The 55,242-nt window shown below is 71.1% G+C and carries 59 protein-coding genes and 1 tRNA gene (2 of these 60 running past the window's edge); 36 read left to right on the top strand and 24 right to left on the bottom strand.

Features of this window, described 5'->3' with window-relative positions; genetic code table 11:
* Positions 1-845 carry the 3' portion of an MFS transporter gene (locus QNO26_RS13785; protein WP_257533797.1) on the top strand. Its footprint begins 565 nt before the window's first position, so the window shows 845 of its 1,410 coding nt (coding positions 566-1,410); its start codon lies off the left edge, out of view; its stop codon occupies positions 843-845.
* A gap of 13 nt (positions 846-858) precedes the next feature.
* Here the strand turns inward: QNO26_RS13785 and QNO26_RS13790 are convergent, their stop codons facing one another.
* The 3 genes from QNO26_RS13790 to QNO26_RS13800 all read right to left on the bottom strand — a co-directional run bounded on the left by QNO26_RS13790 (position 859) and on the right by QNO26_RS13800 (position 4,608).
* Positions 859-2,568: a BCCT family transporter gene (locus tag QNO26_RS13790; RefSeq protein ID WP_374679383.1), complete on the bottom strand. Its 1,710-nt coding sequence runs from the start codon at positions 2,566-2,568 to the stop codon at positions 859-861.
* A gap of 83 nt (positions 2,569-2,651) precedes the next feature.
* Entirely contained in the window at positions 2,652-3,257 is a 606-nt protein-coding gene (gene dcd, locus QNO26_RS13795; protein WP_257533798.1) for a dCTP deaminase, read from the bottom strand.
* A 49-nt stretch (positions 3,258-3,306) separates the two neighbouring features.
* Positions 3,307-4,608, bottom strand: a complete 1,302-nt coding sequence (locus QNO26_RS13800; protein WP_257638531.1) for a M23 family metallopeptidase — start codon at positions 4,606-4,608, stop codon at positions 3,307-3,309.
* A 112-nt stretch (positions 4,609-4,720) separates the two neighbouring features.
* Between QNO26_RS13800 and QNO26_RS13805 the strand changes: the two genes are divergently transcribed.
* The 5 genes from QNO26_RS13805 (at position 4,721) to QNO26_RS13825 (ending at position 12,121) form a co-directional block, all read left to right on the top strand.
* A complete protein-coding gene (locus tag QNO26_RS13805) occupies positions 4,721-5,521 on the top strand; it encodes a hypothetical protein (protein ID WP_285181671.1) in 801 nt (266 codons plus the stop codon).
* Between the two features lie 29 nt (positions 5,522-5,550).
* A complete protein-coding gene (locus QNO26_RS13810) occupies positions 5,551-7,590 on the top strand; it encodes a hypothetical protein (RefSeq protein WP_257533802.1) in 2,040 nt (679 codons plus the stop codon).
* A gap of 305 nt (positions 7,591-7,895) precedes the next feature.
* Positions 7,896-7,969, top strand: a tRNA-Gly gene (locus tag QNO26_RS13815).
* A 270-nt stretch (positions 7,970-8,239) separates the two neighbouring features.
* The gene (locus QNO26_RS13820; RefSeq protein WP_285181672.1) at positions 8,240-10,804 is read left to right on the top strand and encodes an Ig-like domain-containing protein; all 2,565 of its coding nucleotides are present in this window, start codon (positions 8,240-8,242) and stop codon (positions 10,802-10,804) included.
* Positions 10,805-11,341: 537 nt separating this feature from the next.
* Positions 11,342-12,121 (top strand): DNA/RNA non-specific endonuclease, encoded by a 780-nt coding sequence (locus tag QNO26_RS13825; protein WP_257533803.1) that lies wholly within the window; start codon positions 11,342-11,344, stop codon positions 12,119-12,121.
* Between the two features lie 33 nt (positions 12,122-12,154).
* Here QNO26_RS13825 and QNO26_RS13830 read toward each other — a convergent pair whose 3' ends face one another.
* Entirely contained in the window at positions 12,155-12,607 is a 453-nt protein-coding gene (locus tag QNO26_RS13830) for a hypothetical protein (RefSeq protein ID WP_257533804.1), read from the bottom strand.
* A gap of 122 nt (positions 12,608-12,729) precedes the next feature.
* Here QNO26_RS13830 and QNO26_RS13835 point away from each other — a divergent pair, with 122 nt between their 5' ends.
* On the top strand, positions 12,730-13,404 hold the full coding sequence (locus tag QNO26_RS13835) for a ThuA domain-containing protein (protein ID WP_257638533.1): 675 nt from the start codon (positions 12,730-12,732) through the stop codon (positions 13,402-13,404).
* Between the two features lie 60 nt (positions 13,405-13,464).
* On the opposite strand, the gene QNO26_RS13840 is transcribed toward QNO26_RS13835, so the two are convergent.
* From QNO26_RS13840 to QNO26_RS13850, 3 genes are all read right to left on the bottom strand, one after another.
* A complete protein-coding gene (locus tag QNO26_RS13840) occupies positions 13,465-14,343 on the bottom strand; it encodes an SDR family oxidoreductase (RefSeq protein ID WP_257638534.1) in 879 nt (292 codons plus the stop codon).
* Positions 14,344-14,457: 114 nt separating this feature from the next.
* Entirely contained in the window at positions 14,458-15,744 is a 1,287-nt protein-coding gene (locus QNO26_RS13845; protein ID WP_257533807.1) for a serine hydrolase domain-containing protein, read from the bottom strand.
* Positions 15,745-15,848: 104 nt separating this feature from the next.
* A complete protein-coding gene (locus tag QNO26_RS13850; protein ID WP_257533808.1) occupies positions 15,849-17,204 on the bottom strand; it encodes an ATP-dependent DNA helicase in 1,356 nt (451 codons plus the stop codon).
* A gap of 116 nt (positions 17,205-17,320) precedes the next feature.
* On the opposite strand from QNO26_RS13850, the gene QNO26_RS13855 reads away from it, so the two are divergent.
* Positions 17,321-18,442 (top strand): hypothetical protein, encoded by a 1,122-nt coding sequence (locus QNO26_RS13855; protein ID WP_374679384.1) that lies wholly within the window; start codon positions 17,321-17,323, stop codon positions 18,440-18,442.
* Between the two features lie 62 nt (positions 18,443-18,504).
* On the opposite strand, the gene QNO26_RS13860 is transcribed toward QNO26_RS13855, so the two are convergent.
* From QNO26_RS13860 to QNO26_RS13920, 13 genes are all read right to left on the bottom strand, one after another.
* Positions 18,505-20,490, bottom strand: a complete 1,986-nt coding sequence (locus QNO26_RS13860) for a bifunctional copper resistance protein CopD/cytochrome c oxidase assembly protein (protein WP_257638535.1) — start codon at positions 20,488-20,490, stop codon at positions 18,505-18,507.
* 103 nt (positions 20,491-20,593) lie between these two features.
* Positions 20,594-20,881: an HU family DNA-binding protein gene (locus tag QNO26_RS13865; protein WP_257533810.1), complete on the bottom strand. Its 288-nt coding sequence runs from the start codon at positions 20,879-20,881 to the stop codon at positions 20,594-20,596.
* Positions 20,882-21,129: 248 nt separating this feature from the next.
* On the bottom strand, positions 21,130-21,435 hold the full coding sequence (gene rpsN, locus QNO26_RS13870; protein WP_257533812.1) for a 30S ribosomal protein S14: 306 nt from the start codon (positions 21,433-21,435) through the stop codon (positions 21,130-21,132).
* Between the two features lie 3 nt (positions 21,436-21,438).
* Positions 21,439-21,609 (bottom strand): 50S ribosomal protein L33, encoded by a 171-nt coding sequence (gene rpmG / locus QNO26_RS13875; RefSeq protein ID WP_005051772.1) that lies wholly within the window; start codon positions 21,607-21,609, stop codon positions 21,439-21,441.
* A complete protein-coding gene (gene rpmB / locus QNO26_RS13880) occupies positions 21,609-21,845 on the bottom strand; it encodes a 50S ribosomal protein L28 (protein WP_257494552.1) in 237 nt (78 codons plus the stop codon). Before rpmB ends, rpmG begins: the two co-directional genes overlap by 1 nt.
* A 234-nt stretch (positions 21,846-22,079) precedes the next feature.
* Positions 22,080-22,763: a DNA-3-methyladenine glycosylase gene (locus QNO26_RS13885; protein ID WP_257638536.1), complete on the bottom strand. Its 684-nt coding sequence runs from the start codon at positions 22,761-22,763 to the stop codon at positions 22,080-22,082.
* Positions 22,760-24,217, bottom strand: coding sequence for a hypothetical protein (locus QNO26_RS13890; RefSeq protein ID WP_257638537.1), 1,458 nt, complete (start codon positions 24,215-24,217; stop codon positions 22,760-22,762). The genes QNO26_RS13885 and QNO26_RS13890 overlap by 4 nt, the downstream gene beginning before the upstream one ends.
* Complete coding sequence (locus tag QNO26_RS13895; protein ID WP_257638538.1) at positions 24,207-25,082, bottom strand: TIGR03943 family putative permease subunit; 876 nt, start codon at positions 25,080-25,082, stop codon at positions 24,207-24,209. The genes QNO26_RS13890 and QNO26_RS13895 overlap by 11 nt, the downstream gene beginning before the upstream one ends.
* Positions 25,075-26,118, bottom strand: coding sequence for a permease (locus QNO26_RS13900; protein ID WP_257533817.1), 1,044 nt, complete (start codon positions 26,116-26,118; stop codon positions 25,075-25,077). The genes QNO26_RS13895 and QNO26_RS13900 overlap by 8 nt, the downstream gene beginning before the upstream one ends.
* On the bottom strand, positions 26,115-26,552 hold the full coding sequence (locus QNO26_RS13905) for a Fur family transcriptional regulator (protein WP_257533818.1): 438 nt from the start codon (positions 26,550-26,552) through the stop codon (positions 26,115-26,117). The genes QNO26_RS13900 and QNO26_RS13905 overlap by 4 nt, the downstream gene beginning before the upstream one ends.
* Before the next feature lie 65 nt (positions 26,553-26,617).
* Entirely contained in the window at positions 26,618-27,487 is an 870-nt protein-coding gene (locus tag QNO26_RS13910; protein WP_257638539.1) for a metal ABC transporter permease, read from the bottom strand.
* On the bottom strand, positions 27,484-28,317 hold the full coding sequence (locus tag QNO26_RS13915) for a metal ABC transporter ATP-binding protein (protein WP_257533820.1): 834 nt from the start codon (positions 28,315-28,317) through the stop codon (positions 27,484-27,486). Before QNO26_RS13915 ends, QNO26_RS13910 begins: the two co-directional genes overlap by 4 nt.
* The gene (locus tag QNO26_RS13920; protein ID WP_257638540.1) at positions 28,314-29,297 is read right to left on the bottom strand and encodes a metal ABC transporter solute-binding protein, Zn/Mn family; all 984 of its coding nucleotides are present in this window, start codon (positions 29,295-29,297) and stop codon (positions 28,314-28,316) included. Before QNO26_RS13920 ends, QNO26_RS13915 begins: the two co-directional genes overlap by 4 nt.
* Positions 29,298-29,471: 174 nt before the next feature.
* Between QNO26_RS13920 and QNO26_RS13925 the strand changes: the two genes are divergently transcribed.
* Positions 29,472-30,347 (top strand): flagellin N-terminal helical domain-containing protein, encoded by an 876-nt coding sequence (locus QNO26_RS13925; protein ID WP_257533822.1) that lies wholly within the window; start codon positions 29,472-29,474, stop codon positions 30,345-30,347.
* 96 nt (positions 30,348-30,443) lie between these two features.
* Positions 30,444-31,508: a sugar-transfer associated ATP-grasp domain-containing protein gene (locus QNO26_RS13930; RefSeq protein WP_257533823.1), complete on the top strand. Its 1,065-nt coding sequence runs from the start codon at positions 30,444-30,446 to the stop codon at positions 31,506-31,508.
* Positions 31,509-31,532: 24 nt separating this feature from the next.
* Here QNO26_RS13930 and fliW read toward each other — a convergent pair whose 3' ends face one another.
* The 4 genes from fliW to QNO26_RS13950 are packed head-to-tail and all read right to left on the bottom strand — an operon-like array spanning position 31,533 to position 34,670.
* A complete protein-coding gene (gene fliW, locus QNO26_RS13935; RefSeq protein WP_257533824.1) occupies positions 31,533-31,904 on the bottom strand; it encodes a flagellar assembly protein FliW in 372 nt (123 codons plus the stop codon).
* Complete coding sequence (locus QNO26_RS13940; protein ID WP_257533825.1) at positions 31,901-32,770, bottom strand: flagellin N-terminal helical domain-containing protein; 870 nt, start codon at positions 32,768-32,770, stop codon at positions 31,901-31,903. Before QNO26_RS13940 ends, fliW begins: the two co-directional genes overlap by 4 nt.
* 26 nt (positions 32,771-32,796) lie before the next feature.
* Positions 32,797-34,200, bottom strand: a complete 1,404-nt coding sequence (flgK, locus tag QNO26_RS13945; protein ID WP_257533826.1) for a flagellar hook-associated protein FlgK — start codon at positions 34,198-34,200, stop codon at positions 32,797-32,799.
* An 8-nt stretch (positions 34,201-34,208) separates the two neighbouring features.
* Positions 34,209-34,670, bottom strand: coding sequence for a flagellar protein FlgN (locus QNO26_RS13950; RefSeq protein WP_257533827.1), 462 nt, complete (start codon positions 34,668-34,670; stop codon positions 34,209-34,211).
* 233 nt (positions 34,671-34,903) lie between these two features.
* Here QNO26_RS13950 and QNO26_RS13955 point away from each other — a divergent pair, with 233 nt between their 5' ends.
* From QNO26_RS13955 to QNO26_RS14080, 26 genes are all read left to right on the top strand, one after another.
* On the top strand, positions 34,904-35,683 hold the full coding sequence (locus QNO26_RS13955; RefSeq protein WP_257533828.1) for a sigma-70 family RNA polymerase sigma factor: 780 nt from the start codon (positions 34,904-34,906) through the stop codon (positions 35,681-35,683).
* An 83-nt stretch (positions 35,684-35,766) separates the two neighbouring features.
* Positions 35,767-37,152: a flagellar filament capping protein FliD gene (fliD, locus tag QNO26_RS13960; RefSeq protein WP_257533829.1), complete on the top strand. Its 1,386-nt coding sequence runs from the start codon at positions 35,767-35,769 to the stop codon at positions 37,150-37,152.
* The gene (gene fliS, locus QNO26_RS13965) at positions 37,149-37,532 is read left to right on the top strand and encodes a flagellar export chaperone FliS (protein WP_257533830.1); all 384 of its coding nucleotides are present in this window, start codon (positions 37,149-37,151) and stop codon (positions 37,530-37,532) included. The genes fliD and fliS overlap by 4 nt, the downstream gene beginning before the upstream one ends.
* The gene (locus QNO26_RS13970; protein ID WP_257533831.1) at positions 37,529-37,804 is read left to right on the top strand and encodes a hypothetical protein; all 276 of its coding nucleotides are present in this window, start codon (positions 37,529-37,531) and stop codon (positions 37,802-37,804) included. The genes fliS and QNO26_RS13970 overlap by 4 nt, the downstream gene beginning before the upstream one ends.
* Positions 37,805-37,903: 99 nt before the next feature.
* Positions 37,904-38,245 (top strand): flagellar basal body rod protein FlgB, encoded by a 342-nt coding sequence (locus tag QNO26_RS13975; protein ID WP_257533832.1) that lies wholly within the window; start codon positions 37,904-37,906, stop codon positions 38,243-38,245.
* Positions 38,242-38,631, top strand: a complete 390-nt coding sequence (locus QNO26_RS13980) for a flagellar basal body rod protein FlgC (protein ID WP_257533833.1) — start codon at positions 38,242-38,244, stop codon at positions 38,629-38,631. The genes QNO26_RS13975 and QNO26_RS13980 overlap by 4 nt, the downstream gene beginning before the upstream one ends.
* Positions 38,631-38,930 (top strand): flagellar hook-basal body complex protein FliE, encoded by a 300-nt coding sequence (gene fliE / locus QNO26_RS13985; RefSeq protein WP_257638541.1) that lies wholly within the window; start codon positions 38,631-38,633, stop codon positions 38,928-38,930. The genes QNO26_RS13980 and fliE overlap by 1 nt, the downstream gene beginning before the upstream one ends.
* Positions 38,930-40,558: a flagellar basal-body MS-ring/collar protein FliF gene (gene fliF, locus QNO26_RS13990; protein WP_257638542.1), complete on the top strand. Its 1,629-nt coding sequence runs from the start codon at positions 38,930-38,932 to the stop codon at positions 40,556-40,558. The genes fliE and fliF overlap by 1 nt, the downstream gene beginning before the upstream one ends.
* Positions 40,555-41,559, top strand: a complete 1,005-nt coding sequence (gene fliG / locus QNO26_RS13995; protein ID WP_257533836.1) for a flagellar motor switch protein FliG — start codon at positions 40,555-40,557, stop codon at positions 41,557-41,559. Before fliF ends, fliG begins: the two co-directional genes overlap by 4 nt.
* On the top strand, positions 41,549-42,148 hold the full coding sequence (locus QNO26_RS14000; RefSeq protein WP_257638543.1) for a FliH/SctL family protein: 600 nt from the start codon (positions 41,549-41,551) through the stop codon (positions 42,146-42,148). The genes fliG and QNO26_RS14000 overlap by 11 nt, the downstream gene beginning before the upstream one ends.
* Entirely contained in the window at positions 42,148-43,443 is a 1,296-nt protein-coding gene (locus QNO26_RS14005) for a FliI/YscN family ATPase (protein WP_257533838.1), read from the top strand. The genes QNO26_RS14000 and QNO26_RS14005 overlap by 1 nt, the downstream gene beginning before the upstream one ends.
* Positions 43,440-43,862, top strand: a complete 423-nt coding sequence (locus QNO26_RS14010) for a flagellar export protein FliJ (protein WP_257533839.1) — start codon at positions 43,440-43,442, stop codon at positions 43,860-43,862. The genes QNO26_RS14005 and QNO26_RS14010 overlap by 4 nt, the downstream gene beginning before the upstream one ends.
* Positions 43,859-45,211 (top strand): NlpC/P60 family protein, encoded by a 1,353-nt coding sequence (locus QNO26_RS14015; RefSeq protein ID WP_257638544.1) that lies wholly within the window; start codon positions 43,859-43,861, stop codon positions 45,209-45,211. The genes QNO26_RS14010 and QNO26_RS14015 overlap by 4 nt, the downstream gene beginning before the upstream one ends.
* A 14-nt stretch (positions 45,212-45,225) precedes the next feature.
* A complete protein-coding gene (locus tag QNO26_RS14020; protein WP_257638545.1) occupies positions 45,226-45,648 on the top strand; it encodes a flagellar hook assembly protein FlgD in 423 nt (140 codons plus the stop codon).
* A 24-nt stretch (positions 45,649-45,672) separates the two neighbouring features.
* A complete protein-coding gene (locus QNO26_RS14025) occupies positions 45,673-46,830 on the top strand; it encodes a flagellar hook protein FlgE (protein WP_257533842.1) in 1,158 nt (385 codons plus the stop codon).
* Between the two features lie 125 nt (positions 46,831-46,955).
* On the top strand, positions 46,956-47,180 hold the full coding sequence (locus tag QNO26_RS14030) for a flagellar FlbD family protein (protein ID WP_257533843.1): 225 nt from the start codon (positions 46,956-46,958) through the stop codon (positions 47,178-47,180).
* On the top strand, positions 47,180-47,983 hold the full coding sequence (locus QNO26_RS14035; RefSeq protein WP_257533844.1) for a motility protein A: 804 nt from the start codon (positions 47,180-47,182) through the stop codon (positions 47,981-47,983). The genes QNO26_RS14030 and QNO26_RS14035 overlap by 1 nt, the downstream gene beginning before the upstream one ends.
* Positions 47,980-48,789, top strand: a complete 810-nt coding sequence (locus QNO26_RS14040) for an OmpA/MotB family protein (protein ID WP_257638546.1) — start codon at positions 47,980-47,982, stop codon at positions 48,787-48,789. Before QNO26_RS14035 ends, QNO26_RS14040 begins: the two co-directional genes overlap by 4 nt.
* Positions 48,790-48,834: 45 nt before the next feature.
* Positions 48,835-49,752 carry a flagellar motor switch protein FliM gene (locus QNO26_RS14045; protein WP_257533846.1) on the top strand — a complete coding sequence of 306 codons (918 nt, stop codon included), beginning with the start codon at positions 48,835-48,837 and terminating at the stop codon, positions 49,750-49,752.
* Complete coding sequence (gene fliN, locus QNO26_RS14050; protein WP_257533847.1) at positions 49,749-50,399, top strand: flagellar motor switch protein FliN; 651 nt, start codon at positions 49,749-49,751, stop codon at positions 50,397-50,399. The genes QNO26_RS14045 and fliN overlap by 4 nt, the downstream gene beginning before the upstream one ends.
* A gap of 49 nt (positions 50,400-50,448) precedes the next feature.
* Complete coding sequence (locus tag QNO26_RS14055) at positions 50,449-50,829, top strand: flagellar biosynthetic protein FliO (protein ID WP_257533848.1); 381 nt, start codon at positions 50,449-50,451, stop codon at positions 50,827-50,829.
* The gene (gene fliP, locus QNO26_RS14060) at positions 50,826-51,629 is read left to right on the top strand and encodes a flagellar type III secretion system pore protein FliP (protein ID WP_257533849.1); all 804 of its coding nucleotides are present in this window, start codon (positions 50,826-50,828) and stop codon (positions 51,627-51,629) included. The genes QNO26_RS14055 and fliP overlap by 4 nt, the downstream gene beginning before the upstream one ends.
* The gene (fliQ, locus tag QNO26_RS14065; protein WP_257533850.1) at positions 51,626-51,901 is read left to right on the top strand and encodes a flagellar biosynthesis protein FliQ; all 276 of its coding nucleotides are present in this window, start codon (positions 51,626-51,628) and stop codon (positions 51,899-51,901) included. Before fliP ends, fliQ begins: the two co-directional genes overlap by 4 nt.
* Before the next feature lies 1 nt (position 51,902).
* Complete coding sequence (locus QNO26_RS14070) at positions 51,903-52,664, top strand: flagellar biosynthetic protein FliR (RefSeq protein ID WP_257533851.1); 762 nt, start codon at positions 51,903-51,905, stop codon at positions 52,662-52,664.
* On the top strand, positions 52,661-53,758 hold the full coding sequence (locus QNO26_RS14075) for an EscU/YscU/HrcU family type III secretion system export apparatus switch protein (protein WP_257638547.1): 1,098 nt from the start codon (positions 52,661-52,663) through the stop codon (positions 53,756-53,758). Before QNO26_RS14070 ends, QNO26_RS14075 begins: the two co-directional genes overlap by 4 nt.
* 50 nt (positions 53,759-53,808) lie before the next feature.
* A protein-coding gene (locus QNO26_RS14080; protein ID WP_306824470.1) for a flagellar biosynthesis protein FlhA crosses the window boundary here: on the top strand, positions 53,809-55,242 show its 5' portion. The gene runs 567 nt beyond the window's last position; only the first 1,434 of its 2,001 coding nucleotides appear in the window; the start codon lies at positions 53,809-53,811; its stop codon lies beyond the right edge, outside the window.

Consider the following 55,242-nt stretch of genomic DNA (forward strand, 5'->3'; position numbering starts at 1 on the left):
TCTCGGGCCTGGGCTGGGGCTTCGGCTATCTCGGCGGCATCGTCGCCCTGATCCTCGTGGTCGTCTTCTACATGTCCGACTGGTTCGGCCTGAGCGAGGACGGCGGGCTGCCGTTCCGCATCATCGCCGTAGGGTGCGCGCTGTGGACGGTCGCCTTCGCCATCCCGATCTTCCTGCGCGTGCCCGAGCCCTCGCTGGGGCGCCCCGAGCGGCGCGTCGGACTGCTGCGCGGCTACGGACTGCTCGTGCGCGATGTGATCGACCTGTACCGCACGCCGCAGTCGCGGCCCACGTTCTGGTTCCTGCTGTCCAGTGCGGTGTTCCGCGACGGGCTGAGCGGGGTGTTCACCTTCGGTGCGATCATCGCCGGCCGCGTGTACGGCTTCGAGTTTCTCGACCTCGTCATCTTCGGCATCGCCGCCAACCTCATCGCCGGGGTCTCGACCCTCATCGTCGGACGCTGGGACGACCGGTTCGGCCCCAAGACCGTCATCCTGTGGTCGCTGACCGTCATGGTCGTGCTGGCCACGGCGGTCTTCGCGCTGGTGGATGCCGGCCCGATCGTCTTCTGGGTGGGCGGGCTGGCCCTGTGCGCCTGCGTCGGCCCGGCGCAGGCGGCATCCCGCTCGTTCCTCGCACGCCTGACTCCGGCGGGGCGGGAGGGCGAGATCTTCGGGCTCTACGCGACGACCGGGCGGGCGGCGGGGTGGATGACCTCGCTGCTGTGGGCGGTGCTCATCTCCCTGACCGGGGCGACGGCGTTCGGAATCCTCGGCATCGCCGTCGTGCTGCTGGCCGGGCTGCTGCTGCTGCTGCCGGTCGCAGCGCCCGCGCGCGTGCGCTGAGGGCCGGCCCCGTTCAGCGTTCGCCGCGCAGGCGAGCCAGCCGACGCGCCCAGTGGGGCGCCGGCACGCCCTCTTCATTGGGCAGCTCCACCTCGAGGCCGTAGTGCTCGCCGATGCGCTCCACGAACTGTTCACGCTGCACCCGCTCGTAGGCCGCCCGCTCCCGGCGGAACGCCACCACGAGCGCCCAGCAGATCAGCAGCATGACGACGCTGAACGGCAGAGCGATGATGATCGCCGCCGTCTGCAGCGCGACCAGGCCGCCGGCGATGAGCAGCGCGACCGCGAGCACGGCCGTGATGAGGGTGAACAGCACGCGCACCGGCTTGCTCGGCTCCGGGTTTCCGCCGGTGGCGAGCATGCCCATGACGAGGGCGCCGGAGTCGGCGGAGGTCACGAAGAAGATCGCGATCAGGATCAGCGCGCCGATGGTGAGCAGCAGCGTGCCGGGCAGGTACTCGAACAGCTGGAACAGCGCACCCTCGATGTCCACCGTGCCGTCGGGGCCCGTCATCGCACCGGGGGTGTCGGTCTCGATCTTGAGCGCCGAGCCGCCGAGCACCGCGAACCAGAGGATGCCGAGCAGGGTCGGGACGATGAGCACGCCCATGACGAACTCGCGCACCGTGCGTCCCCGGCTCACCCGGGCGATGAAGATGCCGACGAAGGGCGCCCACGAGATCCACCAGCCCCAGTAGAACGCGGTCCATGCCGCCTGCCACTCCTGGCCCGCGGTGCCCTGGAAGGCACTGACGCTGAAGCTGAGTCCGATGAAGTTCTGCAGATAGGCGCCGATCGACTGCACCCACTCACGCAGCAGGTAGAGGGTGTCACCGGCGAAGAGCACGAACAGCAGCAGGGCGGCGGCCAGCACCAGATTCGTGGTGGAGAGCCACTTCATGCCCCTGGTCACGCCCGAGAGCACGGAGAAGAGCACGGCGCCGGTGATCACCACGATGATGACGATCTGCTCGACGATGCCGGGGTTCTCGACGAAGCCGGCCGCCGAGAGCCCCGAGCTGATCTGCAGCACACCGAGGCCGAGGCTCGTCGCTACCCCGAACAGGGTGCCGACGAGGGCGATGGCGTCGATGGCATTGCCCCACCCGCCCCGCACCCGACGACCCATGATGGGCTCGAGCGCCCAGCGGATCGACAGCGGACGGCGGCGGCGGTGGATCGCGTAGGCGAGCGCGAGACCCACGACGACGTAGATCGCCCAGGCCTGCACACCCCAGTGCAGGTAGGTCTGGGTCAACGCGGACTGTGTGAGCTGCGCCGTGGTGCCCTCCACGCCCGGCTTGGGCGTCACGAAGTGACTGAGCGGCTCGCTCACGCCGTAGAAGACCAGACCGATCCCCATCCCCGCGGCGAACAGCAGCGAGAACCAGACGCCGGTCGAGAACTCGGGCTTGTCGTCGTCTCGCCCGAGGCGGATGTCGCCGAACCGGCTGAAGCCGAGGAAGAGGCAGAACGCGACGAAGAAGGCGGTGATGGCCACGTAGTACCAGCTGAACCCGTCGACGATGGCGCCCTGGATCGTGCCGAAGAACGTCTCGGCCTCAGTGGGGAACGCGATCGCGAAGGCGCTGAAGACGAGGGTGACCACCGCAGCCGGTCCGATCACCCAAGGGCTGGGCGTGAAGCGACGGGCGTCGGTCGGGCTGTCGGCGGGCGCGGGGGCGGCAGGGGCGGGCTCTGCGGGCAGATTCGGGTTGCTCACGGCGTCCACGGTAACCGGGCACCGCCGGGGGGCGCCCGCGCTTGCGCGCGGCGTCCACCGTGTGGCAGGCCGCGCGCCGGGGCTCAGGCGCCGCGGGAGCCGACGTCGCTCGTGCCGACGTTCGTGCGGTGGAAGTTGAGCGATGACCGGGATGCCGTCGGCCCCCGCTGACCCTGGTAGCGGTTGCCGTAAGGGCCGGAGCCGTAGGGGTTCTCGGCCGCCGAGGAGAGGCGGAAGAAGCAGAGCTGGCCGATCTTCATGCCCGGCCACAGCTTGATGGGCAGAGTCGCGACGTTCGACAGCTCGAGAGTGACGTGACCGGTGAAACCGGGGTCGATGAACCCGGCGGTGGAGTGGGTGAGCAGGCCGAGCCTGCCCAGCGACGACTTGCCCTCCAGGCGCGCGGCGACGTCGTCGGGCAGGCTCACCTGCTCGAAGGTGGCGCCGAGGGCGAACTCGCCGGGGTGCAGGATGAACGGCTCGTCGGGGTCGACCTCGATCAGGCGGGTCAGTTCGGGCTGGTCCTCCGCCGGATCGATGAACGGGTACTTGTGGTTGTCGAACAGGCGGAAGTAACGGTCCAGCCGCACGTCGACGCTCGAGGGCTGCACCATCTCGGGCAGCCAGGGGTCGAGGCCGATGCGGCCACCGTCGATCTCGAGGCGGATGTCGCGGTCGCTCAGCAGCACGCGATCAGCCTAGCGGCGCGAACTGCGCCGCTGCGCGGCCGGGGCGCCGTCACGGGAAGTCGACGATCGCGAACCCGAGCGGCAACTGCCGGGTTCGCGCCTCCGGCCTGGGCAGCGCACCCTGCAGGAAGGTTCCGGTCAAGTAGTCGTCGGCGTCCGCGATCAGCTCGGGCGCGACCTGCCCCCCGTAGTCGAACCCCGTCAGCGCGTAGGGCAGCGAGTCGGAATCGAGCAGGCTGGGGCCGTCCATCAGCTGGAAATGCAGGTGGGAGGCGTTGGCGTTGCCGGTGTTGCCCAGGTGCCCGAGCACCTGGCCGGCCGTCACCGTGTCGCCGATCTCGACCGTGACCGACCCGGCGATCAGGTGGGCGTACATCGCGTAGACGCCGTCACCGATGTCGAGCACCACGTGATTGCCGTCGACATTCTCGACGGTGAGCTTCGCCGCGAGTTCGGGGTCGTGCGCAGGCAGCACGCCCGGGGCGTTTGCCGCCATGCCGTCGAGGATCGACACGACCGTGCCGTCGGCGACGGCGAGGATGTCGGCGCCGTAGTCGATGTAGCTGTCGTTGCTCGTCTTGTCGCCGGAGTAGAACGCGCCCGCGGCGTTCGTGCGCTTCCAGTCGATCGCGAATCGCTGACTGTTGTTGAGCTTGCCGTTGACCGACATCACGGAGCTGCGATGGGGAAAGCCCGGTTCGCAGCATCCGTTCAAGGCGATCCAGTCGTCGCCGCGCACCGGCGGCGCGATGACGGGCAGCGCGCGACGGGAGATGGCCAGCGGGGTGGCGAGATACTCCATGGCGCCCGGCTCGCCGAACGCCGGCGACAGGGCGCCGGTACCCGCGATGCGGTGCAGGAGCACCGGGGGAAGGCTGTCGAGAGAATCGACGGTGAAGTCGATGAAGACCACGCGGCTCGTCTGCGGCGGGATGACCGCACTGTCGATGTACCCGGCGGGAAGCCCCCGCAGTCGGTTGCACTCCCCGAAGGTGCAGGACGGGTCCACCAGCGCCGCCCCGGAGAAGCTCGCAATCGTCCGCTCCGGGTCGGCACCGTCGACGACGTCGATGCGATCCACCGTGGCGGGGACCTGCGTGGCATTGGTGAGCTGGAGGTCGTAGACGACGTGGAGCCGTCCATCGGTCCCGGGGAACGGCAGAGGCGGTGCGCCGATGGTGGCGACGGTGACCGCCGTGAACGCGTCCGGCACCGTCACACCGGCCGCGGACACCTCGACGGGGGGCGCATTCGTGGCATCGGGGAGCGCGGCGGCGGAGCAGCCGACGACCAGCACCGCCCCCGCAGCGATCAGCGGGATGGCCAGACGGAATACGCGGCGAGATGTCACGCTGATGCTCCAGTTCGTGCGGTTTCTGCGAAGTTATCAGCGGGTGCCGGCGCACCGGTGGGGACCTGAGTCCCCTGTTTCGCCGTCCGGCGATCCCTAGCGTCGTGGCGTGATGCAAAAGAGCAGGTCCCGAGTCCACCCCTGGAAGATCGTCGCGGTCGCCGTCGGCGCTGCCGCCGTCGTCGGTGTCGGAGTGGCGATCGCCATCGGCGCGTCGACCGCGTCGCCCCCTGCGGCAGAGCCGGCCTCGTCCGCGACAGAGCCGTCGGGAGCGCCGGCTGCCGACGGAAGAGTCGCGGCGACCCCCGAGCAGGCGTACGCCCTCTCGCTGCCGGTGCTGGGCGCGTGGCTCGAGGACGACTTCGACCATGCATGGATCGCGACGGCCGGCACGCTGGAAGCCGCCGCCGCCGCGCTGGACTACGCGGCGCGCGACGACGTGCAGTACGCGCATTGGGTGGACACCTTCACCCAAGTGCTCGACATCGCCGATGCGGTCGCCGACGGCGACCAGCAGGCAGCGCTGGCGGCCTACGCTCCACTGTCGGCGCAGCACCCGGGCCCGTACGCCGACGTCATCGTCGATCGGTCCGTCTCCCGGGTTCCCGCCGATGACGCACTCCCGCATCTTGACGCCCTCGACGCGGCGATCGCCGCCGGCGACCACATCGCGGTGCGCCGATCTGCGGGCGACGTCGCCGAGGCGTTCGCCGAGGTCATCCGCGCGGCTCAGCTTCACGTTCCGGATGAGGCCCACCAGGTGCTCACCCGCCTGCTGCCCGCGCTGCATGTCGTCGACGAGGTGCACGCCGCCGTCCGCGACGACCAGACCGAGGATGCCGCTGCGGCAGCCGCCGAACTGCGCTCCTCTTTCGACACCTTCACCGCCTGGCACCAGAGCGTGTCCGGCTGACATCCACGATCACTCAGGGAACGAAGAACATGAGATTCAACGCCCAACGACGGCAGACATCGCACCGCGCACGCGCTGCACTGGCCATCCCCTTCGCGGCGGTCCTCGCCGCGGGACTCATGGCCGGGCCGGCATATGCCGAGACCACCGATCCGCAGACCGACCCCTCTGCACCCGCTCCGTCGGCGACGCCTCAGCTGTCCGAGGCGGAGACCGAAACCGAAACCGGGGGCGGGAACGAAGCCGAGACCGAGACCGGCGCCGATGACGCGGTATCGGTGGCATCCCACGCCACGCAGACCGTGCAGCGCAGCGCCGTGCCGACGAGGGCGACCGGGTTCCAGCTGCGGTATGCGTTCGCGCCCGGCGTGCAGCCTGCGAGCCCGCAGAACGAGTCCGACGTGGCCGCGGAAAAGGCATATGACTGGTCGGATGCCGGCATCCGCTACCTGGCGTGGGACTACCCCATGCCCGATGACGGCCACCACGAGGTGACCTTCACCGCCCAGCTGATCGATTACGGAACGCTCACCGACTACACCGTCCGATACACCTCGACCGTGAACCGGACGGCCGGGTCGCTGAGCGTCGAAACGGACTGCGCCATCCTCCGAGACGGCGCACCGGTGGACTTCGAGAACGAGTCGCCTTTCGCCTGTGACGGGGCCTCGGCTCAGGGAGCATCGGGAGCCGTGATCGCCTCCGCGGACGTCGCGCTGCACAACTGGTCCACCATCACCGGCATCATCGACGTGCGCAATGCGGGGGACGGACCCGTCATCTCCCTTGCCGACGGCACCTTTTCCACCGCGAACCAGCAGAAGCGCATCGTGATGAACGGCGAGGCCTGGTACCCCGTCGCCGTGAGCGTGGAGGAGAAACGTGCTCTTCCCTACGCGACGATCCCCAACGGGGGAACTCTGACCTGGTCCGCCGCGCAGCAGAACTTCGGTCGCGAACAGTCCGAGCCCGACACCCACGCGCAGGCTTCCTTCGCCTACCGCATTTTGCTCGATGGCAAGGGAACCCCGTACTGGATCAGCGGCTGGGCGGAGAACTACAAGTACCTGTCGGGCAGCGAGCCCTCCGCCACCTGTTCGATCTACCTGGGCGACCCGAACACGACCGGTGTGCGCGTGCTGGAGAACACGCCGTTCACGTGCGAGCCCACCGGAATGAGCAAGCCGAACGTCCACACCGACGATGACACCACGTTCCAGGTGCGGATGGCCAGGGTGGACACGGTGGACAGCGACCAGGATGCCAGGAACAACGGCATCGTCGACGCCTGTGGCGAGCATGGGAACGGCTGCATCCAGGCCATCGGTGAGCCGACGCTCGACACGGCCGAGGCAGGGAACCCGCGGACCATCGCCACCCAGCCACACACGGCGGGTTCGGACGAGCCCCAGGAGTGGAAGTTCGAGCGCACCTGGTCGCAGGAGGTCACGGACTCCGTCGAGCAGACCTTCGGCATCAAGCTCAGCTACGAAGCAGAGTATGAGCCGATGCCGGGCGAGACCTTCAAGCAAGGAATCGAGTTGAGCTCCGAGACGAGCTACGGCTATGACCTCACCAAGGGGCTCGAATACTCGTTCTCGAGTTACCCGGAGATCCCGTTCGGCGCCGTCGGACGAATGGTGCAGTACGAGGCCTGGGACCTGTACACGGGTGAGCTGTACTTCTTCGGCGAGGGCGACTCGTGGTACCGCCTCACCGGGACCACCATCAAGATTCCGGTCGACGCCTCGATGTTCGGCGCCGAATCCCAGACGTTCGACGGACACGTGGATGCGCAGGAGGCCCCGGTGATCGGCGGCGTGGAGTTCCGCTGTTCGTGGAAGGAATCCGCGAGGGCGAACGTCCTCCTCCACAACTCGACCGTCGAGAAACTCACTCTGTGCGACATCCCCACGAGCTGGGGCGACGAGGTGCCCCGCATTCGAGGGCTCGACGTCGACCCCGACCTGCTCAAGGACGCCCGCGCGGTGCTCGCCGACGACCTCGCTGCGCTGAAAAAAGAACTCGACAAGCGCAAGAGCGAGCTCGCCGAACTGCGTCGGGGGTAGCCCGGCGGAGGCCGTGACGACCACCGTGCCCCGCCGCCACGTCTTCGGTGCCTCTGCAAGCCCCGCGATCCCGCCTTTCCAGGGTTCGCGGGGCTTGACGGCACGCTGATATCCCTCCGACCCTCCGTCCCTTTGCGTTTGCGCACGCGCCGAGCGGGTGACACCGGTGGAGGTGCGGAGAGAAGTCGGGGTGTGCTGCAGGTCGCGGTAGAGTGGTGGAACGGCTCTCCTCCCGAGAGCCGCGTGTGCACTAACGTGTGCACCAGGCCATTCCGGGATCGCCCGTCGCGTTCCTCACCGGCCACGGGGCTGTAGTTCAATGGCAGAACTTCTGCTTCCCAAGCAGACAGCGCGGGTTCGATTCCCGTCAGCCCCTCCAGTTGTGACTTCCAGACCCAGGCTGGACTTTCCAGACCTCGTTCGGACCGGTTAGCTCTCGGCTTCTGCGAAGAGCTCTTGCCGGCGGATACCCCGTGCGGCCGCGAGACCAGCCCCGCATCGCCACGCTCCCCCGACCTTGACTCGTGGGTGATCGCCCTCTGGGCCAGCACGATTGCGGGCGAGCATCCGCTTCTGGATAGGGTTCGAAGTGATGATGTTCTCGCGTGTTTCCCGTATCCGTCCACATCACACCGCTCGAGGTCTCGCGGTGCTGCTCAGCGCCACGCTGATGTCGACGCTGACCGTCCTGGCCCCGGTCGCGGCGCACGCGGACGCGGACGGCCTGGCCGCCTCACCGGAGATCACCACGGTTCGATTCACCGACCCGGCGGGTGTGGACTGGACGCCGCCGGCCGGAGTGCGGCGGGTGTCCGTGACGATGGCCGGCGGTTCCGGCGGCGACATCGTCCGGGAGGGGCAGTCCGCCCCTGGGAGCGGACGGGCCGGGCAGCTGGAGTTCGACCTGGATGTCACCCCCGGTGAGACGCTCCGTCTCTACGGTGCGACACGCGGCGGCGCGCCGCATACGCAGACCCCGGGCATCGGCTACCTGAACGGCGGATCGGGGGGCAGCCCGGCCGGCGGCGCGCTGCACGGTGGCGGCGGCGGTGGCGCGGCCGCCGTCCTGCGCGGCACAAACCTGATCGCGGTCGCCGGCGGCGGGGGTGGTGTCGGCGGTGCTTTGAAAACGGCTCCGACGATCCCGCAGCCGCGCCCCTGGCGGTTCGGTGGCGCTGGCGGCTGGGGCACGAGCGGCGCCGACCTGGCCGGTGAAGACGGCACCTTCGGGTACCACCCGGGCAAGGGCGGTGCACCTGGCACACAGACCGGCACGTCCGGTACGAACGGGTCCAATGCCGCCCGGCTCACTGCGTCCGGCGGTGGCGGTGGCGGTGGCGCTGGTTGGCCCTCCGGGACCGGAGGCCAGTCCGGCAAGAAGTTCCTGTCTGCGAGTGTCGGCGGTGGCGGTGCCGGCGGCACCAGCTACACCAATCCCGACGCGGAGAACGTCCGCCTGCTCACCTCCGTGAACAGCGACGGCTACGTCGAAATCAGCTACCAGAACCCGGTCCAGCTGACCCTCACGGCGCCGACCCTGTTCCTGGCGGGTGTGCCGCAGGAAGCAGAGGTGACCGTCACCGGCGCGAACGGACTCGTGCCCTCCCCCGGTACGGTCATGTTCACCGCCGACAACACCTTCGTCGGCCGCGACAGCACCGTGAATGGCCGGGTCGATTTCCGGTTCTCTCTCGCGCAGGGCCGCCACACCCTGAAGGCCGAGTTCACCTCCCGCGACCGAACGCAGCGCGCCAGCGCAACCCTCGACGTGATCGTCGGCCCCGGCCCCGCACACTCCCTCACCATCCTCGACCAGCTGCCGCTGCGGGTTCCCACCGCGAGCACCGTCACCGTCGCCGGTACCGTCACCACGGATGGCGCCGCACTACGCGGCGGGGAACCCATCACCGTCGCCGTCAACGGACACGACACCGCCGGCACCGTCGACGCGGCAGGACGATTCAGCATCCCCGTCACCGCGCCCAGCAGCATCGGAGCGTTCACCGTGCAGGCCACGTTCGCGGGCACGACGAACATCGCCGCCTCCGCGAGCGCCCCCGTCCGGATGGAAGCGTACGACGACCAAGCCGTCGTCACCCTCACCCCCACCGCGACGACCGCGGTGTACGGTGAGCCGCTCGCCGCAGCGGTGACCGTTCGCCCCGCAGACGGCGCCGGTGTCCCCGCCACCGGCATCGTGCTGCTCACCGACGGCACGCAACACATCGCGACGGCCACCCTCGACCAGGCCGGAACTGCAGCATTCAGCGACCTGAAACTGCCGACCGGCGTGACGCAGCTCACCGCCATGTACGGCGGCGACGAGGTGTACAACGGCGCCGACTCCGCCCCCGCCACCATCACCGTCACCACCGCTGCCACGTCCACCCAGCTCACCGCGGTGAGCGCATCCGGCCGTGCCGGCGACCCCGTCGAACTCGACGTGGCGGTTGCCGCTGACACCCGCAGCCGCCTCGAACCGGCCGGGCAGGTGGAAATCCTCCGCGACGGCGAGGTGGTTGCCGTTCTCTCCCCCGGCGATGACACCGACCCCACCCCGTACGACGGCGTGAGCAGGTTCCACACCGAACTGACCGGGACGGCTGCGGGGACCCACGCGTTCACGGCCCGGTACCTGCCCGCCGCGGGCTTCGCGGCCTCCGCCTCCGCTGCGCAGACGGTCACGCTCACTGCCCACGCAACCCGGCTAGAAGCCACCCCGGCCGAAGTCACGATTACCGCTGGCGACACCGCAACGCTCCACGCGCAGGTCACCGCGCATGCGGTCGGCCCGCTGCCGCCGCTGGATGGCGCGGTCTCTGCCACTCTCGGCGGAGATGTGATCGGCGCCCCCGGCACCGTCGACCCGAACACCGGGACGGCGGACGTGCACCTGACCGGCCTGCCCGTGGGCACCCACTCGGTGCTGCTCACATTCCACCCGGATGGCGTGGACTATGCGGACGCCACCGCGCGCGTCACCGTCACGGTGGCCCCGAACGTTCCCACACCAGCGGACGGCGGCGACACACCGGCAGCCGGTGGCGACACACCGGCAGCCGGCGGCGAGGGCGGCGGGGGCGGCGCTGACCGACACCAGGCACTAGCGGTATCCGGGCAGTCCGCGAGTGCGTGGCTCACACCGTTGCTCACCGCGGGGCTGCTCACCACCGCTGGCGTGCTGCTCCTGTTCCGCCGGCGCACCCGATACTGACGGCACACGGGGTGGACGAGCGAAGGTTTCCCCGCCCCGAAATGCGGTACTACGCGAACTGTTCCTGCTCAGCTGTTCGTCGTGGCTTCGCGACGCGTGGGCGCACGCCAACGGAATCGAGAACAAGCCGGCGGTGAAGTACCCGTCGCGTCCAGCCAGCGAACGCTGGAACGACGGCCGCGTTTGTCTGAACGAGCTTCAGAACGCGCGCGGTCGACTGCCTACTGAAACCGCGGATTCATCAGTCCGATCTGGGTACGAATCCGGCAAGGCAGTCCAGAGCTCGTTCGGACCGGTGGTCGGGCACGGAGGCGCGCGGCTTGGCGGGAACATCAGCGGGCGGCCGGCCGTCAGATACGAGGGCCATCCCGCCGCGCCCGAAGAACCCGATCTCCACGCCGACCACGCGAACGATGGCGTAACCGGGTGCTCCCCGGCCACGTCAGCCGCGATGAGGCATGTCACCGCACCCCGTGAGGAGGGGAGCCACGCGGCGCCGCCCTTCACCCAGGAGGCGACGAAGGGAAGGATGGCGGGATGGACGCCGGCTACGACCCCCTGTTCCTCGGCCCCGCCGTGCCGCTGCCGACAACTGGGCGACCTACCGTGCGCCTGGACTACCCGCGCTTCACGGTCGAGCTCGATCCCGAACGCCGGCTGGCCGCGATCACCGCGGTGAACATCGACGGCGCCGCCCTGCGCGACCTGCCGCGGACGGGCGAGTGGCGGCTCGACGAGAGGGTGCCCTCCTCGCAGCAGGCCGGTCCCGCGATCTACGCCGGGAACGACCTCGACCGTGGGCACCTCGTGCGCCGCCGTGACCCGGGCTGGGGCGACGCCGACATCGCCCGCGCCGCCACCGAGGCCACCTTCCGCTACCCGAACGCCGCGCCGCAGGCCTCCGGATTCAATCAGTCGAAGGAACTCTGGCTCGGCCTCGAGGACCACGTGCTGGAGTACGCGCAGGCCACCGACCAGCGACTGTCGGTGTTCACCGCACCGGTGCTGGCCGACGACGATCCGCCGTATCGCGGCATCCGCATTCCGCTGCGGTTCTGGAAGGTCGCGGCGTGGCTCTCCCCGGCGGGCTTGGCTGCGACCGGCTTCATCCTCGACCAGAGCGAGCTGGTCGACACGCGCACCGGCGCCGTGGCGTCGCCACCGCTCGGCGGGTTCCGCACGTTCCAGGTGCCCATCGACCGCATCGCGGAGGTGACGGGCCTCGACTGGGGAGCCCTGCCCGACGCGGATGTGCTCCGCGGCCAGGGAGTCACTGCTGCCCGCCCGCTCGAGGACCCGAGCGACATCGTGCTCTGACGCGGCGCGGGATGCCGGTGGCGGGCGACCCTGCTAGGAGCAGACGGCCGCGAGTTCGTCAGCCGACTCCCGCACGTCCTGGGTGTCGTCCACGAGGTCGTCGTTGATCTCGGCGAGGAGGGGCGCGTCATCGGCGGCCGCCTGCATCTGGTCGATCAGCAGGCCGACCTCCTTCATGTCCTCGGTCAGGTCATCGAGCTCGTCGCGCACCCGCTCGTTCGTGACCGTCGCGAGCGAGGCGTCGAGGTCGTCCGTGGCTGAGCGGATCGTCTCGGACGCCCCGGCGTAGTCCTCGTCGTCGATGCGCGAGAGCGCCTCGGTCAGCGCGCCGTCGGCGTCCTCGGCTGCGGGCACCGCGATATCGCATGCCTCGGGCACCGACTGGTCGGGCAGCCGCGTCGCCCCATCGGTCGACCCGCCTGCGGCGCAGCCCGAGACGGTGAGCAGGATGAGGGCCGCAAGGGCGCCGGTCGTGGTCTTGCGCATGGTGTTCCCCCTGGCGTTCCGGTGTGTTGGCCGCCACGGTACGTCCCGACCGCGCACGACGCCAGGCCCTCGCCGACGCCGCGCGGGGCCCCGCGCCATCCCCCGGTCGGTAACGTGACAGCATGAGCCCGCTCGCCCACCCCACCGCCGTCATCGCCAGCGGGAGCGGCCGATACGCCGACCCGTGGCATCCGTTCCCCCGCACGAGCGCGCTGTTGGCCGACACTCTGCGCGCGGCCGGATTCCAGGTCGTCGTCGACGACGACGTGGATGCCGCGATGACCCGGCTCGACGATGCAGCGCTGCTGGTGGTCAACGCCGGCGACCCCTGGCGCGATGACGCCTCCCGCACGAACCGCCCCCCGGCGGCCTCGGTGACCGGTCTCGATCAGGCCCTCGCGCGCGGAATCGGCGTGCTCGCGATGCACCTGTCGGTCGGCTCCCTCCGCGACTACCCGTCGTGGGCGCCCGCGATCGGAGGCATGTGGATCCCCGGGGCGTCGTGGCATCCGGAGATCGCCGATGTCGAGATCACCGGCGGCACGCTTCCCGACGGGACCCCCGCCGACGACTTCACCGTGTTCGACGAGCGTTACTGCCGCCTGCAGCAGCTGGGCGAGCGCTCGGTCGTCGCGACGCACGTCACCGACGGCGAGCGGATGCCGACGGCCTGGGTGCGCACCTACGGCGCGGCCCGCGTGGCCGTCGACACCCTCGGACACGACGAGCGGTCGTACGACTCGGCGGGACACCGCCGGCTCATCGGCACCCTCGCCCGCTGGGCCGCCGGCGCCTGAGGCCACGACGACACGGAGGGCGCCTCGCGGTGAGGCGCCCTCCGTCGTGTCGCGGAGCGACTAGAGGTGCTTGCCGCCGGTGACCGGAAGCACGGCTCCCGACGTGAACGAGCCGTCCTCGGAGGCGAGGTAGACGTAGGCGCCGGCGAGCTCCGCCGGCTGGCCGGCACGGCCCAGCGGCGTGTCCTGGCCGAACTCCGCCAGACGCTCCGCGTCCCAGCCGGTGGCGGGAATGAGCGGCGTCCAGATCGGGCCGGGCGCGACGGCGTTCACGCGGATGCCGCGCGGGCCCAGCTCCTCCGCCATCGCCTGCACGAAGGCGACCTGAGCCGCCTTGGTCATGGCGTAGTCCACCAGCGAGGGCGACGGGCTGTATGCCTGCACGGATGCGGTGACGATGAGCGACGCGCCCGGCTGCAGGTGCGGCACGGCGGCACGGGCGGTCCACAGCATGCCGTAGAGGTTCGTGCGGAAGACGCGGTCGAACCCCTCGGTGGGGAGGTTCTCGATGCCGTCGCGGTCCTTCTGATACGCCGCGTTGAGCACGACGATGTCGAGACCGCCGAGTTGCTCGACGGTGTCGGCGACGATGCTCGTCGCGAAGGACTCGTCGCGGATGTCGCCGGGCAGCGCGACGGCGGTGCGGCCGGCCTCGCGGATCAAGGCGACCGTGTCGTCGGCGTCGTCCTGCTCCTCGGGCAGGTACACGATGGCGACGTCGGCGCCCTCACGGGCGTAGGCGATGGCGACCGCCCGCCCGATTCCCGAGTCGCCGCCGGTGATGAGGGCGCGGCGTCCTTCGAGCCGGCCGCTGCCCCGGTAGCTCTTCTCGCCGTGATCGGGTTCGGGCATGGTGTCGTCGGTGAGACCGGGCTGTTCCTGCTGCTGCGCGGTGAACTCGTCGTCGTGGTGCTTCTCGCGCGGATCCTGGATGGTCATGGGGCTCCTTCCGTTGCCTGACCATCGACACTGCCGAACTCGGCGAACGGCGAGAAGGGGCTTGACACCCTCAGCCCGGAGACGGGAAGCGGTTGTCCGCGCGCGCGAGCGGACTCAGCCCTCTGGCGCGGCGCAGACGGCCGAAGCCGCGATCTGCTCGGCGTACTGCTCGGCCGTCCACGGCAGGCCGGCGGTCGGAGCGGTCTGCCCGGCGGCGGCGGGCGCCTTCGACGCGATGGCCGCGAGCTCCCACGCCAGATACTCGCCGATGGCGGCCGTCGCGCGGGAGTTGTTCAGCACGACCGCGACGGCCATGCCCGTCGCCGGGTCGGCGAAGGCCCCGGTGATGTAGCCGGGTACCGAGCCGTACTGGCCGATGAGCGATCCTGCCTGGTACGCACCGCCGGCGGCGGTGTTCCACGAGGGTGCGTCCGGGCTCACCGGCAACGGCGACGCGAAGCGGTCCTCCCCCGCCCCGGGCAGGGACGAGGTCGCCAGCGCCTGCACGTAGAGGCCGAGATCGTCGATGTCGGAGACCACGCCGGTGGCGGTGTAACCGCTGCTCGCGGACAGCGAGGTGAGGTCGCGCGGGGCGAGGCAGTCGACGGCGCCCTCCGCGTTGTCGGCCGAGTACAGTCCGGCCAGGAAAGGCGCCTCGACGGCGGCGAGGTCACGGGTCGGCGCCGGCAGACCGGTGGCATCCAGCCCGAGCGGCTCGGCGACGTACGTGCGGTACATCTCCGCCGCGGTCATGCCGGTGGCGCGCTCCAGGGCGATGCCCAGCAGCACGTAGCCGGTGTCGGAATCGACGAACGCCGCCCCGGGCGCGCCGGTGCGGTCCGATCCCATCCCGTACGCGGCCAGCTCCTTCGGGTTCCACACCCGCTGCGGCGTGGTCAGCACGCGATCGGCGATGCGCGGGCCGTACGACGCGATGCCGCTGGTGGAGTCGCACAGCTGCTCGAGGGTGATGTCCTCGTAACCGGGCATGCCGGTGATCCACTCCGTCACCGAGTCGTCGCGCGACACGGTGCCGGCGGCGGCCACGGCATCCAGCACATCGCACGTCATCGCGCGGGTGATGCCGGCGACCCGGAAGCGCATGTCGGTGGTCACGGCCTCGCCGCCGGGCGTGGACGTGCCGAGCCCTTCGACCCATTGGCCGCTCCACGGTGCCCAGACGCCGACGATCGCCCCGGTGGACCCGGTGGCGACCATCGCGCGCTCGACGGCGGCCTGCAGCTGCGCGCGGGTCTCCTCCGGCAGCGGGGCATCGACCTGCTCGGGCACGGCCGGCAGCACCGTCGGGCCCTCGCTGGAGCACGCGCTGACGGCGAGCGCCATGCCGACGACGGCGGCGATCACGGTCGCAACGCGACGTGCGCGGCGGAACTGCAGCATTCGATACCCCCGAAAAGTCCTCCAAAGATTCAAACACACCGCGGCGGGCCTGCCGGTACGCCTCACCTGGCCCGGGGGCACGCGGCACCGGCGGCAGAGGCCGGTCAGGCGCGCGAGCGCATGAAGCGACGCACGTCGGGGTCGACGCGGATATCGCTCGGGCGCAGCGGCCTGGTGAGGTACAGCCCATCCAGGCTGGTCAGCCGCGACAGCGCGACATAGGTCTGACCCGGCGCGAACGCCCCGGACCCCAGGTCGATGATCGCCCGCTCGTAGGTCTTGCCCTGCGACTTGTGGATGGTCACGGCCCACGCCAGCCGCAGCGGGAACTGCGTGAACTCCGCGACGATGTCGCGCGACAGCGACTTGGATGCCGAGTCGTATGCGTACCGGAACCTCTCCCACACGGTGGGTTCGACGTCGTGCTCGACGCCGTCGACCTCCACGCGCACCGTCGCCCCCGCGATGCGGGTGACCGTTCCGATCGTGCCGTTGACCCACCGGGGCGGCTCGCCGAAGCCGCCGACGTCGTTGCGCAGGAACATCACCTGCGCTCCCACCTTCAGCTGCAGCTCCAGCTCGGCGGGGTACGCCGCATCCCCTCGCCCGAAGTCACCGCTGACCTCGGCACGGGCGGTCTGCACCGGTCCGGGCAGCGCGTCGAGGTGACGGTGGTTGATGCGGTTGACGATGTCGTTGCGGGTGGCCAGCGTGATGATCGGCGGCTCGTCACCGCCGGGCTCGGGCGGTCGTCGCGCCCCCGCGGTATTGAGCACCTCGGCCATGTCGGCGGTGACCACGCCGTGGCGCACGGCGTTGAGGAGGATCTTGAAGGTCGGGTCGGCCTGGCGGTGGATGTCGCGCAGTTCGCGGATGTTGAGCGTCGCACCGTGGCGCCCGAGGTCGATGAGACCGCCCTCGGCGTCATCGCCGGACCGACCGGCCCACACGTGGGCGTCGAAGAACCAGAACGACCGGTAGTGGTCGCGGATGTACCGCATCTCGTCGCCGCGCGGCGGCACCGGCGCCAGCTGATACGGATCCCCGAACATCACGACCTGCGCGCCACCGAACGGCTCGCTGCGGCGCCCGCGGGCCTGCCGCAGCGACCGGTCGATGGCATCCATCAGGTCGGCGTTGACCATCGAGATCTCGTCGATGACCAGCGTGTCGAGGGCGTTGAGGATGCGGCGCGTCTGGTCGGGCTGGTCGAGGTCGCTGTCGGCGATGAGCCCGATGGGCAGTCGGAACAGCGAGTGGATCGTCTGCCCCTCGACGTTGAGGGCCGCGACGCCCGTGGGAGCGCAGACGGCGATCTGCTTGTCCGTGTTCCAGGCGAGGTGGCGCAGCAGCGTGGACTTGCCGGTGCCGGCGCGGCCGGTGACGAAGACGTGCTCGTTGGTGTCCTCGATGAGCCGGAACACCGCTTCCTGTTCGTCGGTGAGAAGCGGGGCGGTCACTGATTCATGGTCGCACACCCGCCTGGTCGCCGACGGGCGCGCCGCCTCGGGTGTGCAGAGGCGTCGGCTGGGAACTTTCCCGGCAAGCGATGCGTCGCGGTTCCTAGACTGGGGGGATGGAGTACGGCGAGGCGGGGGTGGCGCCGTTGCGCGCGCCCGTCGATGCACAGGCTCCGGATGCCACGTCCGTGCGCGTCCACCCGCGTCGACGCCCGCGGCTCGGTGCCGAGCTGACGATGCTCGCCATCATCGGCGTGCTGCTGATCGCGGCGCTCGGGTCCGCCGTCGGCGCACTGTACGCGCAGTTCTACAGTCCCTCGGCCTTCGTCACGCGGTACGTGACCATGCTCAGCGAAGGGCGTGCGGCCGATGCCCTCGCCGTGCCGGGCGTCGTCGTCGACTCCGCCGACCTCGAGGCGGCGGGCCTGCCGCCGACGGCATCCGAGGCTCTGCTGCGTCAGGCCGCCCTCGCAGGCCTCTCCGACGTCCGCGTCGTCTCGGAGGAGCCCGGCGACGACGCGACCAGGGTCACCGTGGCCTACAAGGCCGGCCCCTACCCGGGCGAGACCACCTTCGACGTCGAGCGCGCAGGCTGGCTCGGCGTCGCCCCGACCTGGCGCTTCGCGCAGTCGCCGCTCGCGGTGATCGACCTCACCGTGCTGGGCGCCATGCAGTTCACCGTGAACGGGTTCGACCTCGACAAGCGGCAGGTGTCGCCGGACGGCGCCGACGTCGATCCAGCCGCACCGGTGCCGCTGCTCGTGTTCTCGCCGGGCGTGTACTCGGTCGCGGTCGACACGGCCATCTCCGCCACCCCCGGGGTCGCGGTGCTGTCGGACTCCCCCGCCGCCGGCATCCGCGTCGAGCTGCAGGCGCAGCCGACAGAGCAGTTCGTGAGCGTCGTGCAGGAACGGGTGGACCAGTTCCTCGCCGAGTGCGCCGCGCAGCAGGTGCTGCAGCCCGCGGGCTGCCCGTTCGGGTTCACCGTGCGCAACCGCATCACCGAGCTGCCGACCTGGACGATCGCGCAGGCGCCGGTGGTCTCGGTCGAACCCGACGGCGCGGGATGGAAGATCCCCGTCACCGACGCCGTCGCGCACATCGACGTGGAAGTGCAGTCGCTCTTCGACGGCTCGGTGTGGGATGCCGACGAAGACGTCCCGTTCCAGCTGACCGGCACGATCACCGTGCTGCCCGACGGGACGGCATCCATCCTCGTCTCCGGCGTCGAAGGCTGACGCGGGCTGAGGCGGGCTGAGGCCTGGCGCCGTGGGGCGCCGCGACGCTCGGGTCGGCAGGCTCAGCGGCCGGCGCGCTCGCGTCGGGCGTCGCGCTCGGCGAGCTGGGCGAGACGCTCGTTGTAGGCGTTGAGCTCCGCGTCACCGCTGCGGTCGGCCTGCCGGTCGCGCCGGCGCTGGGTGCGCTCGTCGCTGCGGCTCCACTGGATCGCCACGACGAGAGCCAGGATGAGCGTCGGGATCTCTCCCACCGACCAGGCGACACCGCCTCCGGCGTACTGATCCTCGAGCGGTGTCGGCCCCCACGTGCGTCCCATCGAGCCGAACCACTCCGCCACCATCAGGCCGGACTGCATCATGATCGCGATGCCGAAGAACGCGTGCATCGCCATGACCGCGATGAGGGTCACCAGACGGAAGGGGTACGGGTAGCGGTACGGCACCGGGTCGATGCCCACGAGGGAGAGGGCGAACAGGTAGCCCGAGATGAGGAAGTGGGCGATCATCCACTCGTGACCGAGATGGTCGTACAGCGACCAGCGGAAGAGGTCGGTGTAGTAGAACACCCACAGCGACCCGATGAACATCGCGGCCGCGAACAGCGGATGCGTCACCACCCGGGAGAACGGGGTGTGGACGGCCCAGAGGATCCACTCGCGGCCACCCCGGGTGCCGTCGTCCCGCTTGCGGATCGCCCGCGCCGCGAGGGTGACGGGCGCCCCGGCGACGAGGCACAGGGGGATCGCCATCGACAGCAGCATGTGCCCGACCATGTGCACGCTGAACAGGTAGTCCTGGTAGACGTTGATCGGGCCGCCGGTGACCCACAGCAGCAGCGCCAGGCCGACCAGCCACAGCACGGTGCGGTAGATCGGCCACGTGTCGCCGCGGCGGCGCAGCCGTCGCACGCCGGCGACGTAGAAGAAGGCGCCGAAGCCGACGGCGAACGCCCACAGCAGGTCGATCTCCCACGCGGTGAACCAGCGGTCGATCGTGAACTCCGGGGGCAGCGGAGCCCCGGTGAGGATCTCGGCCGGGGTGCGCACCGGCGGCAGCGACGTGTCCACCGGCGGCGGCGTGCGCGCGAGCGCGGCCGCCGCGCCGCTGGCCACGCCCATGAAAGCCAGTTCCAGTCCGATGAGGCTCCAGAACCGTCGCGCGGCGCCGTCGTCGCGCATGCGGCCGATGAGGCGCACCCGGTACCACGCGCCGAAGACGCCGAGGGTGACGAGCGCCGCGATCTTCACCAGCAGCACCAGGCCGTAGGGCGACGTCAGCAGCTCGAGCGTGATTCCGCCGGCGAGGGCCCGCACCGTGCCGGAGATCGCCACGACGACGAAGGCGACCAGCGCGATCGACGAGTAGCGGCGCATCACGTCGGCCATCTCGGTGCGGGAGAGCAGCGGGCGCACGAGCACCATGAGCACGAGCCCGCCCAGCCAGACAGCCGCGGCGATGATGTGCAGCGCGATGGCCATGACCGCCGCGTTGTGGTTCGCGTCGTCGCCGGAGTGACCCTGCGACGCCATCGGGATGAGCGACGCGATCGCGAGCACCGCGACGAGCAGGGTCGTGGTCCACCCGCGCACCGCGAACGTGAGAACCGTCAGCACCGCGCCCGCGAGGGTGGTGATCAGCCACGCACGGCCGAGCTCCTGCTCGATGAGGAAGCGCCCCAGCTGCTGCCCGAACTGGGCACCGGCGCTGGGCGTGGAACCGAGGGCGTTGAGCACCGTGAAGAATCCGGTGACGCCCGCGGAGACGGTGAAGACGGCCGCGGCGATGGATGCCGCGTCGAGCGCGGTCTCGAAGGCGCGTGTGCCCGCACGCAGCGCGTAGAGGGCCACGACGAGAGAGCCCACCATCACCGAGGCGGACAGGTTCACGGTGAGCTTGGCCACCGGCAGACCCCAGCGCACGACCGGCCCGGGGTCGCCCAGTCGCAGCGGCGCGGCCCCGCCACCGAGAGCCAGCGCCCACGCCAGGACGGCGAGAGCCACGATCGCGAGGATCGCGGGGCCGGCGTACCGGAGGGCGCGGGAGTTCACCACCCAAGCTTACGTGGGCACGCAGAAGGGGGATGCCTCGCGGCATCCCCCTTCTGTTATCGCGGGCCGTCGGGACGGCGGCGACGAAGTCTCGTCAGAGGTCTTACTTGACGGCAGCCTTGAGCTTCGAGCCGGCGGTCACCTTGACGCGCTTGCCCGCGGCGATCTTGATCTCCTCGCCGGTCTGGGGGTTGCGGCCGGTGCGGGCGGCGGTGTCGACCTGCTCGAAGGCGATCCAGCCGGGGATCGAGACCTTGCTGCCCTTTGCCACGGCGTCGGCGACGGTCGAGAACAGCGAGTCGAGCACGCCCGAGACGGTGGCCTGGCTCTGGCCGGTGGCGCTGGCGATGCTCGCGACGAGCTCGGTCTTGGTGATGGACTTGTCAGCCATGGGGTTGTCCTCCAAGGCGGTGGGTACCGCCTTCTCGTACTTGGGACCGGAGGCGAGCGCCCCCGGCTGGTCGGATCGACCGTGCCCGAATATACCCACGATCCGCGGAATTACGCGGATTTCGGCCCATTCTGGGGCACATTCACCGGCGTGTCGCCGGTGACAGTGACGCATGTGACTGCTGTGAACGCGGAAAGGCCCGCAGTTCCGGAGAACCGCGGGCCTTTCGCGAGGTCAATGACCGGGGGTCACCACGACGACTTGGTCACACCGGGCAGCTCGCCACGGTGGGCCATGTCACGGAAGCGGACACGCGAGATGCCGAACTTCGTGAGGTTTCCGCGGGGGCGACCGTCGATGACGTCGCGCGAGCGAACGCGCACGGGCGAAGCGTTGCGGGGCAGCTTCTGCAGACCCACGCGAGCGGCTTCGCGCTCCTCGTCGGTGGACTCCGGCGACACAAGCGCCTTCTTCAGCTCGGCGCGCTTCGCGGCATAGCGCTCCACGACCACCTTGCGCTGCTCGTTGCGCGCGATCTTGCTCTTCTTAGCCATGGATCAACGCTCCTCTCGGAATTCGACGTGCTTGCGGATCACCGGGTCGTACTTCTTGAGCACGATGCGGTCGGGGTTGTTGCGGCGGTTCTTGCGCGTCACGTAGGTGTACCCCGTGCCGGCGGTCGAACGCAGCTTGATGATCGGACGGACGTCCTGAGCCTTCTTGGCCATCAGAGCTTCACACCCTTCGCGATCATGTCCTTCACAACCGACTCGATGCCGCGGACGTCGATGACCTTCATGCCCTTAGCGGACACGTTGATCGTGATCTTCCGGCCGAGCGAGGGCACGAAGTAGGTCTTCTTCTGCACGTTCGGGTCGAAGCGGCGCTTCGTCCGGCGGTGCGAGTGCGAGATGTTGTGACCGAAGCCGGGAACAGCTCCAGTCACCTGGCACACTGCTGCCATAGTGATGTCTCCTTAGTACCGTGACACCGGACGGTGCCACCCAAGATCCCTTGTCTGCACCCCGTTCACCAGAATCGGTGGCAGGGCGCGAACTGCGTGCTGGAGTGCGCGCAGACGAAGAGTCAGTCTAGCACGGACGGGCGTGTCGCCTTGACGCGCGGCATCCCTGTGGCCTTGCCCGCTGCCGAGTCGGCCGGCGCTGCGCTCGGTTCCTCCGGGTCACCACGGACGAGATCACACCGCGGGCGCCGGGCCTGCGGGCGCCGGGCCGGCACCGCGGCCCCACCGGAAGGCCGAGACCGTCGGGTCGCCCGGAATCCAGAACCGCCACGGGAAGGCCGCCGTGCCGGCATGCCCGGCCACCCCCACACGGGGTCCCGTCGCCGGCTCCGCGACCGGCTCGACGGGAAGCAGCAGGCGCGCCACCGCACCGTGCCAGGACTCCCCGGTGATGACGTCGATGCCGTCGTGCACCGGATGGCGCAGCCCCACCGCGTCGCCGAGGCGGCCCGGGCCGCGGGCGAGGTCGCGGTCGGCGCGCGCGGCGGGTCGGCGGCGGCGCGCGGCACCCACGCCCTCGACAATCTCTCCGCCGCGCAGCAACACACCGCCGGCGACCCCCTCGGGTCCGCAGACGACGTTGACGCACGAATGGATGCCGTGACTGAGGTAGACGTACAGGTGCCCCGGCTCACCCCACATCGTCGCGTTGCGGGGGGTGAGGCCCATGCGCGCGTGGGACCCTGGATCGGGCACGTCCCCGGTGCCGCGGCCGTGATACGCCTCGACCTCGGTCAGCCGCACCGCGACCGTCTCGCCCTCGACGGTCACCTCGAGCACGGCGTCGAGCAGCCGCGGCGCGACCTCCAGCGCGAGCGCCGCCATGTCGTCGCGGGTCGCAGGGCGGCGAACGGTCATTGCGGCGGCACCTGGCACCATGAGGCGTCGAATCCCGTGAGCGCGACCACGGGCTCACCGTCGTCGAGGGTCACGATGTGCGTCTCCAGGCGCTCGGGCAGCGGCACCTCGTAGAGGTCGTAGGGGTTCGAGACGACGTCCGGGGCGACGAGCACCGCCGCATACCGGCCGCTCGGCGACACGCAGGTCTGCAGCACGGCATCGGACCCGGGGGTCTCGAACACCGGGCGCGCGGTTCCGTCGAGGTCGACCACCTGCACCGATGTGCTCACCGGGGTGAGCCCGTCGAAGGTCGTGGTGGTCTGCAGCGTGCCCGTGCCGCCGGGGAGCGGCAGCACGAGGGCGGGGCGGGTGTCGGACGGGGCGAGCGGCAGCGGGCTCTCGGTGCCGTCGCGCAGGTCGATCAGCGCGAGACCGTCGACGCGTTCCACCGCCGCAAGCGGCGTGCCGCGGGCGATGCCGTCGATCGCGATCGCGGTGCCGAGCTCGACCGCGTCCGCCCCGGATGCCGCCGACAGCAGGAGCCGGCCGTCGAAGGTGAGCGCCAGCAGCGACTCGCTGTCGGGCACGAAGCGCCAGTCGGCGACGCGCTGCTCGTCGCCGGGAAGGGCGATCGCGACCGGATCGGCATCCGGTTCCTTCAGCGACGTGGTGTACAGCACCGCCTCGGCGCCCCCGCCCGCGCCGACGTCGGCCGCGGTGTAGGTGTAGCCGATGAGCTCCCCGCGGTCGGCGCTCTGCAGATTCGTGACCCGCCCCTCGCCCGGAAGCGGCAGCGGAATCTGGTCGCCGCCGTTCAGATCCGTGCTGATGAGCGAGGCCTGTCCCTCGTCGCTGACCGACATCACGAGCCGCGTCGCAGTGGCGCGGAAGTCCTCGATGTGCGGGTGCTCGAAGACCGGCACCGCCTGCTCACCGGTGAGGTCGGTGCGGAAGACGGTGTCGCCGTCGGCAGTGCGCCGCAGCAGGAACATCTCGAGCGGCGGGGTCTTCATCGTCTCGACCACGTCGGAGGTCGGCCCGCCGCCGACGGCCTGCAGCCCGTCGATGCGCACGGTGTACTCGGTGTCGTCGTGCAGCGGCAGCGTGAAGCGCACGCCGACGCTGCGCCCCGAGGTGTCGACGGTGAACGGCGTGGCCGGCGTCACGGTCACCTGCGAGGGGTCGACCTCCTGCAGCGAGCGGCTCGTCGTGATGATGAAGCGCGATCCGGACGCCGCGACCGCCGCCTCGGGATCGGACTGCACCCCGGTGACCCGCGGCCCCTGCAGGGCGGACACTCCCGCTCCGGCTGCGCCCACGAGCACCAGCGCGCCGACGACGACGGCGAACGCCGTGGTGAACGCGCGGCGCCGGCGGTCGCGGCTGCGGCCGCCGCGGGCGCGACGGTCAGCGCTGCGGGAGCGGGTGGGGGCGGAGACGGGGTCGGGGGTGCCGGGGCCGTCAGTACTCATACGGGTCTTCCGGCTCCTCGATGGGGGTGACCTCGGTGGCGGCGATCGTGAGCGAGCCGTCGGCGTCGGCACGCACCGTGCCGCGCACCGTCACCCACTGGCCGGTCTCGGGGGGTTCGCCCACGGTCACCGGGACGCTGGCAGGCTGGGCGTCGATCACGCAGTGGGTGATCACCAGACGGGTGAGATCGAAGCCGTCCTCACCAGGGGTGACGAAGCCGGTGAGGGTCACCGGGTCTCCCTCGAACGCATCGGGGTTGGTCGCTCCGGCGAACACCGTGGCCCACTCCCCCACGCCGAACGAGGCGGTGTCGCCGGTCGTGGCCAGCGCGACGGCGTCGGTCCCCTGGAACAGCGGTGCCGCGCCGGTGTCGCGCGACATGGCGAGCTCCGCCGACAGCGACGCGGGCGGCAGCACGAGGATCGCACCGACGATGCCGGTGGCCAGCACACCGCCCGCGACCGTGGCCGCCGTCGCGGCGGTGCGGCCGAAGCCGGCCGCGACGACGGCGTCGTGGTCGAGATCGAGGCCGCCGTACTCGACGTCGCGGCCGTCGGAGCCGGCGTCGGTGATGCCGGCCGATTCGCCGGCCGCGGCCTCGGAGCCGTGGTCGTGCCCGTGGTCGGATTCGGCGCCGAGCGGCAGAGCGAACGAGGCGACGGTGCCGACGAGAGCGACGATCGCGAACGCGACGGCGAACCAGGCGGTGTCGGGGTTGATGTAGAGACCGATGCGGCCGGTCGCAGCCAGCACGACGGTCACGGCGGCGAGCGCCGCGGCCAGTCCCACGCCGAGCCAGCGCGTGAGCAGCGCCTGCCCGCGGGTGAGCGGATCGGTGTGCGTCGTCGGCGTCCGGTCAGGCAAAGAGGTTCACCCCCGAGCCCAGGGCGAAGGCGAAGAGCACGACGACGACGGTCACCCCGACCAGCACGCGGGTGCGGAAGGTCGTGCGCAGCAGCGCCAGCATCTTGATATCGACGATGGGACCGACGATGAGGAACGCCACGATCGCGCCGGGCGTGAACGTCGACGCGAACGACAGCGCGAAGAAGGCGTCGACGTTGGAGCAGATCGACACGATCATCGCCAGCGCGATCATCACCGCGATCGACAGCGCGGGGTTCGACCCGATCGCCAGCAGCGCCTCCCGCGGCACCAGCACGTGCACCGCGCCGGCCAGGGCCGAGCCGATCACGAGCGCGGGCATCACGGCGCGCAGCTCGACGACGAACTGGGCGAGGCTGCGGCGCCCGCGGCCGCCGGTGTCGAAGGCGGCGAGCTCGCACGTGTCGCGGAAGCGGTCGGTGACGAGGGCATCGGGGTCGGGGTGGCGGCTGTAGATCCAGCCGATGAGGTTCGCGACGAGGTAGCCGCCGACGAGTCGGGCGATCAGGATGCCGTCGTCGAAGCCGAAGGCCTGATGGGTCGTGATGATGACGATCGGGTTGACGATCGGCGCCGCGATGAGGAACGTCATCGTCTCGGGCACGCTGAACCCGCGCATCATCAGTCCGCGGGCGAACGGGACGTTGCCGCATTCGCAGACCGGCACCAGCATCCCGAGCAGCGACAGCACGGCCCTGCGCGCCCAGGCGCGCCGCGGCATCCACCGCTCGAGGGCTCCCGGCGGCAGCCACACCTGGATGACGATCGACAGCAGCACGCCCAGCACGACGAAGGGCAGCGACTCGATCAGCACGCTGATGGCCAGCGTCAGCCCGTCCTGCGCACGCGTGGGCAGCGGCGTCTCGGCGGGCGCGAGCGCCGCGACCACGAGCAGCACGGCGACCACCAGCGCACCGAGGCCGAGAGTGGTCAGCAGCCGGGTGCTGCGCTCCGGCCGCGGTCGGGCGGTGCGGGGCGAGCGCGACGTACGGCGACGGGTGGGGGCGCTCGTCATGGGCGCCCCTCCGGCGCGGCGACCGTCGTGGCAGCGGGCGTGGCATCGGCCGTCGTGCATGCGGCGCACAGGCCGAAGATGTCCACGACGTGCTCCGCCTGCGTGAAGCCATGCTGGGCGGCGGTGCGGCGGGCCCACTGCTCGACATCGGTCGCGGCGATCTCCACGGTGCGCCCGCAGCGCCGGCAGATGAGGTGGTGATGATGACCGTCGGTGCTGCAGGCGCGGTAGAGCGCCTCCCCCTCGGGGCTCTGCAGCTGGTCGGCGTCGCCGGCGGCGGCGAGGCCCGCCAGTGCGCGGTAGACCGTCGCCAGCCCGATGCCCGTGTTCTCGTCGCGGAGCGTGGCGTGCAGCGCCTGCGCGCTGACGAAGCCGGGCGCCTCGGCGAGCGCGTCGCGCACGCGCTCGCGCTGCCAGGTGTTCCGCTGGGCCATGGCTCCGATTCTAGGGCGGTGGGCTTCGGCGACGGCTGAGAGGGGCGGCGCGCAGCCGGCGGCGCTCAGCCGGCGGCACGCAACCGCTGCACGCGGCCGCGGCGGGTGCCGACGACGCGGCAGACGAGGTAGATGAGGAACGAGATCGTGGTGATGTAGGGACTCACCGGCAGGGTTCCCATGACCGCCAGCAGGATGCCGCCGACGGCGGAGGCCACCCCGAACAGCGCCGCCAGCAGCGGCACGGCGAGGGGACCACTGCTGACCCGCATCGCGGCGGCCGCCGGAGTCACCAGCAGCGCCATCACCAGCAGCGCGCCGATGATGTGCACCGCGACGGCCACGATCAGCCCGAGAAGCAGCATGAACGCCAGCGACACCGCAGTGGTGGGCACCCCGCGTGCGGCGGCGGACTGCGGGTCGAGCGAGTCGAAGCGCAGCGGGCGCCAGATGAGGAGGAGCCCCACCAGCACCGCGGCGCCGATCACGATCAGCCACCCCAGCTGGCCGGACTGCACCGAGACGATCTGGCCGGTCAGCAGGCTGAAGCGGTTGGCGCTGCGCCCGTCGTACAGCGACAGGAAGAGGATGCCGAGGCCGAGGCCGAACGGCATGAGCACGCCGATGATCGAGTTGCGGTCGCGGGCGCGGGCGCCGAGGCCGCCGATGATGGCCGCGGCGATGAGGGAGCCCACGATCGAGCCGGTCACGACGTCGACCCCGATGAGGAGGGCCGCGGCGGCGCCGGCGAACGACAGCTCGCTGATGCCGTGCACGGCGAAGGCCATGTCGCGCTGCATGACGAACACGCCGATGAGACCGCCGACGAGGCCCAGCACCGCCCCCGCCCACACCGAGTTCTGCACGAGACCGAGGATCGCGCCGTACTCCCCCAGCCCGCCGAAGAGGGCGTCGCCGATGTCGTCCCAGTTCATGCGCCGGCCTCGTCGTGGTGATGGTGGTGGTGGGAGTCTTCGGCATCCGGTGCGCCGACCACGACGAGCCGGCCGCCCGCCCGCAGCACCTCGACGGGTGCGCCGTACAGGTCGGTGAGCACGCGCGAGGTGAGAACGTCCTCGGGGCTTCCCAGGGTGAAGCGCCCGCCAGCGATGTAGAGGATGCGGTCGACCGCCGACAGCACCGGGTTGATGTCATGGGTGACCAGCAGCACCGCGGCATCCGTCCGCCTCCGGTGGGCGTCGATGAGCCCGACGACCGCCTGCTGGTTGGCGAGGTCCAGGCTGGTCAAGGGCTCGTCGCACAGCAGCAGCCGGGGGTCGTCGGCCAGGGCCTGCCCGACGCGCAGCCGCTGCTGCTCACCTCCGGAAAGCAGCCCGACCGGCCGGTCGGCGAACGCGCGGGCGCCGACGGCGTCGACGAGCGCGTCCACACGGGCGCGGTCGCCGCGGCGCGGGATCGGCAGCCCGAAGCGGTGGCCGTCGATTCCGAGGGCGACGAGGTCACGACCCCGCAGGGGGGTCTCCGGCGGCAGCGGGCGCTGCTGCGGGATGTAGCCGATGGCGCGGTTGCCGCGGCGCTGCACCGGCCGGCCGAGCGCCTCGATGCGCCCCGCGCTGAGAGACTCCAGTCCGAGGATCGCCCGCAGCAGGGTGGTCTTTCCCGAGCCGCTCGGGCCGAGTACGGCCAGCAGCTCGCCCGGCTGCACCTCGAGGTCGAGCCCCGACCACAGGTCGCGGCCGTCGCGGCGCAGGGCCGCCCCGCGGATGCGCAGCGGCGGCGTGGCGGCCGACGCGGAGCCGCTCACGCGTCCAGCGCCGCGGCGAGAGCGGCGATGTTGTCCTGCATCCACTCAATGTACGTCGTGTCGTCCGGGAGCGTCTCGGTCATCTCCACGATCGGGAGCCCGTCGGATGCCGCGGCGTCGATGATCTGCGTCGTCTCGGCGCCGCCGGTCTGCGCGTTCACCACGACCACGGCCACGTCACCGGAAGCGAGGATGTCCAGCGCCTCGAGCAGTGTCGCGGGGGGCACGTCCTGCCCCTCCTCCACCGCTTCGCTGAAGGCGGCGGGGGTGCGGTCGACGAGTCCGGCGGCGGCGGCCAGATACGCGGCGACCGGCTCGGTGACGAAGGCGCCTTCGCCGTTGTGGGCTGCGGCCAGGTCGGCCAGGTCGGCCTCGAGCCCTTCGATGCCGTCGGCGAAGCCGGCCAGGTTGTCCTGGAAGACGGCGGCGTCGTCGGGGCGCAGGTCGGTGAGCGCGTCGGCGATCGCCTCCGCCACGTGCTCCACGGTGTGCGGGTCGTACCAGACGTGCTCGTTGAAGCCCTTGACGTGGTCGTGGTCGTGATCGTGATCGTGATCGTGATCGTGATCGGCGTCGTCGGCCTCGTCGTGCCCGGCGTCGTCCGGCCACTCGGCCGACTCGCGCACGGCGGTGATCACGGGGGCATCCGACCCGCTCGCCTCGATCAGGGCGTCGATGAAGGGGTCGTAGCCGCCGCCGTTCTCGATGATGAGGTCGGCGCGCTGGACGGCGAGCTGGTCGCGGGCGCTGGCCTCGTAGGCGTGAGGGTCCTGCGCGGTCGACGACACGATGGCGGTGACGTCCACGGCATCCCCGCCGATCTCCTCGGCGATCTGCGCCCAGACGCTCGTGGATGCCACGACCTGCAGCACGCCGCTGCCGGACGCGTCGTCCTGCTCGCCCCCGGTGCCGGCGCAGCCGGCGAGCACGAGCAGAGAGGCGGCGCCGAGCGCGGCGACGGAGAAGGTCTTGCGGATCATGGGAACGAGTCTATGCGCTACTGATAATCGTTCTCAACTTGGCGGGTCCCGAGATTCGCGTACCCCGCGACTAACGCGCCCTCGCATCCGGCCGATAGGAGATTCCAGGAGTCCACGGACGGACTCCGGGGTCCAGGACGGGCCCCGCACGATCCCCACTCACGGAGGAACACCATGGGAATGCAGATCACCACCAACGTGTCGGCGCTCAACGCCTACCGCAACCTGTCCAGCACGCAGAACGACCTGTCGAAGTCGCTCGAGAAGCTCTCGAGCGGTCTGCGCATCAACCGTGCTGCGGACGACGCCGCCGGCCTCGCGATCTCCGAGGGACTGAAGTCCCAGGTCAACGGCCTCAACGTCGCCCAGCGCAACGCCCAGGACGGCATCTCGGTCATCCAGACCGCAGAAGGCGCCCTGACGGAGGTCCACTCGATCCTCCAGCGCATGCGTGACCTCGCGGTGCAGGCCGGCAACGGCTCGAACAACGCCGAGTCGCGCACCGCGATCCAGACCGAGGTCACCCAGCTGACCGATGAGCTGGTTCGCATCGCGGACTCGACGAACTTCAACGGCATCAGCCTGCTGAAGGGCGGCGACGCGCTGAGCTTCCAGGTCGGCGCCAACGGCGAGGCCTCGTCGCAGATCACCGTCGCCACGGCGGACCTGAAGGATGCGCTGGCATCCATCACCGCCATCACCTACGGCGCGGACACCGCCTCTTCGACGCACACGCCGGACGCGACGAACTTCAAGTTCGACTCGGCCGTCAACGCGGCACTGGCGATCACGGCGATCGACACGGCGATCGAGAAGGTCTCGACCTCTCGCGCCGACCTCGGTGCGGCGCAGAACCGCATGGAGTCGACCATCAACAGCCTCGCCGTCTCGGCCGAGAACCTGTCGGCCGCGAAGAGCCGCATCACCGACACCGACATGGCGTCGGAGATGGTCAAGTACACCGCTGCAAACATCCTGTCGCAGGCCGGCACCGCCATGCTCGCGCAGGCGAACCAGTCGACGCAGGGCGTTCTGCAGCTGCTGCGCTGATCGCTCATCACTGAAGGAGCCCCGCGCCGAGTGGCTCGGGGCTCCTTCTGATGAGGGGCGGTCATCACCCCACGAAAACGCACACAGGAGTAGAAGATGACATCCGTTCCGCACCTCGCCCCCCGCCTGCGCTACCTCGCCGGGCGGGCGATGCGGCTCGATGCGGCATCCCTGTGGACGCGGGCACGCGCGGCGGGTGCCCGCCACGACCGCAATCCGGTCGCGGTCGCCGCCGACATGATGTGGGAGGCCGGCGTCCACGGCGTCGGGTTCCAGGACTACATCGACTACGACTTCGCGATCCTCACCCGCGAGGAGCGCGCCACGTACATGACCAACCCGGTCTCGAACCGCTTGTCCCTCACCTTCGACGACCCCGCCTACCGGCACGTCTTCCACGACAAGGTCGAGTTCAACCGCGTGTTCGATGCGCATCTGCAGCGGGAGTGGCTGGTGCTGCGCGAGGACAACGCAGACGAGCTGCGCGCCTTCGCCGACAGGCACGGCGTGATCGTCACCAAGGAGCCGCTCGGCCACCAGGGCCGGGGCGTGCACCGCTACCACACCGACGCCGTGACCGACTGGTCGGCATTCCACCGGGGGCTGCTCGCGCGGGGTGAGATCCTCGTCGAAGAGGTCATCCGCCAGCACGAAGACCTGGCCGCCCTCTGCGCCGGCACCGTCAACACCACCCGCGTCACCGCATTCTTCGACGGTGAGACCACCCACATCCTCGCGATGGCGCAGAAATTCGGCCGGGGCGCGGTGAGCGACCAGAACACATTCGGCGGGTTCTACGCGATGCTCGACGAGCGTGGGCGGGCCACCGGCGCGGGTTACGACTCCTGCAACCGCGTGTACGAGACACACCCCGACAGCGGCGTGCGCATCTCGGACTTCGAGCTCCCGAGGTTCGACGAAGTGGTCGCCTTCGTGGATCGCGTCGCACGCGTGGTCCCCCAGGTGCGCTACGTCGGCTGGGACATCGCCGTCACCGCCCACGGGCCGGTGCTCGTCGAAGGCAACTGGGCCGCGGGCGTGTACGAGAACAAGCCCAGCGCCACCGGCATCCGCACGGGCCACAAGGACCGTTACCTCACCGCGATCGGCGCGGCGAAGCCCGTCTCGCGGCATCGCACCGGCGAGCGCGTGGCCGCCTGAGCGGCGTCGCGCACCTCCCCGCGCTCAGTTCAGGATGGCCCGCACGGGCAGATCCTGCCCCTCGAGGATGACCTGAGCGGCGTCGCCGGTGCGACGGTTCAGCACCACCGGCGCCAACAGGTTGACCCCCACGCCCTCGTCGGTCATCTGCGCGACGAGGAGCAGCTGCGCATCGCCGGCCGACGTGAGCCCGAGGCGGCCGGCCTGTGCGTCGGAGAGCACGGGCGCATAGTCGGGGACGACGTCGCGGGGATCGACGAGGAACAGACGCACTGCTGGATCGTCGACGGACCACATCGCGAACAGTGCGGCGGAGCCCTCGACCGGATCGAGCTCGAACGCCGTGTGCGGAGCGAGCCCGGGAGGCGGGGCGCCGAACCGCAGCGCGACGGTCATCGCAGGAAGTCCATCAGGGTCGGTTGCAGGACGCGCCCCGTCACCGCCAGAGCCGATCGGTACACGAGCTCCTGGGCTTGCAGCTTCACCAGGACCTCCACCGTGTCGACATCCTCCACTGCGGCGCGACGCGCCTCGAGCGTGACCGTGGAATCCAAGGTCGCCTCCTTCGCCCGCTCGATCTGCGACTGTCGGGCGCCGACGGCACCCTGCACCCCGAGCATAGTGTTCACGTGCTGATCGATCTGGCCGAGCCGGGCGCCCACGTTCACGCCCGCGCGCAGGTCCGCGGCGATCTGGTCGACGAGGGCGAACACCGAGTCCGCTCCTGTGCCGAAGACCTGCCCTCCGTCCGCGTCCACCCGCACCGTCTCGCCGTCGGAGACGCGGCGGCGCACCTCGGATCCGGGCACCCCGCTGAAGGAGTAGTCCGCGGCGAAGGCTCGCGCGTCCGACGTGCCGGCGAACACTGAACGTCCTCGCAGATCGGTGTTCGCCTGAGCCAGGAGCTCGTCGCGGATGCCCGCCAGCTCGACGGCGATCGCCTCGCGCGAGGTCGCGTCCATGGCGCCCGAGTTGGCGCCCTGCACCGTGAGGTCACGCACCCGTCCGAGCAGCGCGGTGGAGGCGCTGATGGCGTTGTCGACGGTCGTGACCCACGCGAGGCCGTCGTCGATGTTCCGGGAGAACTGTGCGGTGCGCCGCTGCGCCGCGTGCACGTCCAGCACGGCCGCTGCGGCGGTCGGGTCCTCCGACGGCGCGGCGAAGGCCCGCTGAGACGTGGCCTGCGACTGCAGCCGGGCGAGTTCGCTCAGCCCGCCCTGCAGATGGCGCATGGCCGTCTGGGACATGGTCTGTGAGGTCACGCGACCGATCATGGCGGCTCCTGATGTCAGCGGCCGACGAGGCCGGTGCGGTTGATGAGCACGTCGAGCGCTTCGTCGACGGCGGTGAGCACGCGCGCGGCGGCCTGATAGGCGGTCTGGTAGGTGAGCAGGTTGAGCGTCTCCTCGTCGTTGTCGACGCCGGCCACGGACTGCTGGGCGACGGCTGCGGCCACCGCACCGGTCTCGGCGCGCTCTGCCCGTCCGGCATCCGCGGCCGTCGCGACCGCGAACCGCGAAACGACGTCGCCCCAGAGGGCGTCGGGTCCGTCGGGGCGACGGCTGATCGCCCACATCGCGTCGGCGTTGGTGCCGTCCAGCGCGCCACCGCCGGGCGCCGCGAGCGCCAGGTCGGTACGCCCCTGGGGCACCACGGTCAAGCCGAGCGCCGCGGGTCCGCCGGCGGAGAGCGCGAAGAAATCGCCGCCGGGAGCCCCACCCGAGGTCGCACCGGCGCGATGCTGGGCATTCAGCGCGGTGGCCAGCGAGGTGGCGAGGTCGTTGTGCGATGCGGCGAGACCGGCCAGCACGCCGCCCTGGTCGGCCGGTGCCAGCACGGCCAGCATCCCGCCCAGCTCTCCGCTGGCGATATTCACCGCGAACGAGCCCTCCCAGGACAAGACCGTGGGCCGGCCGGCCTCGATCGACGACGGACCGTCGACCGTCAGCACGCGCGCCTTGTCGCCCGACACCAGGGCGTTGCCGTCCAGGCGGAGCGTCATGGTGCCATCGGCCTCGACCGTGCCGACAGCGCCGGAGAGGCGCGACACGGTCTGGGCGAGCAGGTTGCGCCGGTCGACGAGCTCATTGAGCGATCCCCCGGATGCGGCGGCGTCACGGATCGAGGCGTTCAGCTGCGCGACCTCGCCGGCGGTGGCGTTGATCTGCGCGACCATGCCGTCGACGGATCCCCTCGCGCTGGACCACTGACCCGCGACCGCACGGTAGCCGTCGGCGATGCGCGCGGCGAGGGCCTCGGCACCGGTCAGCACAACGGCGGCCGCGGCGGTGGAATCGGGCGAGTTGGACAGGTCCTGCCACCCCGCCCAGAACTGCGACAGCCGGTCGGCGATGCCGTTCTCGGTGGGCTCGGCGAGGGCGGCCTCCGCCGTCAGCGCCGCGATGGCCTTCGTCGACCAGTAGCCCGAGGATGCCAGCGTGTCGCGCACGCGCGCGTCGAGCACGGCGTCGCCCAGTCGCGAGATTCCGTCGATCGACACGCCCTGCCCGGGCTGCACACCCGTGCTGAACCTGCCCGAGACGGCCGGGGGGACGACCGAGGAGGTCTCCAGCCGCTGGCGGGTGTAGCCCTGTGTGGTCTGGTTCGCGACGTTCTGCCCGACCAGGTCGATGCCCCGTCGTGCGGCTGCCAGCGCGCTGGCAGCCGTGCCCAATCCACTGAATGTCGACATGCTGTCCTCTACATCTCCTTGTCCACGATGCGGGCGGTGTCTTCACGCGCCCGTTCACCGTGCGTGGTGTATTCGCCCGTGCTCGCGGCGAGACTGGCGAGGGTCTCATCGACGGCGCGGGCCGCCGCCCGGAGGTACCCCTCGTTGGAATCCTTCAGCTGCGCGATCTCCGACATGCAGGCGGTCAGGGCCACCCGATGCTCGGCGAAGACCTCGCGCCACGCGTCGGTGGGAGCGGCGCTCACCAGTCCCGACAGGGTGGTGACCTCCGGCACTCCCCACTCCCGTGCCACCGCCGCGACTTCGACGTCGCGGCCGATCCCCGACACCCGCAGGCGCTCGAGCACCTGCTCGACCTCCCTGCTGGCGAAGTGGATCCAGCGCATGCTCCCCGCCTCGAGGAGCAGTCGCTGCTCCTCGAGTTTGAAGATCAGCAGCTCAAGCAGCTCCCGCTCCTGCCACAACTGCATGGACAGCTCATTGGCGCCCACGTTCTCCCTCTCCCCAGACGTTGTTCCATCCGCGGGCGACTCACCCCAGTGAAATCTCCGCCCGTGGTCGGCCATTTTGTTCTATCGGCCGTTTCGACCATAGCGTTATCCCGAATTACATGAGAGATTTCTCATCAAGGTCTCCGGACCTCAGCGCCGGCGGCTCCCCCAGGGCCGCGAGACCGAACACAGCGAGAAAGCACACTGCACCTATGTCGGGCCACGCAGAGCGTAACCGTCTCATCGAAGAGAATCTTCCATTGGCGGGATACCTGGCCCGTGAGGTGCATTCGCGCGCCACGCACGTGCCGCAGGAGGAGCTCGCCGCGGTGGGCGCCCTTGCCCTCGTCACGGCCGCCGCAGCGTTCGACCCCACCCTGGGCGTGCCGTTCGGAGCGTATGCGCGCCGCCGCATCCTCGGTGCCTTCGCCGACGAGATGCGATCCATGGACTGGGCCACCCGTGGCATCCGCAAGCGCATCAAGGAGGTCACGGCCGTCCGTGACACCCTGACGGCGGCGCTCGGTCGCACGGCCACTCCCGACGAGATCGCCACGGCCGCGGGACTTCCGCGCGAAACCGTGCTCGAATCGCTCGACGACGCGGCCCGCACGGTCACGAGCCTCGACGATGCGTCCGTGCTCGCCGTGCCCTCGGACATCGCCCTGCCCGAAGAGTCGGCCACGCTGCGCGAGCGGCGGGAGATCCTCACCCGCGCCGTGGCGGCCCTGCCCGATCGGATGCGCGCCATCATCCAGGCGGTGTACATCGACGAGCGGCCGGTCAAGCAGATCGCGGAAGAGCTGGGCGTCTCGCACTCCGCCGTGTCACAGCAGCGCGCCGAGGCCGTGCGCCTGCTGCGCGACGCCATGGAGCGCTTCCACCTCGACGGCGACGCCGCGCCCACTTCCCGCGTGTCCGAGACGACCCGCGACGCGTACTTCTCCCGCATCGGCTCCCCCTCGGCCACGAGAGTTCCGGCCCGCGTCTAACGCCCGCGCTCCCCCTGCCGATAGGAGTCTGCGGACGCTCGGGCCTGCCGGGCGGTCCGCACCTGCGACAGGAAGGGGAGCGGATGGGTCTCTCGTTCGACGGCCTCGCCTCTGGCCTGGACACCACGGCCATCATCGACGCCCTCATGGACGTCGAGGCGATTCCCCGCACGCTGCTCAGCGCGAAGTCCGACGACCGGCGCGCCGTCATCTCGCAGCTGCAATCGCTGAACACCGCGCTGCAGAAGCTCGTGACGACGGCGAAGGATGCCGGGGGCGCCGGGGCGACGGCGCAGGTGAAGGTCACCAGCTCGCACGACTCGGTCACTCTGACAGCAGCACCCGGCTCCGCCGCCGTCTCGACGCAGATCGTCGTCGACCGCACGGCTGCGGCGCACACCGTGGTCAGTCAGGCCGTCACCGCGTTCCCCGACCAGCCCCTCGTCTTCACCGTCGAGACCGCCGCCGGGGATCTGATCGAGGTGCGCCCCCTGTCCTCCGCGCCCGCCGACGTGGCCCGTGCGCTCAGCACCGCCGGCGCCGGCATCGTCGCGTCGGCGGTGGCCGCCGGCGTGACCGCGGATGGGCAGCCGCTGTCCCGCCTGCAGCTCACGGCGACCGAGACCGGCTCCCAGAGCGTCTTCCGCATCCACCTCGGCGACGCCGCCGCCGTGGCCGCCGGGACCTCCACCGACCTCGCCACGCAGCCGGGGGCGGCGGTCGTCACGCAGGGCCAGGACGCCCAGGTGCGGCTGTGGGCCGGAACCGCGGCCGAGCAGGCCGTGACGTCACCCAAGAACACCTTCACCGACCTGTTCGCCGGGGTCGACGTCACCGTGGCCCGAGCCACCGATGCCCCCGTGTCGCTCACGGTCGCCACCGACCCGGCAGCGCGCGCCACCGCGGCCGGCGGATTCGTCTCGCAGATCGCCGCCATGCTGGCCGGCATCGCCAAAGGCTCCGCGGCGACCACGCCCGGCAGCGCCGGCGGCACCACGACGCTGGGCGTCTTCACAGGCGACAGCACGGTGCGCGCGCTGCGCCAGGCTCTCAGCGACGCGGTGCAGTTCCCCGTCGACGGGGTCTCGCCCTCGACGATCGGCGTCTCGATCGACCGCTACGGCGTGCTCTCCTTCGACGAGAAGAAGTTCCGAGCCGCCGTCGACGCCGATCCGGCGGCAGCAGAGGCCTTGTTCGCCGGCGTCGCCGCCCGCGTGCAGCAGGTCGCGTCGCAGTACTCCGACAAGTACGACGGCCTCCTCACCGCCCGCATCACCGGGCAGGAGAGCGAAGTCACCCGCATGTCCGGCCAGCTCGAGCGGTGGGACCTGCGACTCGATCAGCGCCGCGCGTCACTGGAACGCACCTACGCCTCGCTCGAGACCATGCTGGCGCGACTGCAGTCGCAGTCGTCGTACCTGACGTCGCAGCTGGCAAGCCTGCCCTCGTCCAACCGGAGCGGCTCATGAGCGCGGCCCTGCGGGCACAGCAGCGGTACCGCGAGGAGGCGATCCTCTCGGCGAGTCCGCAGCGACTGGTCACCATGCTGTACGACCGCCTGCTGCTCGACGTGGCCCGTGCCGAGACCGCGCAGCGGGCCGGCGACTGGGTCACGGCGAACAGCGAGCTGCAGCATGCCCAGAGCATCGTGAACGAACTGTCGTCCTCCCTCTCCGCCGGCTGGGCGGGCAGCACAGAACTGCAGGCGGTCTACGCGTACCTCATCCGCACGCTGATCGGCGCCAACATCGCCCGTGACCCGGAGCGCACACGGGAATGCCGTGACCTCATCGCGCCCCTGCACGAGGCCTGGCACGCGGCCGCGGCAGCGATGGCTCCCCAGCCGTGAGGTCGGACGCCTCCTGGCTGGAGCTGCTGGAGCGCTTCGAACGGGACCTCGACGCCGACGCCCACGACGCCGCCCCCTGGGACCCGATCCTGAAGGCTACGCCGCTGCCCGCCGACCTCGTCGCGCGCGCGAACCGCCTCGTGGCACGGCAGCAGGAGCGCATGGCACAACTGCGCACGGAGCTGGCGGCGACCCGCGCGCACCTCGACGCGATCGGCATGGTTCCCCCGCTGCGCGAAGACGCGGCGGCTTATGTCGACCGCGACGGCTAACGCACCGGACACGACGGCCGATAGAACCCCCTGAGCGAGGAACGCTCACGTCTTCAGGCCAGGGATCGGCCACGTCATCCGTCGACGGGAACGGCTCTCGTGCTCGAATCAGTGACCACCGTTGCGCTCACCAGTGCGCTGAACGGACTCTCGCAACGCCAGCGCGCGATCGCGGACAACATCGCGAACGTCAACACCTCGGGCTACCGCGCCAAGGTCGTCGCCTTCGAGGAGGCGCTGGCATCCTCCGTCTCGCGCGGCGACGGCGACGTCGCCGCCACCGTGACCGAGTCCCTCGCCCCGACGAGGCTGAACGGCAACAACGTGAACCTCGACACCGAGACCCTGTCGAACATCGACACCGTGCTGCGATACCAGTTCGCCTCGCGCGCCGTGGGCGGCGCCTTCGCGTCGGTGCAGACGGCATTGAGGACGTCATGACCTTCGACGCCATCGGCATCGCCGGCTCGGGCCTGAGCACGCATCGCGTGTGGCTCGATGCCCTCAGCGACAACATCGCCAACATCAACACCGCCGTCTCCAGCGACGACGCCGCCTTCCAGCAGCGTTACGTCGCGGTGCAGGCCGCCGACGGCGGCGGCGTGCGGGTCGCCGGCGCGCTCTTCGGCAGCGACGAGGGGCGGCTCGTCCACGACCCGACGAACCCGCTGGCCGGCGAGGACGGCTACGTCCGCTACCCCGACATCGACCTCGGCGAGCAGATGGGCCACCTGATCATGGCTCAGCGCGGCTACCAGGCCAACGCCGCCGTCGTGGACCGCGCCAAGACCGCCTATGAAGCCGCCCTGCAGATCGGACGAAGCTGATGCCCCCTCTCTCCGGGATCGATGGCATCTCGTCGGCCGCTGCGCTGCCGGCACCGACGCTGCGGCCCGCCGGCGATGACACCTCCTTCGCCCAGAGCATCACCGGCGCCGTCGACGAGCTGCGCGCGCTGCAGTCGACCTCGAACGAGCTGGCCGTCGCAGCGGTCACCGGCGACCTCGACGACATCCACTCCGCCATGATCGCGTCGACCCGCGCATCGGTGACCCTCGAGCTGGTCGCCGCAGTGCGCAACAAGGGCGTCGAGGCATTCAACGACATCATGCGGATGCAGGCCTGATGCCCGCGGCCGTCTCCTCCGCCTTCGCCGGGCTGCGCAGCACGGTGGCGTCGTTCACCGTGGCCCAGCGCACCATCGCGATCATCGGCATCGCCGTGCTGGTGATGGGGGCGGTCGCCATCGCGGGCTGGCTCAGTCGGCCGACCCTCACGCCGCTGTTCACCGGCCTGACCGCCGCCGACGCCAGCGCCGTGGTCGAGCAGCTGCGCTCCGCGTCGGTGGGCTACGAGCTGACGGACGGCGGCACGACCGTGCTCGTCCCGGAGTCGGCGGTGTACGAGCAGCGCCTCGCCGCGGCCGCCGCCGGGCTCCCCAGCGCCGGGTCGGACGGGTACACCCTGCTCGACAGCATGGGCGTGACGAGTTCGGAGTTCCAGCAGACCGTGACCTACAAGCGCGCGATCGAGGGCGAGCTGGCGCGCACGATCACCGCCCTCAAGGGCGTGAAGACCGCGTCGGTGCAGCTGGCGATCCCGGAGGAGAGTGTCTTCGTCTCTCAGACGGTCGCCCCCACGGCCTCGGTGTTCGTCGACACCCCCGACGGCGCCTCCCTCTCGTCCTCGCAGGTCGAGGCGATCGTGCACCTGACGTCCGCGGCCGTCAGCGGGATGGCCCCGGAGAACGTCACGGTCGTCGACCAGGCCGGACGCACCCTCTCCGCCGTCGGAGTGGGGACCGCCGGCGGCATCGAGCAGCAGGCCAGCGCCTACGAGCTGCGCATCGCGGACAGCATCCAGACCATGCTCGACACCGTCGTCGGCGCCGGCAACGCGACGGTCACCGTCGCCGCCGAGATGCAGCAGGCCAGCAGCGAGCGCATCGAGGAGACCTACACCCCCATCGACGGCGATGCCGCCACCAGCGAGCAGACGAGCACCGAGACGTACTCGGGCCCGGCCGCGGGCACCGGCGTGCTCGGGGCGGAGACCGGGGGCCCGGCCATGGGCGGCGACGGCACCTACGAGTCCAGCCAGGCCACCCGCAACAGCGTCATCAACAAGGCCGTCGAGAGCACCACGACACCTGCCGGCTCCCTCACACGTCAGAGCGTGGCCGTCGCCGTCGACCGAACGGCAGCGGAGGCGATCAACCTCGACCAGCTGACCGCCCTCGTCTCGTCGGCCGCCGGCATCGACCGCGCCCGCGGCGACGACATGACCGTCGAGCTCGTGACCTTCAGCAGCACCGACGCGGCCGCCGCGCAGGCGGCACTGGACGCCGCCCGCGCGGAGGAGGAAGCGGCACGCAGGGCAGAGCTGCTCCAGACGGCGATGATCGTCGCGGCGGCCCTGGTCGTCCTGATCCTGGCGACGGGAACCGGCATCGTCGTGCGCCGTCGTCGCAGCGCCGCGGCCGCCGCGGTGCTCACCCCCCTTGCGCTCCCCGCCGACGGCGCCGGCGGCCTCGACTCGTTCGGCGCACTGGTGAACGGGGCACCCACGGCGGTGCTGGAGCAGATGCCCACCATTCCGCTGTCACTGCCGGAGCTCGAACCCGAGCCCGACCCGGAGCCCGCGCAGGTCACCCTCGACCGCCGCCGCGCGGAGCTGGGCGAGTTCGCCCGACGCGACCCTGCCCGCACCGCCGACCTGCTGCGGAGCCTGCTGCGCGAGGAGCAGGACGCATGAGCGAGCTGTCCAGCACCCAGACCGCCGCAGTGGTGATGATGAACCTCGACCGCGCGCTGGCGGTGGAGGTGATGAAGCACCTCACCGATGACGAGGCGGAGAGCATCGCCGCGGAGATCATCCGCCTGCGCAATCTCGACGCCGAGACGACCAGTCGCGCGCTCTCGGACTTCCACCGCATCGTGCAGGGACACCTGCCTCCGGCACGGGGCGGGCGCGACATCGCGGCCGGGCTCCTCTCGGCGTCCTTCGGCGCCGAGCGCGCGGAAGGAGTGCTCACGAAGGTCTCCTCGGCCATGACCGGCTCCTCCTTCGACTTCCTGAGCGCTGTGGAGCCGGCGCAGATCGCCAGCGTGGTCGACGGCGAGCTGCCGCACACCATCGCTCTCGTGCTCGCGCATCTCCCCGTCGACAGCGCCGCGGCCGTGCTCGCGGAGCTGTCGGACCCGCTGCGCACCGACGTCGCCCAAGCGATCGCCACGATGGGCACGGCGTCGCAGGATGCCGTCGCGATCGTGGCCGACGCCCTGCGCGCCCGTTCCGGTGCGTTCGCGATGCGGGACTCCCCCGAGGTGCTCGGCGGAGTGCAGCCGCTCGTCGACATCATCAACCGCTCGGACGCGACGGTCGAGAAGGCGCTGCTGGCCAACCTGGAGGCCCGCGACAGCACGCTCGCGGAGGACATCCGTTCGCGCATGTTCACCTTCGCGGATGTCGTGGTGCTGGACGACCGCGATGCCCAGCGCGTGCTGCGGGGAATCGAGATCCGCGTGCTGGCCCTGGCTCTGAAGGGTGCGCCGGCCAGCGTCGCAGCGGTGATCCGCCGGAACATGTCCGAGCGCAACCGCGAGACCCTCGACGAAGAGGCGCAGACCCTCGGCGCGGTGCGCGTGTCGCAGGTGGAGGAGGCGCGGGCGGAGATCGTGCGCGTCATCCGCGCGCTGGAGGCGGCCGGCGACATCCGCGTGCAGCGAGGGGACGAGGAAGAGTATGTCTCTTGACTTCACCCCTCTCGCGATCCCGCATCTGACAGGACCGGCCGAGGATGCCGAACGCGAGCGCGCGCGCCGGCGCGGCCATGCCATGGGGTACGCCGAAGGCATGCGCGCCGCTCGCGATCAGGCCGCCCAGGAGGCGGAGAAGGCCGCGGAAGAGCGGCGAGCCGCGACCCGCGCCGCCGCCGCAGCGGCCGCTCAGGCCGTGACGGCGCTGCAGCGTGCCGCGGCATCCCTCGCCGCCCGCACCGAGCTTCTCGCCGAGGTCGCGGAGGAGCGGGTGCTGCAGCTGGCGGTGGAACTGGCCGAGGTGATCGTGGAGCGCGAGCTCTCCGACCCCGTGCGCGCGGCCCTCACCGCCGTGGCCCGCGCGACCGCCGCCGCGGGGGGAGACGAGCGCGCGACCGTGACGCTGAGCGAGGCGGATCTGGCGACGCTGACGCACCTGGAGGCGCACCCCGCAGGCGTCCAGGTGGCGGCGCGAGCGGACCTCCTCCCCGGCGACGCCGTCGTGCACCTGGCCGACGGTGAGGTCGACCTGCGGGTGCAGTCCGCGCTCGAGCGGGTGCGGGCCGTCTTGGCGGAGGCAGGCTGATGGCGCTCTGGTCGACCGTCCTCGACGCCGCCCGCCCGGAGCGCTCCGGTGTGGTGTCGCGGATCATCGGACTCAGCATCGAGGTGCGCGGGATCGCCGCCGCCGTCGGCGACCTCGTCACCATCGGCGGCGAGGTCGACGCCGAGGTCGTCGCCGCCGAGCGGGGGGCGCTGCGCTGCATGCCCCTGTCCGTGACCACCGGGCTGCGCGTCGGCGACCGAGCCACCGTCGCATCCGGGCGGCTGCCCGTTCCCGTGGGCTCGTCCCTGCTCGGCCGCGTCATCGACGGTCTCGGCCGCCCCATGGACGGTCGCGGCGCGATCGACGCCCCACGGGTCTCCATGCACCACGACACCCCGGCCGCGATGGAACGGGCACGCATCACCGTGCCGCTGGCGTCGGGGGTGCGCGCCATCGACACGCTGACCCCCATGGGGCGCGGCCAGCGCATGGGCCTGTTCGCGGGCTCGGGCGTCGGCAAGTCGTCGCTGCTGTCGATGATCGCGCGCGGCTCCGCCGCCGATGTCAACGTCATCGGCCTGGTCGGCGAGCGCGGCAGGGAGGTGCGCGAGTTCATCGAGGACGATCTCGGCCCCGACGGGCTGGCGCGCTCGGTCGTCGTCGTGTCCACCTCGGACCAGCCGGCGATGGCGCGGCTGCGCGCCGCGTTCACCGCCACGCGCATCGCCGAATCCTTCCGCGACGACGGTGCGCACGTCATGCTCATGATGGACTCGCTCACCCGCGTGGCCATGGCTCAGCGCGAAATCGGTCTCGCGGCAGGCGAGCCGCCGGCCACACGCGGCTATCCGCCGTCGACCTTCCCGGTGCTGGCGAAGCTGCTCGAGCGCGCCGGCACCGCACGCGAGGGGTCGATCACCGGCGTCTACACGGTGCTCGTCGACGGCGATGACCACAACGAGCCCGTCGCCGACACCGTCCGCTCCATCCTCGACGGTCACATCGTGCTCGACCGCGCGCTCGCGCTCACCGGACACCACCCCGCGATCGACGTGCTGGGCTCCGTGTCACGGCTGGCCGGCAAGGTCGCCACCCCCGAGCAGCAGCGGCTCGCGTCCCTGCTGCGCACCGCCCTCTCGGCCCGCCGCGAAGCGCACGACCTGATCGGGATCGGCGCCTACCAGCCCGGTGCCGACGCCCGGGTGGATGCCGCCATCACGCACGAGCGGCAGATCGAACGATTCCTGCGGCAGTCGCTCGACGAACAGGTCGCCGTCGAAGAGTCCTGGCAGCGGCTGAGCGCGCTGGTCGCGCCGTTCGGGGATATCGCATGAGCCGCCCGTTCCGCCTCGCCGGGCTGCTGCGGGTGCGCGGCATCCAGGAGCGCGCCGCCGCCGCCCATCTGTCGCGGTCGGCCATGGAGCGCTCACACACCGACGCGCGGGAGCGTCAGCTGCGCGCGGCCCTCGCCGCGTCGGCGGACATCCCCATCGATGTGCGCACGCTCGCCGCCGTCGCCGCCGGCCGCGTCGCCGCCCGCAGCACCCTCACCGACCTGCGCACCCTGGCGGACATGCAGCTGGCCACCCTGGAGGACGCCCGCGCTCAGCACGCCGCCGCCCGCATAGACCAGCGCGGGCTGGCCAGGCTCGCCGAGGCGCACGCCGACCGCGAGACCGCGCGCGAGCTTCACGAAGAGCAGATCGAACTGGACGAGATCGCCGTCCGCACCCACACCGAGGAGTCGCCATGAGCGTCGTCACCGCGCTTGCGCGCATCGATGAGATCCAGCAGCGCATCCGCACGCTCACCTCGGAGGCGGCCGCGCCCGCGCCGGGAGCGGGAGCCTCCGGCGCATCCTCTCCCGTCACCGCCGACGCCTTCGCCTCGGCGGTGCGCGACGTGCTCGGCACCGCCACCCTGGGCGACGGCTCCGTCACCGGGGAGGACGTGGTCGCTCAGGCGATGACGTACCTGGGGGTGCCGTACGTCTTCGGGGGCGAAGACGCGAGCGGCATGGACTGCTCGGGACTGGTGCAGCGGGTGCTCGCCGACCTGGGCATCGACGTCCCCCGCGTGGTGCAGGATCAGGCCGACGTGGGCGTCGAGGTCGGCTCGCTGGCCGAAGCGCGCCCCGGCGACCTGCTCGTGACCAACGGCGAGAAGCACATCGTGATCTACGCCGGCGACGGCAAGATCATCCATGCCCCGTATCCGGGCAAGAACGTCGAGCTGCGCAACAACTACCTCACCGACGCCGACATCCAGACGATCCGCCGTGTCGTCCCCGCTCCCGGAGAGGCCGTCGCCGCCGTGGCGACCGGGCCGGCACCGGCGTCGGCTCAGGTCGCCTCCGCCAACGCGGCCACGGCCCTCCCCGCTGCACTGGCGGCCGCGCTGTCCGCGACCGCACCACGGACCGCTGCCGCGCCGGGAGTGCCCGCCACCGTCGGCGCGGCGGCAGCGAGCGCCGGCGGCGGATCCCGGTCTGTCGGCCCGGGCGCGGGGGGCACCACGCCCGCGGCCGCCGCCGCCACCGCGGCATCCTTCGCCGACGCGGCCGCCGCGACCCTCACCGGAGCCAGCGCGCCCCCTGCCGTCGCGGACGCGCCGCCGCCCGCGCCGGCCGCCGCGGCCGCGCGCACCGCGCTGGCTCCGCAGGTCACCGCCCCCGTGCTCTCCCTCGCGAAGGCGCCCGAAGGGGAGCACACCCTCACCCTCCGGGTCACGCCCGACAACCTCGGTCCCGTCACCGTGAAGGCGCAGATCACGGCCACGTCGATGACCGTCGAGCTCGCCTCACCCTCCGACCTGGGACGCGACGCGCTGCGCGCCCTCCTGGTGGATCTGCGCCGCGACCTCGCCTCCCTGGTCCCCCACGCCGCGCTGAGCGTCGCCGCCGCCGACACGTCGACCGGCTCCGGCAGCGCGTCCGGCAACCCGTGGTCGACAGGCGCCGGCTCCGGATCGAGCCAGGGCCAGCACGGCGGCGGCGCCGCGGGCACACCCGCACGCAGCGGCACGCTCGCCGAGGCGGCTCCTGCACCCGCACCCCCCACCGCCCCGACCGTCGCCGGTTCGGGCATCGACCTGTTCGCCTGACCCCGAGGAGCCCCGTGCCCGCCGTCGACCCCGTCTCCGCCAGCGCCGCCGTGCGCGCCGCAGCCGCCACCCCGCCCCCACCCAAGCAGTCCCTCGACGGCGAGGTCTTCCTGCAGCTGCTGGTCGCCCAGATGAAGAACCAGGACCCCAGCTCTCCACTGGACACCAACGAGATGATGGCGCAGACCACGCAGCTGGCCATGATGGAGCAGCTGACCGCGCTCACCGACGGCTTCTCCGAGCAGTTCGCGCTGAGCATGCGCCAGGCCGCCGCCGCGCTCGTCGGGCAGGACGCCTCCTACGTCGACGCCGACGGGGTCACCCAGACCGGCCGGGTCACCCAGGTCTCGTTCGACCAGGGCGTCCCCCTCGTCACCATCGGCGGCACCGCCGTCGCGCTCGACGCCGTCTCCGGCGTCACCTCCCCCGCTTCCTGACCACCTCATCCAGAAGGGCTGCTCATGCTCCGTTCGCTCTACGCCGGGATCTCCGGCCTCCGCTCGCACCAGACCATGCTCGACGTCACCGGCAACAACATCTCGAACGTCAACACCATCGGGTTCAAGGCGGGGTCGGTCCAGTTCCAGGACACGCTCTCGCAGATCGTGCAGAACTCCCGCGCCCCTCAGCCCGAGGCCGGCGGCACGAACGCCGCCCAGGTGGGTCTGGGCACGCAGGTCGCCGGCATCCGCACGAACTTCGCGCAGGGGTCCGCGCAGGCCACCGGCGTCGCGACCGACCTGATGGTCGCCGGCGACGGGTTCTTCGTGGTGCGCAGCGGCGCCGAGACGCTGTACACCCGCAACGGCGCGTTCTCCTTCGACGCCGCCGGCCGCATGGTCACGGTCGACGGCTCGCTCGTGCAGGGCTGGACGGCCGTCGACGGGCAGATCGGCACGGGCCGGCCGATCGGCGACATCTCCCTCCCGGTCGGCGCGACGTCCGCCGCGGTGGCCACCGGTGGCGCCCAGGCCGCCGGCAACCTCCCCTCCGAGGTCGCCGTCGGCGAGCAGCTCGTGCGCGACATCACGGTGTACGACGCGGTGGGCGCCTCGCGGCAGCTCGCGCTGACCTTCACCCGCACCGCCGGCGGATGGGACGTCACCGACGGCACCGCGACGACCTCGCTCGCGTTCACCGACGGCAAGCTCACCGGGCCTGCCGCGATCACCTCCGGCGGGGTCACCATCGACCTGTCGGCACTCACGGGTTTCGCCGATCTGCGCACCGTCGCGCTGACCGGCCAGGACGGCCGCGCGTCGGGAAGCCTGGTGTCCTACACGATCTCCGCCGACGGCAGCCTGATCGGAACATTCAGCAACGGCGCCTCCGAGGTGCTGGCACAGGTGGCGCTGGCCTCGTTCGACAACCCGGAGGGCCTGGAGAAGGCGGGCTCGTCGCAGTACCGCGCGGGCGCCAACTCGGGTGCCGCCGCCGTCGGTGCCGCCGGCGTCGACGGCATGGGTGACCTCGTCAGCGGCGCGCTGGAGATGTCCAACGTCGACCTCTCGCAGGAGTTCACGAACCTCATCGTCGCTCAGCGCGGCTTCCAGGCGAACGCCCGCATCATCACCACGAGCGATGAAGTGCTGCAGGAGCTGACGAACCTCAAGCGATGACGTCGACCGGGTCGCCGGCCTCCGCCTAACGGATGGATGCCGGCGACCGACAGTCCCTATCACAGGCGATGGCGCGGCCACCTTGGTCTGCACCCGCGCAGTCCGACGCATCCGGGAGGGAGCGCATGATCGTCCTCACGCGCCTGAACCGCATAGAGTTCGCGGTCAATCCCGACCTCATCGAGCGCATCCAGGCCTCACCGGACACGACCCTCGTCATGGTCGACGGCGCGACCTTCGTCGTCTCCGAGGCCATGGACACGGTGATCGACAGCATCGTGGACTTCCGTGCCCGGGTCGTCGCCGCCGCGGCTGACCGCAGAGACCGCGACCTGGAGGGCGTCGACTGATGGACCCGTCCCTGCTCATCGGCATCGTGATCGCCTTCGGCGCGCTGCTCGCGATGATCTCGCTCGAGGGCGCGCACGTGAGCGCCCTGCTCCTGCCGGCGCCCATGGTGCTCGTCTTCGGTGCGACCATCGCGATCGGCATCGCCGGCGGCACGGTCAGCGACGCCGTCGAGGCGGTGAAGGCGCTCCCCCGAGCCTTCCGCGGACTGCGCGGATCATCACGCGAACTGATCGAGAAGGTCGTCGGATACGCCGACATCGCGCGCACCCGCGGGCTGCTCGCACTGGAGAGCGCCGTCGACGAGGAGAAGGACCCGTTCGTGCGGCAGGCGCTGCAGAACATCGCCGACGGCACGGATGCCGATGACCTGCGGGTCATGATGGAGGACCAGGTCGCGACCACCGCCGGGCGCCGTCGCACCGCGGCACGGTTCTACTCGACGCTCGGCGGCTACGCCCCGACCGTCGGCATCGTCGGCACGGTGATCTCGCTCACCCACGTGCTCGAGAAGCTCGACCAGCCCGACACCCTCGGCCCCCTCATCGCGGCGGCGTTCGTCGCGACGCTGTGGGGGCTGCTGTCGGCGAACTTCATCTGGCTCCCCATCGGCACCCGGCTGCAGCGACTGGCCGAGATCGAGATCGAGCGGATGACGCTGCTGACGGAGGGCATGCTGGCCGTGCAGTCGGGCAGCCCGCCCCACCTGGTGCAGGAGCGGCTGCTCGCGCTGGCGCCGGAGCCCGTGGGCAAGGCGAAGCGACGGGGCGGCAAGGCCGCGGAGAGCGCGGACGAGGCGGCATGAGCGTGCGCCGTGCGCGACGCATCCCCGAGAGCGGCCACGCCGGCCCGGACGAGCGATGGATGGCGTCCTACCTCGACATGGTCACGGTGCTCATGTGCATGTTCATCGTCATGTTCGCGATGTCCACCGTCGACCAGGAGAAGTTCGAGGCCCTCCGCGCCTCGCTCGCCACGGGCTTCGGCAGTGAGATCAGCGAGTCCACCGACGTGTCCGAGGGCGTCATCGTGCCGCCGGAACTGGTGGACGAGGCGGGCGAAGGGTTCACCGAGCTCCAGCCCAACGCGGCCCAGCAGGAGTACGACAGCCTCGCCGACCTGCGCACGCGCCTGCAGGAGGCGCTCGACGCCCGCGGCCTGGGCGATGCCGCCACGTTCACGATCGACGACCGCGGCCTCACGGTGGGGCTCGTCAGCGCCGAGACGTTCTTCGCGACCAACAGCACCGTGCTGAGCGACAAGGCCCGGGCCGTGCTCGACGCCGCCGGCGGTGTGCTGGTGACCGTGCCGAATCAGATCTCGGTGGAGGGGCACGCCGATTTCCGTCAGCCCGCTCCCCCCTTCGTGGACAACTGGCAGCTGTCGTCGGAACGCGCCACCGGGGTGCTGCGCTATCTGGTGGATGCCAGGACGGTGCCTCAGGAGCGGGTGAGCTCCGTGGGGTACGGGGCCTCTCGCCCGATGGCCGAAGGGACGGCGACGCAAGCCCTGGCGATGAACCGGCGGGTGGACATCGTCGTGCTCTCCGAGGCCACCGAGGAGGTCCGCAGCATGCTGCCGGGCCTCGCGGCCGCCGACGCCTCCGGCTGAGGCCCGTCCCTTACGCGAGGGGGATGACGCCCGATAGTCCCCCTCGTGCAGATCGACCAACGCGCGCACACAGCCGCCGAGACCGCGCCCCCGGAGCGCTACGACTTCGGGCGTCCCGCCGCGCTCTCGCGCGAGCACGCGCGCGCCCTCGCGGGAGCGTTCGACGCCTTCGCCCGCCAGTGGGCGGTGCAGCTCGCGTCGAAGACGCGCACCCGCGCGCACATCGCGGTGGAGCGCGTGACGCTGGAGACCTACGACGAGTACGTCGCCACCGTGCCTGCCACCACGACGCTCGTGGTCTGCGCCGCAGAGGCGTCGGACGAGCGTGCCATCGTGGAATTCCCCGTCCCGACCGCCCTGTCGTGGATCGTGAAGATGCTCGGCGGCGAGGTCGCCGGGCGCGTGGACGACCGCGCACTGACCGCCATCGAGCAGGCGCTGCTGCGGGCGCTTCTGAACGAGACCCTCGGCCACCTGCACGGCAGCCTCGGCGTCCTTCTGCCGAACACCTTCTCGGTGAGCGCCGTGCAGTACAACGCCGCGTTCGCGCAGATCGCGTCCGCCCAGGACCTCGTCGTGGTGGCCCGCTTCTCGCTGCGGTTCGCCGACCGCACCGAGAGCGCCAGCGTCGCCCTCCCCGCGGCATCCCTGCTCGAGCGGCTCTCGCGCACCGCCTCGGCACCGCACGCGGCGCCTGACCCCTCGGTCGTCCGGTGGCATGTCGAGGAGACGCCCGTCGAGGTCACGCTCCGCCTCTCCCCGCGCAGCATGCGCCCCGACGAGGTGCTGAACCTCGCCGTGGGCGACATCATCCCGCTCCCCCACGGGCAGGACCGCCCCCTGCACCTCACCGTCGCCGACCAGGTCGTCGCGACCGCGGCCATCGGGGCCAACGGCGCCCGGCTCGCGTGCGTCGTCACCTCATCCGATCTGTCCCTCTCCCTCGCCGAGGAGCTGAAATGACCAGCACCACCGCCCACGAGTTCGCGGCCGCCGCCGCATTCGCCGACCGCCTGCCCACCGCCGGCCGCACCACCGCGCGCCCGTCGACGGGGTCGAGCGAGAACGGCGACGCCGTCATGGTGTCATCGGTCGGGGACACGAGCGCCGCGTTGGCCGTCGTCATCCTCGACGAGAGCGCACTCGTCGACGGCGACCCCGCCATCCCGCTGACCGAGCGCCTCCACCAGTCGCTCGACGCCGCGGCCACGGCGTTCGGACCGTGCGTGCTGGGCGAGCCCGTCATCGGCGACGCCTCCGCACTGTTCGCGGACCCCGCCGCCACGGTGTTCGACCTCGTGGACTCCTCGGATCGCACGATCGGTCGCCTGGCGGTGCGGGTCACGCATGGCCGCGCGGCCTCGCCGCGGCGCCTGCAGCGCATCGCCGGCGTCGAGATGGACCTGACGGTCGAGGTCGGCCGCACCCGGATGACGGTGCGCGACGTGCTGGACCTCGAGCCCGGGCGCATCGTGGAGCTCGACCGTTCGGCGGGGGCGCCGGCCGATGTCAAGCTCAACGGCCGGCTCATCGCCCAGGGCGAGATCGTCGTCGTCGACCAGGACTACGCGGTGCGCATCACGCGCATCATCGAGAACGCGGAGGCGTGAACTGGACGACCTGCTGCTGGCCCTGCGCGTCGCCATCTCCCTGGCGGCGGTGCTCGGCGCGCTCTGGTTCATCCAGCGGCGGCTGACGCGGGGCACCGTCGCCCGGCGCCCGGAGCAGATCCGTGTCGTCGCACGGCAGGGGCTCGGCGGAAAGGCCCGCGTCGTCGTCATCGAAGCGGAGGGCACGCGCTACGTGCTGGGCGTCACCGAGGCCGGGGTGTCGGTGATCGACAGCCGACCCGCGCTCGACGGCCCCGTGGCCGTGGCCGTGGCCGTCGACGCACCCTCGGCACGAGCGGAGCTGCCGTCCGGGGACGGCGCGCTCAACCCCCCGCTGCCGCTGCGGCGGTCCCGCCAGCGCGGCCACTCCGCCCCGGCATCCCTCTCCGGCGGCGCAGCCGAGGCGCTGCGCCGCGCCCTCGGCGCATGACCGCCGGGCGCGCCCGGGCGCGGCTCGCGCGCCTCGCCGGGTTCGCCTTCGTCGGCGTCGTCGCACTGCAGACCTTCGCCGTCGCGCCGGCCCACGCCGACGTCATCGAGCCGACTCCGCCCACCACGGGCGGGCTGACCGTCGACATCAACGGCATCGACGGCACGCCTTCGGGCTCCATCCTCACCCTGCTGGCGATCACGCTGCTGTCGGTGGCGCCGGCGCTGCTGTTGATGATGTCGTCGTTCACGAAGATCTTCGTGGTGCTCGCGATGACCCGCAACGCCCTGTCGCTGCCGACGATCCCGCCCAACCAGGTGCTCGCCGGCCTCGCGCTCTTCCTCTCGCTGTTCATCATGTGGCCGGTTCTCACGGACATCAACGCGGTCGCCGTGCAGCCCTACGTCGAGGGCACGCTCACCTTCACCGATGCGACCGCGCTCGGCGCGGAACCGCTGCGCACCTGGATGCTGGCGTACACGCGCGAGGAGGACCTCGCCCTCATGACGCGCTTCGCCGGGTTCGACAATCCAGAGGCGCCGGAAGACGTGCCGCTGCAGACGCTCATCCCGGCGTTCATGATCTCCGAGCTGCGCGCGGCGTTCATCATCGGGTTCGTCATCTTCGTGCCGTTCCTCGTCATCGACCTCGTCGTCGCCGCCGCGCTGATGTCGATGGGAATGATGATGCTCCCCCCGGTGATGATCTCGCTGCCGTTCAAGATCCTGCTGTTCATCCTCGTCGACGGGTGGGGGCTCATCCTGCGCACACTCGTGGAGAGCTACGGGCCGATCGGATGACGCCGGAAGCCGTGCTCGACATCGCCTTGGAGGGCGTGGTCCTCGCCGCCAAGCTCGCGGCGCCGCTGCTGGTGACGGCACTGGTGGTGGGGTTCTCCATCTCGCTGCTGCAGTCGATCACGCAGATCCAGGAGGTCACCCTCTCGTTCGTCCCCAAGGCGGTCGCCGTCGCCATCGCCCTCGTGGTGTGCGGCAACTGGATGATCGCCGAGGCCATCGCCTTCACCGAGGCGATGTTCGACCGCATCCCGCACCTGCTCTCCGGCGGCTGACGTGTTCATCCCGCTCGACTTCGCCTGGCTCGAGGCCACCGGCCTCGCGGCGGTGCGCATGACCGCGTTCCTGTTCATCGCCCCGCCGTTCTCGTACGGCGCCTTCCCCGCCCGTATCAAGGCGATGCTGGGGGTCGGGCTGGCCCTCGCCGTCAGCGGGACGGTCGCGGCCGACTACGAGAGCCTCAGCACCGCCGGCTTCCTGGGGGCACTGGTCATCCAGGCGGTCACCGGTGCCCTGCTGGGATTGCTCGTGCTGGTCTGCTTCTCGGCGGTGCAGTCCGCGGGCAGCCTCCTCGACGTCTTCGGCGGTTTTCAGCTCGCTCAGGCGTTCGACCCCCAGATGCAGGTCAACGGCGCCCAGTTCACGCGGCTGTTCCAGATGACGGCGCTGACGCTGCTGTTCGCGTCCAGCGGCTACCAGCTGATCCTCGCCGGCCTCGTGCGCAGCTTCACCGCGGTCCCCATCGACGGCGTCATGCCGCTCGCCCGGCCGGCCGAGATGCTGATCGACGCGGTGTCGCAGATGATGCTGGCGGCTGTGCAGATCGCCGGCCCGCTCGTGCTGATCCTCTTCCTCGCCGACGTGGGTCTCGGCCTGATCACCCGCGTCGCCCCCGCACTGAATGCATTCGCGATGGGCTTCCCCGTCAAGATCCTGCTCACCTTCCTGCTCGCCGGCACCGTGATCGCCGCCCTGCCGGCGATCGTCAGCGCGCTGGCCGAGAAGAGCTTCGGACTGCTCACGGGGGGCACCCGATGAGCGGCAGCGGCAGCGACTCCGGCGAGCGCACCGAGAAGGCCACCGACCGCCGTCTGCGTGAAGCGCGGCGGAAGGGAAAGCTCACCCGCAGCCAGGACTTCACCGCCTGGCTGGGCATCGCCGCCGCAGCGGCCATGATGGCAACGGCGATCGGCGCGGGCGCCGATGCCGGCGGTCAGCAGTTCGTCGCGATCGTCTCGATCATCCGCAACCCCGCGCCGCAGGATGCCGTGGCGGTGCTCCAAGCCGGTCTCGCGTCCATCCCGGGCATCCTCGGCGGCCTGCTCGCCGTCGTCGCCATCGTGACCCTCATCGCCGCGATCGCCCAGGGCGGCGTGCACCTGCGCGGCATCCCCTCGCGCTTCGAGCAGTTCAACGTCGTCTTGGGCGTCAAGCGGCTGTTCGGCATGCAGGCGCTGTGGGAGGGCGTCAAGGCGCTGCTGAAGACGGTCGCGATCGGCCTGGGGCTGTACCTCATCATCTCGGGCCTCGTGCCCGTGCTCACCGCCACGGGCACCCACTCGGTCTCGCGCCTGCTGGAGATCGCCGCCTCCGGCACGGCTTCGCTGCTGATCACGGCGGTCGCCGTGGGCATCGCCCTGGCGGCGGTGGACGTCCTCGTCGTCATCCGGCGCAACCGCAAGCACACCCGCATGACCAAGAAGGAAGCCCGTGACGAGCACAAGCGCTCCGAGGGCGACCCGCTCATCCGCGGGCAGCGACGGGCGCGGCAGCTGGCGCTCAGCCGCAACCGCATGATCGCCGCGGTGGGCGACGCCGACGTGGTGCTGGTCAACCCCACCCACGTCGCGGTGGCGCTGCGCTACGAACCGGGCAAGTCCGCACCGCGGGTCGTCGCGAAAGGAAGCGGGCTCATCGCCGAGCGCATCCGCGACCGCGCGGCCGAAGCCGGCGTGCCGATGGTCCGAGACATCCCCCTGGCGCGCGCCGTGCACGGCGCGTGCGAGCTCGGTCAGGAGATCCCGGCCGACCTGTACACCGCCGTCGCACGCGTTCTCGTGTTCGTCGACGGCCTCAAACGCCGTGGCGCCGCCCGTGGCGTCCACACCCTCCCGCAGAGGAAGTCCCCGTGAAGAAGATCCTGAACAGATCGGCGATCCCCGTCGGCGTGGTGGGCATCATCATGCTGCTCGTGGTGCCGGTGCCGCCGTTCCTGCTCGACGTGCTCATCATCACCAACATCCTGTTCGCGCTGCTGGTGCTGCTGACGTCGATGTTCGTGCGCAAGCCGCTCGACTTCTCGGTGTTCCCGTCGCTGCTGCTGGTGGCCACGCTCTTCCGCCTCGGCCTGAACGTCGCCTCCACCAAGCTCGTGCTGGGCGAGGCGCACGCCGGACAGGTGATCGACGCGTTCGGTGCGATCGCGGTCGGCGGGTCACTGGTGATCGGCTTCGTGGTGTTCCTCATCCTCATCGTCATCCAGTTCGTCGTGGTCACCAAGGGCGCCGAGCGCGTGGCCGAAGTGGGCGCGCGCTTCACGCTGGATGCCATGCCCGGCAAGCAGATGGCGATCGACGCCGACCTGAACGCGGGTCTCATCACCGACGACGAGGCCCGCCGACGGCGCGCGGAGGTGGCCGCCGAAGCCGACTTCTACGGCGCGATGGACGGTGCGTCGAAGTTCGTCAAGGGCGATGCCATCGCCGGCCTCGTGATCATCATCATCAACCTCGTGGGTGGCATCGCCATCGGCGTCATGAGCCACGGCATGGAGATCGGCGAGGCGCTCAACACCTACGCGATCCTCACGATCGGCGACGGACTGGTCACCCAGATCCCGGCACTGCTCATGGCGGTGGCCACCGGCATGATCGTCACCCGCTCCAACGCCGAGGCGGAGATGGGCGAGGAGTCCATGGCGCAGCTCGGCCAGTCGCGCAACGCGCTGATGATCGCGGGCGGGGCGGCTGCGGCGATGTCGCTCATCCCCGGGATGCCGATGCTGCCGTTCCTGGCGATCGCGGCCGTGCTGCTGCTGGTCGCCCAGCGGATGAAGGAAGGCGGGGCCACCGGCGGCGGCGAGGATGACGCGGCCACCGCGACGGCCCCGGCCCTGGACGGCACGGAGGAGCTCATCGAGCGCATGCGCGTTCACTCCCTGGAGATCCTGCTGGCCCCCGACATCGTCGACCTCGTCACGGGCGGGCCCGACGACCTGCTGTCCCGGGTGAAGTCGCTGCGCCGCAAGATCGCCGGCGAGATGGGTCTCGTGGTGCCTCCCGTGCGCACCCGCGACAGCATCGAACTGCCTCCCACGACCTACGTGATCCGGGTCGCCGGAGTCGAGGCCGGCCGCGGCGTCGCCCCACGCGGGTCGCTGCTCGCCCTCGGCCAGGGTTTGGATTCCCTGCCCGGGGAGTCCTCGCCCGAGCCCGTGTTCGGGATCGACGGCAAGTGGGTGCCGCTGGAGATGCGGCACAGCGCGGAGCTGTCGGGGGCGACCGTCATCGACCGGGCCAGCGTCATCATCACCCACCTGTCGAGCATCATCCAGGCCCATGCCGCCCGCCTGCTCAGCCGTGAGGACGTCCGCCACCTCACCGACGGGCTGCGCGAG

Origin of the sequence: Microbacterium sp. zg-Y1090 (genome assembly GCF_030246945.1) — a bacterium.
GTDB lineage: Bacteria > Actinomycetota > Actinomycetes > Actinomycetales > Microbacteriaceae > Microbacterium > Microbacterium wangruii.

What these genes read in the sequence shown, in the direction of transcription:
- QNO26_RS13805 (WP_285181671.1), top strand. Translation starts at nt 4,721, where the DNA reads ATGCAAAAGAGCAGGTCCCGAGTCCACCCCTGGAAGATCGTCGCGGTC.
- QNO26_RS13810 (WP_257533802.1), top strand. Translation starts at nt 5,551, where the DNA reads ATGAGATTCAACGCCCAACGACGGCAGACATCGCACCGCGCACGCGCT.
- QNO26_RS13825 (WP_257533803.1), top strand. Translation starts at nt 11,342, where the DNA reads ATGGACGCCGGCTACGACCCCCTGTTCCTCGGCCCCGCCGTGCCGCTG.
- QNO26_RS13830 (WP_257533804.1), bottom strand. Translation starts at nt 12,607, where the DNA reads ATGCGCAAGACCACGACCGGCGCCCTTGCGGCCCTCATCCTGCTCACC.
- QNO26_RS13835 (WP_257638533.1), top strand. Translation starts at nt 12,730, where the DNA reads ATGAGCCCGCTCGCCCACCCCACCGCCGTCATCGCCAGCGGGAGCGGC.
- QNO26_RS13840 (WP_257638534.1), bottom strand. Translation starts at nt 14,343, where the DNA reads ATGACCATCCAGGATCCGCGCGAGAAGCACCACGACGACGAGTTCACC.
- QNO26_RS13845 (WP_257533807.1), bottom strand. Translation starts at nt 15,744, where the DNA reads ATGCTGCAGTTCCGCCGCGCACGTCGCGTTGCGACCGTGATCGCCGCC.
- QNO26_RS13855 (WP_374679384.1), top strand. Translation starts at nt 17,321, where the DNA reads ATGGAGTACGGCGAGGCGGGGGTGGCGCCGTTGCGCGCGCCCGTCGAT.
- QNO26_RS13865 (WP_257533810.1), bottom strand. Translation starts at nt 20,881, where the DNA reads ATGGCTGACAAGTCCATCACCAAGACCGAGCTCGTCGCGAGCATCGCC.
- rpsN (WP_257533812.1), bottom strand. Translation starts at nt 21,435, where the DNA reads ATGGCTAAGAAGAGCAAGATCGCGCGCAACGAGCAGCGCAAGGTGGTC.
- rpmG (WP_005051772.1), bottom strand. Translation starts at nt 21,609, where the DNA reads ATGGCCAAGAAGGCTCAGGACGTCCGTCCGATCATCAAGCTGCGTTCG.
- rpmB (WP_257494552.1), bottom strand. Translation starts at nt 21,845, where the DNA reads ATGGCAGCAGTGTGCCAGGTGACTGGAGCTGTTCCCGGCTTCGGTCAC.
- QNO26_RS13885 (WP_257638536.1), bottom strand. Translation starts at nt 22,763, where the DNA reads ATGACCGTTCGCCGCCCTGCGACCCGCGACGACATGGCGGCGCTCGCG.
- QNO26_RS13890 (WP_257638537.1), bottom strand. Translation starts at nt 24,217, where the DNA reads ATGAGTACTGACGGCCCCGGCACCCCCGACCCCGTCTCCGCCCCCACC.
- QNO26_RS13900 (WP_257533817.1), bottom strand. Translation starts at nt 26,118, where the DNA reads ATGACGAGCGCCCCCACCCGTCGCCGTACGTCGCGCTCGCCCCGCACC.
- QNO26_RS13905 (WP_257533818.1), bottom strand. Translation starts at nt 26,552, where the DNA reads ATGGCCCAGCGGAACACCTGGCAGCGCGAGCGCGTGCGCGACGCGCTC.
- QNO26_RS13910 (WP_257638539.1), bottom strand. Translation starts at nt 27,487, where the DNA reads ATGAACTGGGACGACATCGGCGACGCCCTCTTCGGCGGGCTGGGGGAG.
- QNO26_RS13920 (WP_257638540.1), bottom strand. Translation starts at nt 29,297, where the DNA reads ATGATCCGCAAGACCTTCTCCGTCGCCGCGCTCGGCGCCGCCTCTCTG.
- QNO26_RS13925 (WP_257533822.1), top strand. Translation starts at nt 29,472, where the DNA reads ATGGGAATGCAGATCACCACCAACGTGTCGGCGCTCAACGCCTACCGC.
- QNO26_RS13930 (WP_257533823.1), top strand. Translation starts at nt 30,444, where the DNA reads ATGACATCCGTTCCGCACCTCGCCCCCCGCCTGCGCTACCTCGCCGGG.
- fliW (WP_257533824.1), bottom strand. Translation starts at nt 31,904, where the DNA reads ATGACCGTCGCGCTGCGGTTCGGCGCCCCGCCTCCCGGGCTCGCTCCG.
- flgK (WP_257533826.1), bottom strand. Translation starts at nt 34,200, where the DNA reads ATGTCGACATTCAGTGGATTGGGCACGGCTGCCAGCGCGCTGGCAGCC.
- QNO26_RS13950 (WP_257533827.1), bottom strand. Translation starts at nt 34,670, where the DNA reads ATGCAGTTGTGGCAGGAGCGGGAGCTGCTTGAGCTGCTGATCTTCAAA.
- QNO26_RS13955 (WP_257533828.1), top strand. Translation starts at nt 34,904, where the DNA reads ATGTCGGGCCACGCAGAGCGTAACCGTCTCATCGAAGAGAATCTTCCA.
- fliD (WP_257533829.1), top strand. Translation starts at nt 35,767, where the DNA reads ATGGGTCTCTCGTTCGACGGCCTCGCCTCTGGCCTGGACACCACGGCC.
- fliS (WP_257533830.1), top strand. Translation starts at nt 37,149, where the DNA reads ATGAGCGCGGCCCTGCGGGCACAGCAGCGGTACCGCGAGGAGGCGATC.
- QNO26_RS13980 (WP_257533833.1), top strand. Translation starts at nt 38,242, where the DNA reads ATGACCTTCGACGCCATCGGCATCGCCGGCTCGGGCCTGAGCACGCAT.
- fliE (WP_257638541.1), top strand. Translation starts at nt 38,631, where the DNA reads ATGCCCCCTCTCTCCGGGATCGATGGCATCTCGTCGGCCGCTGCGCTG.
- fliF (WP_257638542.1), top strand. Translation starts at nt 38,930, where the DNA reads ATGCCCGCGGCCGTCTCCTCCGCCTTCGCCGGGCTGCGCAGCACGGTG.
- fliG (WP_257533836.1), top strand. Translation starts at nt 40,555, where the DNA reads ATGAGCGAGCTGTCCAGCACCCAGACCGCCGCAGTGGTGATGATGAAC.
- QNO26_RS14000 (WP_257638543.1), top strand. Translation starts at nt 41,549, where the DNA reads ATGTCTCTTGACTTCACCCCTCTCGCGATCCCGCATCTGACAGGACCG.
- QNO26_RS14005 (WP_257533838.1), top strand. Translation starts at nt 42,148, where the DNA reads ATGGCGCTCTGGTCGACCGTCCTCGACGCCGCCCGCCCGGAGCGCTCC.
- QNO26_RS14010 (WP_257533839.1), top strand. Translation starts at nt 43,440, where the DNA reads ATGAGCCGCCCGTTCCGCCTCGCCGGGCTGCTGCGGGTGCGCGGCATC.
- QNO26_RS14015 (WP_257638544.1), top strand. Translation starts at nt 43,859, where the DNA reads ATGAGCGTCGTCACCGCGCTTGCGCGCATCGATGAGATCCAGCAGCGC.
- QNO26_RS14025 (WP_257533842.1), top strand. Translation starts at nt 45,673, where the DNA reads ATGCTCCGTTCGCTCTACGCCGGGATCTCCGGCCTCCGCTCGCACCAG.
- QNO26_RS14030 (WP_257533843.1), top strand. Translation starts at nt 46,956, where the DNA reads ATGATCGTCCTCACGCGCCTGAACCGCATAGAGTTCGCGGTCAATCCC.
- QNO26_RS14035 (WP_257533844.1), top strand. Translation starts at nt 47,180, where the DNA reads ATGGACCCGTCCCTGCTCATCGGCATCGTGATCGCCTTCGGCGCGCTG.
- QNO26_RS14040 (WP_257638546.1), top strand. Translation starts at nt 47,980, where the DNA reads ATGAGCGTGCGCCGTGCGCGACGCATCCCCGAGAGCGGCCACGCCGGC.
- fliN (WP_257533847.1), top strand. Translation starts at nt 49,749, where the DNA reads ATGACCAGCACCACCGCCCACGAGTTCGCGGCCGCCGCCGCATTCGCC.
- fliP (WP_257533849.1), top strand. Translation starts at nt 50,826, where the DNA reads ATGACCGCCGGGCGCGCCCGGGCGCGGCTCGCGCGCCTCGCCGGGTTC.
- fliQ (WP_257533850.1), top strand. Translation starts at nt 51,626, where the DNA reads ATGACGCCGGAAGCCGTGCTCGACATCGCCTTGGAGGGCGTGGTCCTC.
- QNO26_RS14075 (WP_257638547.1), top strand. Translation starts at nt 52,661, where the DNA reads ATGAGCGGCAGCGGCAGCGACTCCGGCGAGCGCACCGAGAAGGCCACC.